Below are 57671 nucleotides of genomic sequence, written 5' to 3'. Positions count from 1 at the left end.
TGACGGCGTTGCCCTGGTCGTCGAAGTGCGTGAAGCTCACCGTTTGCCTCTTTCCAGCCATCTCGCCGTGCCTACCTTAAACGGCACGGGACCGGTCCGCCACTGGCGTCACGCCTGCTGGCTGGCGCACGCCCGCCCCTGTCTCACGCGTCTTTGGAACCGGGTGTCGGCCGGGTACGATGGCGGCCGGCCGACCACTCCACGAGGAACCCACTGTCCATGCTCCGTGTCTGGCGCCGTCCCGTTGTTCTCGTCCTGGCCCTTGCGGCGCTGATCCGGGTGTCGCCGGAGCCGGTCGCGCCGGCCTATGCGCAGGCCCGGGACCATGCCGTCGTCGTCGGCGACGTGACGACGGTGGAGCGCATCGGCGCGCCGGCCCTGACCTACCAAAGCGGACGCGATCTGGCGGCCCGGTTCATCGACATGGCCGGCGGGGTGATGGGCAGCAAGGCGGTGCGCATCGTCGCGGCCGATCCGGGCGGTGACTCCGCCGCGGCGGTGCGCGCCGTCGAAGAGCTGAAGGAACAGGGGGTCACGCTGTTCATGGGCGGAATGGTGGCCGATGTCACCCTGGCCGCCGCCCGCGCCGCCGCGCCGACACCGTTCCTGGCCATTGATGCTCGCCTGCCGGCGGCCGTGGTCAGGGATGTCCCCAATCTGTTCCAGATCGGTCCGTCGGCCGAGGCGCTCGGCCGCGTGCTCGCCGCCGAGGCCGCCCGGAGCCCGGCGATCCGGTGGGGCGTGGTGGCCCAGGATGACTATTTCGGCCGCGCGTTGGCCCATGCCTTCTGGAACGAACTGCGCGCCGCGCGGCCCGAGGTCGAGCTGGCCATGGAGTCCTATGTTCCCACTCTGTCGGGAGAGGTCGGCCCGGCGCTCGACACCCTCGCGGGAGCGGCGCCGGACGGTCTGTTGCTGGGCCTGCGGGATGGCGATCTGGTCGCCTTCGTGCAGGGCGCGCGCGGCGGGCTGCTGGACGGCACGGCGGTCATGGTGCCGCAGGTGGGCACGCCGGACATGCTGCGGGCGCTGGGGACTGACCTGCCGGACGGCTGGGTGACCACCGGCTATCCCTGCTGCGAGACGGGCGGGCAGCCGCACCGCGCCTTTGCCGAGGCGTACCGGACTGCTGATCCGAACGGCGCCACGCCGACCCTCACCGCGCTTTACGGCTATGCCGCCATGATCACCGTGGGCACGGTCCTGGACAGCGCCTGGTCGGAAAAGCCGGACGCCTTGACCAAGGAACTGGCCGGCCTGACGCTGTCGACTCCCGTCGGCGAGATGCGCTTCGACCCCGGGACGCGACAGTCCTCACTGCCGGTGTGGATCGGCCGCACCCTGGGCGGGCAGTTCGTCGAGGCACGGCGCGTTGATCCCTCCGCCCGCCGCTGAGCCCCCGGCGCCCTACCGCTTCTCCCCCTCCGGCTTTGGCTCGATGTACAGCAGGTCGTAGCCGGTGATCATCGCCTTCAGGTAGGCGTAGAACGGCTTGCCGGCGAAGGCCGCCAGATAGACGTGGCCGACGAAGAACACCAGCATGGCGAAGGCCGCCGCCGTGTGGATCAAGGCCACGTCGCCAAGGGTCAGTGGTCCTTCCAGCCCGGTCCGCGCCCAATCATTGTAGAACATGTACAACAGGCCGGAGATCCAGATCACCGGCGAGATGAGCACGTTGAACGCCAGATAGGCGAGCCGCTGCAGCGGGTTGTGCTTGGCCATACGGGTCTTGCGGTAGGGGTGCGGCACCGACGGGTCGAGAATGCCGGTGGTGTAGTACTTCACCACCGCCATGATGCCCCGCCGGGTGGGGATGTACTGCTTCCACTCGCCGGTGATGGCGTGCCAGATGATGACGAACACCCACAGGCCGATCAGGAACCAGGCGGCAAAACGGTGCCATTGCGCCGCCTGCTCGTAGCCCAGCCACAGATAGGCGCCGTTGACCTCAAAGCCGGTGACCATCATGGCGATGATCAGGATGGCCTGGGACCAGTGCCAGAACCGCTCGAAGCGGCTGAACACCATGACCCGTTCCTTGGCGGAATGCGGCATGTCGTGAGACTCCTCCCTGGTCCCGAGCGGTGTCGGGACGGTGTGTTTTGGTGTTTGTTTTTCGGTGCCGCCGGTCGTGCCCCGGCCCGGGACAGACGCGCCGACGATCAATCGTTACAGGGCGGTGTCGATGTGTGTCTTTGACAGCCGTCAACCGGCGGCTGACGCAAGCGGACGAAACGGCCTGCCGGTCACCCCTCCAGCCGAGCCTTGACGGCCAGCAGGTCGCGCCACGCCAGCCGCTTGGCCTCGGCGTTGCGCAACAGGTACGCAGGGTGGAACGTCGGCATGGCGGCGATGTCGTGCTGGCCGCCGGCCGGACTGTGGCTGCGCCACTGGCCGCGCAGGCGGGTAATGCCCTCGGTCGTCCCCAACAGGGTCGAGGCCGCCAGCCCCCCCACCAGCAACAGGACCTTGGGCGCGACCAGGGCCACGTGGCGTTCGATGAAGGGGACGCAGACGGCCACCTCGGCCGGGGTCGGCTTGCGGTTGCCCGGCGGACGCCACGGCACGACGTTGGTGATGTAGGCGCGCGTGCGGTCGAAGCCGATGGAGGCCAGCATGTCGTCCAGCAGCCGGCCGGAGACGCCACAGAAGGGCCGGCCCTGGCGGTCCTCGTCGGCGCCCGGGGCCTCGCCCACGACCATCAGGGCGGCGTCGCCCGCGCCCTCGCCGAACACCGTGTTGGTGGCTGTGATCCTCAGCGGGCAGCCGTCGAACCCCTCCAGCGCCTGACGCAACTGATCGAGCGTGCCGGCCCGCGCGGCCACCGCCGCCGCACCCGCCGTGGCCGCCGGTGCCGCTGGGGGCGGGGCGGGAGGCGCCGCGCGGGCCTGGGCCTGACGCGCCGACGGTGCAGTCGGGCGGGTCGCGGGGCGCGCGGCTGGCTCCGCGCGCCTGGCCTTCAGCGCGGCGTCGGCGGCGAAGCGGTCGACGGGGGTCTCGCCGACGCACTCGTCCACGCCCGCGCTGTCGTACCAGCGCAGCAGGGCGATGTCGTCGAGCGCGTCGGCGGCGCCAAACATCGGTCAGAAATCCAGATCGGCGTAGTGCTTCACCGGCCGCAGGCCCGGCTCGCTGTCCGCCAGCAGGGTGCGGAAGCACGGACGGCTCTTGAGCACCATGTACCAGTCCTTGGCCGCCGGATGATCCTCCCACGGCACGTCGCCGGCGTAGTCCACCAGCGACAGGTGCGCGCCGGCCATCAGGTCGGCCAGGGTCAGGCGGTTGCCGGCCAGCCACCGGTTGGCCTCGGTCAGCCAGGCGATGTATGACAGGTGCGTGCCCAGATTGGCCCGCCCGGCCCGCAGGGCGCGCGAATCCGGCGTGCCGTTGCCCATCAGACGCAGCGCCAGCTTCTGCCCGACCAGGGGCTCGGTGACCTCGCGGCGGAACCCGGTGTCGAACCAGGCGACCAGGCGGCGCACCTCGGCGCGGACCACGGGGTCGGCGCCCAGCAACGGCGGGTCTGGATGCATCTCGTCCAGGTACTCGGCGACGGCCTGGGTGCCGGCGATCACCGCGCCGCTGTCCTCGACCAGCACCGGCACCTCGCCGGCCGGGTTGAGGGCGAGAAAGGCTTCGTCGCGCAGCCACGGCGTGACCACGCGCAGCTCCGCCTCCAGCCCCTTTTCCCCCAGGACCAGACGGGCCAGGCGCGCACCCGGATACAGCCAATGATGAAAGAGACGCCGCATGGGCGGCAGTGTAAGCGGCCAGGGGTGCCGAGGCCAGAGGCGATCGGCGTGGAGGCGTCGCGCCATGGCGCCGTCTATGCCGAAAGCCGAATCGATCCCGCCCGGCGCCGGTGGTACAGTGACAGTCCGGGCGGCAAGCGGAATGGTCGCGTTGGCGTCGAAACGACGCTGGCGGCTGACGAATCCCTGTGTCATACGGAATTGCATGGCGACACATGACTTGGGCGCATGGCGCGCGTCACGTGATGGGAGCGGCCTCGGCCGAAGGCTGAACGAGAGAGGGGAGAGGCGTTGGGAGGACCGGTCGGTGACCGTGGTCAGGGCGCGGTGTACGTCTTGGTGGCGCGGTCGGGAGCGACCAACGCACGGTGAGGACACATGAGTCGCGGTGGTGGGGTTCTGGGGCCAGGCGGGGCGCTCTGGGCGCCTGACAGCGGTGGCGGGGGACGGCCGGGGCGCTTGCGGGATACGCTGATGGCGCTCCGCGAGGTCGGCCAGGTTCTGGTGCGCGAGAGCGATGTCGACGCCCTGATCCGGCAGGTGTGCCGCAAGCTGACCGAGACGGGCGCCTATGAGAACGCCTGGATCACCGTGTTTGAGGCGCCGGGGCAGCGTCCTCGCGTCGCCACCTCGCCCGGGTTGGACGGCGCGTTTGATCCGCTCGGTGACCGCCTTCTGGCGGGCGACCTGCCGCATTGCGCCGACCGTGCTCTTGAGGCCGGGACGACGATCATCATCGAGCACCCACCCTCCGAGTGTGGGACCTGCCCGCTCGCCGGTCTGTATCCGGACCGGATTCGCCTTGCCTGTCCCATCGCCTTCGCCGATCGCCGGTACGGTGTCGTGGCCGCCTGTGTGCCGACGCAGCGCGACGATGACGTCGCGGAAAAGCGCCTCTTTTCCGAAATGGCGGGCGATGTGGCCTTCGCCCTGCACAAGATCGAACACCTGCACCAGGTCGACGAACTGCACACGCAGTACCGCAATCTGTTCGAGAACAGCCATGTCCCGATGCTGCTGATCGACCCGGAGGACGGGACCATCGTCTCCGCCAACCCCGGGGCTGTCGCGTTCTACGGCTGGGACAAGGCTGACCTGGTCGGGAATAGCATTCATGACATCAACGTCCTGTCCCGCGACGCGGTGGCGGCGGAGATGGGGGCGGCCCGCCGGGGTCAACGGCAGGTCTTTCGGTTCCGGCATCGCATCGCCGACGGATCGATCCGCGACGTCGAAGTGTCGAGCGGTACGGTCAGGTCCCGGGATAAGACCCTCCTGTTTTCCATCATCCATGATGTGACCGACCGGTTGCGCGAGCAGAAGGAACTCGCGGATACCAAGGAGGTTCTGGAACAGGCGCAGAAGATCGGCCGCTTCGGTCACTTCGACCTGGATGTCGCGGCCGACAGGTGGACCAGTTCAAGCGTCCTCAATGCGATCTTCGGCATCGACGCCGCGTATCCCCGCACGATCGACGGCTGGCTGGATCTGGTCGACCCCGACGATCGTTCATCCATGCGCACGTACCTTGTGGAGACCGTGCTGCGGAACCGGTTTCCCTTTGACCGGACGTTCCGCATACATCGGCGCGCCGACGGACAGCTCCGCTGGGTGCACGGGCGCGGGCACCTGTTTGTCAATGCCCAGGGCCGGGCGGCGCGCCTGTTGGGGACCATTCAGGACGTCACCGAGATCGAGCAGACCTATCAACGACTGAACGGCACCATCCGCGACCTCCGGATGGCGCAGCGGATCGCCCGCATGGGCAACTGGCGTTACGACCCGGCGAAGCGTCAGTTCCACATCGGTGAGGACGTGTGCCGCATCTATGGACTGGAGGGGCCGTGCACCGTTCTGCCTCTCGATGCCTTCCTGAGGCTGCACGCGCCGGCCGATCGCCCGGGGCTGTCCGAGGCCATCCGGATGACGGCGCGCAAGGGCGGCGGGTTCGAACTGACGCTGAGGCTCGAGGGCGACGAGGAGTCGTGCCAGTGGATCGCCATCATCGGCCAGGCCGACCCCGAACAGCGGCCCGAGGGCGCCCTGGTGCGCGGCGTGGTCCAGGACGTGACGGCCGAGACCGAAACCCGCGAGGAACTGCGCCGGGCCAAGGAAAACGCCGACCTGGCCAACCGCACCAAGAGCGAGTTCCTGGCCAATGTCAGTCACGAGATTCGCACGCCGCTGAACGCCATCATCGGCTTCGCCGAACTGATGTCGACCGAGCTGTACGGCCCACATGGCCACGACAAGTATGCCGAATACAGCGCGCTGATCGAGTCGTCGGGGAAGACCCTGCTGGATCTGGTCAGTGATATCATCGACCTGTCGCGGGTCGAGATCGGGGCGATGGAGATCGAGGAGGACGTCCTTGAGATGGCCGGCCTGTTCGAGTCCTCCGTCCGCCTCTTCGAAATGCGGGCGGCGGGCAAGCAGATCACCCTGACGACGGACCTGAACCCGCACCGGCTGACGATTCGTGGCGACGAACGGCGGCTGCGCCAGATCGTCATCAACCTGCTGGGCAATGCCATCAAGTTCACACCGAACGGAGGATCGGTGGTGTTGCGCGGCGGGCTGGACGACGCGGGGCGGTGCGTGATCAGCGTGACCGACACCGGCATCGGCATCAGCCCGGACCAGACGGCGCGGATCCTGACCGTGTTCGGGCGGGCGCGGGACGACTACGTGCGGGCGCAGGAAGGCTCGGGTCTCGGCCTGCCCCTGTGCCAGCGCATGGCCGAGTTGCACGGCGGCACACTGACCATCGACAGCGAACCCGGCGAGGGGACCACGGTGTCGGTCGTCCTGCCGCCCGAGCGCACGATCCGCTCCTGAGGCGGGCGACTCTTCTGCAGCACACCCCGCCGCCATCCTTATCCCTTCTGCGCGGCGACGAACTGGTCGTAGGCCTCCAGCGTCATGGCGCCGTAGACCGAGGACGGGCCGCCGCCCATGTAGACCGCCATGCCGATGGTCTCCAGGATTTCCTCGCGCGTCGCACCGTGGCGCACGGCAGTGCGCACGTGGAACGCGACACAGCCGTCGCAGCGCATGGCGATGGCGATGCCAATGGCGATCAGCTCCTTGGTCTTGGGGTCGATGGCCCCGTCCTTGGTGGCGGCGCTGGCCAGTTTGGAAAAGGCGCCCCAGGTCTCGGGAATGCCCTCGCGGCAGCTCTGCATGGCGCCCGAGAGGTCCTTGGTGTACTGGGGCCAGTCCTTGTACATGATATGTCTCCTGGGTTGACGGTGGTGGGCGGCCGCGCGACCGACCGCCCTGTGCATATCGGATTTTGCTAAAGTAACGCCCGGATCGGACGGAATCCACCCCGGCGGTTACCGCGTCTGTGGGCACGGGGCATTGCGATCCCCCAACGCCACCTGTCGGGCGCGGGCCTGGATGGTGCCGGCCCGGCGCGACACATAGGCGCTGGGTTGGGCCGCCGACCAGCGCCGGGGGGCCGGCAGGATGGCGGTCAGCTGGGCCGCCTGCCGCGCGGTCAGGTCTTCGGCGCCGCGGCCGAAGTGGTGCCGGGCGGCGGCCTCTGCGCCGTACACGCCCGGCCCCCATTCGGCGACGTTGAGATAGACCTCCAGAATGCGGCGCTTGCCCCAGACCCACTCCAGGGGCGGCGTGAGGGCGATCTCGACCGCCTTGCGGACCGGATCCCGGCCCGGCCAGAGGAATACCGAGCGCGCCGTCTGCATGGTGATCGTGCTGGCGCCGCGCAGTCCCTCGCCGGCCTGCCAGGCGCTCCAGGCGTTCCGGATCTCGCGCCAGTCAAAGCCGGTGTGCGAGCAGAACCGCGCGTCCTCGCTGGCGATGACCGACCGGACCAGGGAGGCCGGAGCCTCCTCCAACGGCAGCCACGTCTGGCGCAGCCCCTCGCCCTGGACCACGCGCACCAGCATCAGGGGGGTGACCGGCACCGGCAGCCAGCGGAACGCCACCAGGCCGAGGACCGGCAGGGCGGCGGCCACCACGGCGACGGTCAGCAGCGTGTCGCGAACGCGGCGGCGCCAGGTCGGGCGCGGCCGTCCGGCGCGGGATCGCGAGGCCCGCTTCGGCGTCACCGCTAAAAGGTCTCCACCTGACCGATGCGCAGCGAATGGAAGAAGCCGTTGCCGACCGTGCGCAGGTCGTCGATGTTGCGCAGGCTTCCGCCCGCCGGGGCGTCGCGCTGGTAGCGGTAGGCGTTGTTGAACTTCTTGGGCAGCGTGTTCCAGATCGGCCGGCGCGCCGGGTCGCTCAGATACCGGGCCAGCTCATCGTCGGGCATGGTGTCCCGGGCGATGGCCATCAGATCCCGGGCCAGCGCATGATCCCGGATATGCCCCAGGATGGTGGAAACCTTGGGCGGCACGTGACGGCTGACCGGACCCAGTACCGGCAACAGGTGATCCGGCATGGCGCGCGCGTTTTCAAGGTCATCGGGGTGCGTCAGGAGATCCCAGACCTCGTCGCCGAACACCGGCGTCAGGCGCCGCACGACGTCTGGCGCGATGTTGATGCCAAGCTCCCGGATGAGGGGCAGGGCCGCCGTGTGCTTCAGGACCACGGTTTCGAACACCGCGTCCTCGTGCGCCGAGATCTTCTGTTCGGCGGCGTCGTTCGCCTCCCGCGCCTCGGTCGAGAGCTGCCAGCGGGGTGCCTTGTCGAGTTTGATGTTCTGGCGCACCTCGATGAACGTGCGGCAGACGGTGCGGATCAGGCCGACATCGTCGACGCTCAGGTTGACGAGGGTGTCCAGCATCTCGGCCGACCGCACCCGGGGCAGCAGATGGCCGAACGCGCGCGCCTGGGGCGTGCCCAGACGGGCATAGGTTTCGAGAACGGCGAACTGCCAGGGCTCCCGCAAGGACGGCTTGAGGACCGAGAACAAGCCGTAGCCGGGGTACTCGGCACGGAACTCGTCGGGATCGAGATCGCCCTCGCCGTCCAGCATGGTCTTCAGCGGGGCCATCAGGCGCGACTGCAGGCCACCGCTGCCCTGGCCCTTGCGTTGGCGCCGCTGTTCGCGGGCGGCGCGGGCGCGCCGTTCGGCCCAGGCGCGTTCACGACGCTCGAACAGCAGGCGCGCCGCACCGTGCAGATGCGCCCGGACCACCTGATCATAGCTGCGGTTGCACGGCGCGATGGGCTGGTCGCGGTCGGTGACGGTGCCGTGCCCGTCGGCGCGCTGGAAATAGGGGCTGAACTCGGCCACGTCGCGCAACTGCCACGCCAGTTCCAAAAGGGTCGGCACATGGGCCGGCCGCTCCCGCATGACGTCGTCGACCCGATCCAGGCCGCCCACCATCTCCAGCACATCGGTCCGGCCGGCCTTGCGCAGCGATTTCAAAAGAAGCTCGAAGGCTGCTTGCGCCCTGGGGCGCAAGGACGGGGCGGAGCGCCGATCGCTCTCCCCTCGGCCGTCCGGCGCGGTGGCGAACCGCGCCCGATTGTGTCTGACGTGCTGCGTTCCAACCCCGTGCGTCATGCGTCGTCCGATCCTCGATCGCGGTGGTGCTCCTCGCCGATGGTGCCGTCGCGCACCGTGTCAACGACGGCATCGGCGAGATTACGCCATGTCACGTCACCCGCCTGCCGTGCCACCAGTGTCGCGGACGCGCTATCCCAGATCAAGCAGGCGTGGCGCGCGGTCAATGATTTCGTTCAGGATCCGTTCGGCCTGATGGTGCTTGGTCAGCGTGCCTTGCGGCAGTTTGCCGGAAAACCGGTCCTGCGCCAGGATCGCGTGGGCGTCGTGCAGGGTCTTGATCTCGCGCAGGAACACCTCGCGCGAGCCGAGCGGCAGGTGTTCCTGTTCCGAGATTGCCCGCAGAAAGGCGAGAGAGCATTCAAGCAGCGTCCCCCACAGCAATATCGTGTGGTCGTCGAACGTATCGCGCCTCGGCTGGCGCAAGCCCTCCGGCAAGCCGTCGATGCGCCGATCGATCACGATCATGAACGCCAGGCATTCGGACGTCAGGTTGCGGGTGCGCGCATAATCGATGAAGCGGGGCGGGTTGTCCTCGTCGGCCTCCAGGATGTGGCCGATGTCGGACAGGGTTTCGATGCGGCGGCGCAACGCATCCAGAAACAGGTCAAGGTCCGCAGCCTGCTTCTGGGCCGTCTGCGACCGCCGCTCGTGCAGTATGTCCGCGCGGTGTCTCTCGCGTTTGTCGCGGATCCGATCCGGTTCGTCCAAAAGGTCCATCCCTCACGTCTGTCGCCATGGCTCCGCCCCCCGGATCGAGGGACTCTACTCCGTGCCTCGGGTGGACGAAAGGGATCGTGTCGGCGAGAACGGCGGACATCGGGATTCGTCGCCTCGGCCCGGCGCGGCGGGCCGGCACATCAGGCTTCCCACGGCGAGACGAAACGCGTAAGACTCGCGGTAAGACTGCGCGGGCGGACCCCATGGCAACAGCGTTCCCGGACGAATCCGCTGTCGAATCCGGTGATCCGGATGGTATTCTGGCCTCTACACAGGCCGATCCCGCAGGTGCGGTCGCGGCCCGCGAAACCACGGCGGATGACAATGGGACGGACGAACCGCGGGGCGGCGCGTCCCCCGGCGCCCTCACCAGGACGGGCGGTGAGGATCTCGGAGCACGGGATACGATGATGGGATTGCCAAACGGGCCAAACGGGGACGAGTCGGCGCGAACGGTGGCGTCGAACGCGGGTGCCCCGGACACTGAGGCGGTCGGCCCCGCGCCGGCGGGCCTGGTCGAGGCCGACGAAGACGCCGGCGACCCGAACGGCGCGCCTGGCGCCGATCTGGTCGAGCCGGACATCGGGGACGACAGCGAGCCCGACAGCGACACGTCGCAGGCCGACGGCCTGAAGGTCGTTGGGATCGGCGCCTCGGCGGGCGGCCTGGAGGCACTGCGCCCCTTTGTCGCCAACCTGCCGACGCAGTCCAACATGGCCTACGTCGTCGTCCAGCACATGGCGCCGCAGTACCGCTCGATGCTGGTGCAGTTGCTCAGCCGCGAGACCAGCTTGGCCATCAAGGAGATCGAGCACGGCTCGCCGCTGGAGCCGAACACCGTGCACATCTGCCCGCCCAACAAGGACGTGCGGCTGATGGGGGATCGCCTGATCCTCAAGGAGCCCTCGGCGCCGCACGGGCCGAAGCCCTCGGTCGACGTGTTCTTCTCAACCCTGGCCGACGGCAAGGGGCCGAACGCCATCGGTGTCATCCTGTCCGGAACCGGCAGCGACGGCTCGCAGGGCGTGCGCGCGATCAAGGCCCACGGCGGCCTGACGGTGGCGCAGGTGCCGAACACCGCCAAGTACGACGGAATGCCGACGGCGGCGATCGAGACCGGCTGCATCGACCTGCGGCTGGCGCCGCACGAAATCGGTCCGGAACTGGCGTCGATCGTCCGCTTTCCGCGCGCCGTCATGCTGGCCGAGGACGATGCCGACCATACCGACGACACCATGGGCAACATTTTTCAGCTGGTGCGCGAGCGGACGGACATCGACTTCTCGAAATACAAGCCCAGCACCATCCGCCGCCGCCTGGAGCGGCGCCTGGCCGCCAACCGCATCGAGACGCTGGACGCCTACCTGGAGTTCGTGAAGCGCAACCGCGACGAACTCAACCTGCTGACCAAGGACATCCTGATCTCGGTGACGTCCTTCTTCCGCGACGATAAGGCGTTCTCGGAGGTCGACCAGATCCTGGGCGAGATCATCGGCGCCAAGCAGCCGGGCGAAAGCCTGCGCCTGTGGATCCCGGGCTGCGCCACTGGCGAGGAAGCCTATTCGTTCGCCATGCTGCTGGCCGACCGGCTGTCCGGCAACCCGCGCGGCCTGAAGACGCAGATCTTCGCCACCGACGTGGACCTGGACGCCATGGCCCATGCCCGGCGCGGCATCTATTCGGAAACCACCGTCGAAAGCCTGGACCGGCGGTTCGTCAAGCGGCATTTCGAGCCCATCGGGCAGGCGTTCCAGGTGCGCAAGGAAATCCGCGATATGGTGGTGTTCGCACGCCAGGATCTGGCCAAGGACCCGCCGTTCGTGCGGGTGGACCTGATCAGTTGCCGCAACCTGTTGATCTATTTCGACGCCGCGTTGCAGGACCAAGTCCTGCGCACCTTCCACTACGCACTTAACCCCGGGGCCTATCTGTTCCTGGGCAAGTCGGAATCCCTCGGCCAGAACACCGAGTTGTTCCGCCCGATCAAGTCGCCGTCGTCGAAGATTTTCAAGAAGCGCGCCGCGCAAGGCATGGTGCACGCCCTGCCGCCCTTCGGCTCCTTGCGCGCGCGGATGCCCGAATCGGGCGGGCGACAGGCCCCGCAGCGCAGTCAAGAGACGGTCGAGTCCCTGGCCCTGCGCACGTTCGTCAGCGCCGCGATGCCCCCCAGCGTGGTGGTGGACGAGGGTCTCGACATCCTCTACCTGCACGGCGACGTGTCGCTGTTCATTGTCATTCCCCAGGGCAAGCCGGACCTGAACCTGGCCCGCATGGTGGTCAACGACCTGCGAACCGAGTCACGCGCCCTGGTGCACAAGTGCCGCAATGAAGGCGCGCAGGTGGCCGGCACCCGCCGGACCCTGCGGCCGGAGGGGCGGACGCCCGTGTCGGTCCGCGTGGTGGTGCGCCCCATGGGGGCATCGGTCGACCACGACGCCTTGTTCCTGGTTTCGTTCGAAACCGTGGAGCCGGGGCCGGACCTGTTGGCGTCCGCTGAGGACGGCGGCGAGGCTGGCACCGTCTCGGCTGGGCGCGAGGCCGATCTGCGCGCCGTCGAACTGGAACAGGAACTGGTCGCCACCCGAGAGCACCTGCAGACGGTGGTCGAGGAACTGGAGACCTCGAACGAGGAACTGCAGGCCCTGAACGAGGAACTGCAGGCGGCCAACGAGGAACTGCAATCCTCGAACGAGGAACTGGAGACCTCGAACGAGGAACTGCAGTCCACCAACGAGGAACTGACGACCGTCAACGAAGAGTTGCAGATCCGCACCACGGAGCTGGCGGACGCCAACTCCGACCTGATCAACATTCAGGACAATATCGGCTTTGCCATGGTGGTGGTGGACAGCTATTTCCGCATCACCCGCTTCACGCCACCAGCAGTGCGCCTGTTCGGGCTGCTGCCGTCCGACGTCGGCCAGGTCATCACCACCATCCCCACCCACCTGGGCCTGAAGAACCTGCGGGAGCAGTTGAACACGGTCGTGAACCGCGACCAGGGCGTCGAGGAAATCCTGGAGACCGACGATCGGGTCTATCGGATGCGGATCATGCCGCACCACAACAACCAGGGGGATACCGACGGCGCCATCCTGGCCTTCATCGACGAGACCGAGAGCCGCGACCAGCAGCACAAGATCTATCAGAACGAACAATGGCTGCGGCTGATCACGGATTCGGTGCCAGTATCCATCACCTATGTCAACGAAGACCAGAAGGTCACCTTCTGCAACCGATACTTCTCCGAAACCTTTGGCCTTGATCCCGACAGCGCCGTTGGCTCGCAGGTGGAAACCCTGCTCGGGCGGGCCAACCATCGGCGCCTGCGCGACGCCCTGCGCTCGGCGCTCGAGAACCGTCTGCAGTCCGGCGAGGCGCAACTGCATCTCGCGCGCGGCGAGCACCGCTTCATGGCCTATCACATGGTGCCGCATTGCGACGAGGTCGGGCGGGTGCTCGGCGTCTTCATGCTGCTGACCGATATCGACGAGATCAAACGGGCCGAGGCGTCCCTGCGCAACGCCAAGGAGCTGGCGGAGGAGGCCAACCGGGCCAAGTCCGATTTCCTGGCCAACATGAGCCACGAGTTGCGCACGCCGCTCAATGCGATTCTCGGCTTTTCCGAGATCCTGTCGCACGAGTTGTTCGGCGAGATCCTGAGCGGCGAATACAAGGAATACAGCCGCATCATCCACGAAAGCGGCCAGCATCTGCTGAGCCTGATCAACGACATCCTCGACCTGTCGAAGATCGAGTCCGGGCGGATCGAACTGCACGAGGAGCCGGTTGATCTCTACCAGACCATGGAAACGGTGCTGCGCCTGGTGGGCGAACGGGCGCGCAACGCCCGGGTCGACCTGATCGTCGACCTGCCGGCCGATCTGCCGCATATCATGGCGGACGCGACTGGCGTCAAGCGCGTGCTGATCAACCTGCTGACCAACGGCATCAAGTTCACCGAGCCGGGCGGGTCGGTCACCATCACCGGCGCGCTGACCAAGCGCTGGTTGACCCTGGGCGTGGCGGACACGGGCATTGGCATCTCCCAGGCGGATCTGCAACGGGTCTTCGCCCCGTTCGAGCAGGTGGACGGGTCGCTGGCCCGCCGCTCCGACGGGGTCGGCCTTGGCCTGCCCATCACGCGCTCGCTCATGCGCCTGCACGGCGGCGACATCAGCCTGTCGAGCAAGGAAGGAGAGGGGACGACGGTGATCGTCCGCTTCCCGCGCGAACGGGTGATCGAGGACCAGGCGGGCGGCGATGACGACGGGACGGGCGAAGGCGACGGCGAGGGCGACAGCGAGGGCGACAGCGATCTTGCCCCCGCAACCGTTCCCGGCGACTGAGGGCCTGGCTTGGCGGCATCCGGGCATGACCAGCCCCCGAACCGGGAAAGGCCTTGTCAGCCCGGCCCGGCCCCTGATACGACCACGCTCTGTGGAGGTCCGTCCCGGTCCCGTGTCACGCGGGCCCGAGCGAAGCGGATCGAGTCACACGCGTCCGCCCTCGGTCAGCAAGGGAACGGCTGGACCCATGAGTCGCCTCGTCCTCGTTCTGCGTCACCCCGACCTGAAAAGCCTCTACGACTATTGGCTCGGCCTGTGCCGGGACGAGACGCCGCCGATGGCCGACGACGTCGATCCGGCGGACCTGCGCCCCTGGATGGGCCATCTTGTGGTCATCAAGGTGGACCCAGGAAAGGGCGAGGCGGGGGCGTCGTACACGTACTCATTCTACAGCCAGTTCTTCGCCGGCCGGTTCGGCGACGACAAGGCTGGCCAGTCCGTGGACATGCTGCCCGACGGGCCGCGCGATATCATCCGCGCGGAATACGACCGGGTGGTGCGCGAGCATATTCCCGTCTCGCGCGTCTACACGGCCGATTTCGACGGCCTGACGCAGACCTGGGAGCGCTTGGTGCTGCCGCTATTCAATCTGGAAGGCGTGGTCGACAAGCTGCTGGTGGCGGCCTACGAACTGCCGCGCTGATCGGCGTCTCGCGGCTCCCCAAATTCGGTTCTGGCATCCAAAGGCACGGCGCCTGCCGCCTGAACCCCCTCCCCACCTCCCCCATAAATGGGGGAGGAGTCAGGCAGGCACCTTCCGGCGAGCTGGAGAGTAGACCGTAAAGAGGGTGCCGGCCGGACTCCCTCCCCGTTTACGGGGAGGGTTGGGGTGGGGTCTTGCGCTGCGACGTGCGAAGACGATCGACCGGCCCCACCCGGGCGCCGCGCCGTCACTGCGGCGGCGGCTCCGCCATCAGGGCGCCGATCGGCGTGCCGTTGACCAGAACGCCCTGCTCCGGCGTGATCTGGATATCGTAAACGTGCGTGCCGGGCGTGCTGACCCGGCCCATGCCACGCAGCCCCAGCAGCATTAGCAGCGGTTCCTGCATCGAGGGACCGGTCTGCGCCTTCTCCTGCAACAGGAGCATGGTCTCGTCCAGACCCCGGATTGCCAGCGAGAACTCCCCCACGACGCCCTCAGGGTCGGGACTGCGCACGGTCACCGCGCCCCCCCCCTCGACGCCGTAGATCGGCGCCTCAACGCCCAGGCCGTCCAGCGTCAACGTTGGCTGGTGCTCCGCCAGCAGGTCCATGAGCGCCTGGGTCATGACCGCGTCGGCGGCCTGCGGGTCGGCCGGCGTGGTCATCGCCTTGCGGCTCACCTCCGGCAACGGCAGGTCGGCGCCCCGCAGGTCGAGCGACGCGGCGGTGGGGATGATCTCCGGCGGAACCTCCTCGGCGCCGCCCGGCCCGATATCGAACTCGGCCATGTCGAAGGTCAGCCGCGCGTCGGTGGCCGGCTCGTTGGGGCCGGCCTTGTCGATCTCGAACGACAGGCGGGCCGAGCGCAGCCCGCCCATGGGGTTGAATTCGCTGCCCAGGGCGATGTCCTCGAGCGCGATGTCCAGCCGGCCGCCGGCCACGGCCATGGTGTCGGCGATGGCGGCCACGTCGGCGGGGTCGGGCATCCCGTCGGCCGGGGCGGTCGGGTCCAGGGGCGCGGCGTCGGCCTCGATGAACAGCACGAGAAGCTCGCGCAGCGCCCGCAGGTCGGCGCCTTCCGTCATACTGTCCACCGTCGCCGAGCCCACGCTCACCGGCAGCCCGAGGGAGGGGTCGTTGATGACCAGGTCCTGCACGTCGAGCCGCGCGGGGCCATCGAGGAGTCCCTGGTCGTCCTCGTCCCAGCCGCCGCCGATCGAGGCGCGCTCGACGGAGAACACTGGCATCCGCCCCTCGCGAACCGACAGGCCGGACAGGGACAGCTTGGTTTCGGACTGCCCGATCGCCATGTCGCGCACCAGGCTGATGGCGCCGCGCAACAACTCTGCCTCGGCCTCGGGCGACATCGCCTGCGCCTGCGCGTCGGGGCCGGTCGGCAGCGCGGCGGCCACGTCCATGGTTTCGGCGAAAAAGGCGCGCATCCGCGCCACGTCCAGGCCCTCGCCCTCCGAGTCGAGGCGCAGGGCGCCCAGGTCCACGGCCACCGGCATGTCGGGGCCGCGCGTGCGCAACCCGTCCAGCGTCACCACGGTGCGGCCGTGCGGCGTCTCGCCGATGGGCTCGTCGAATTCGAAATCCATGCCGATGGCGTCGATGGTCACCGATTCCTTGGGGGAGAGATAGACCTCGATGCCGCGAAGACGGGTGGTCGAGTGGTTGTTGCCCAGCTCGTTCTGGCCCATCAGGCGAGCGGTCGTCTTGGTGATCTGTTCCAGGGTGGGCAGGCGGTCGGCGGCAGCCATCAGGCGGATCACCTCCAGCCAGGCGCCCGGCACGCCGCTGTACTCGGCGTCCGACCGTAGCGAGTCGATGGAGATCGTCGCATCGTGCTGGCCGCGCGCGGCCCCAAGGGTATCGGCGGTCAGGGCGATCTCCGCCTCCAGGGTGCCGTCGTCGGCGATCCTGGTGTGCGACCGCGCGGAGCCGGCCGCCAGGGAAATCATCAGCGGTTCGCGCATGTCGTCGTCGATCTGCGCCGACAGCTCGCGCAGCGTCAGGGTGTCCCGGCCCAACTGCGGCACGTCGGGATCGATCTCGCCCTGGACCTCCAGCGTCGCCATCGTCAGTTCGGCGACCGGGCCGCCATCGTGGTAGATCGTCACCGGCCCAGGCACGGTGGCGCGGTACGACACACCGCCGGTGTCGGCATCGGCGGCGTCGACCACGACGTCGCCGAAGCGGATCACCACCGGCTCGCCGGCCGCCGTTCCCGCGCGCATGGTCAGGTCGACGAACAGCACGCGGGCGCCGCCGTCCGGCATCTCCCTGGCGGTGATCGGGCCGTCGGTGGCGATGATGTCGCCCTCGATCAGGGAGCCGAGCAGGCTCAGCGTCCCCACCACCCGCTGGCGCACAAGATGGGCGATGCGGCCGAGCCCCGTGCTCGGGTCGAGGGACCTGTCGAGCACCGGCAGCGGCGGCATGTCGGCCTGCAGGGCCGGCGGCTTCTCGTCAGCCACCGACGGGGCGGGCGAGAGGATCATGGCGCAGCCCAGCATGAGGGCCGTCGCCACGGCGGTCAGCCGGGCCGACGGGTTGCCGGCGAGGCGGGCACGGCCGGAACGGCGGCGGAGGGACGGAGCAGTGCGGCGCATGGCAACCCCCTGTGGGAACCCTTGTGGGAACGCGGTGTCGGCGGGCGAAGACCGCCGGATGGGCCGCATGGTAACCCGATCGCCGGGGTGCGCCAATGACCGCCGCCCGCGAACGCGGGGCTCGGCGCCCCGATCGAACCAAGGATCACCGAATCGTCACGACCGCCCGGCCCAGGAGGTCTCGCGGTCGGTGTCGGGATCACGCGCCGCCACTTCCAGGCGTTCCTCCAGCGCCTGCGCCTCCTGCTGCTTGCGCCACAGCGCGGCATAGCGGCCGCCCAGCGCCAGAAGCTCCTGGTGGGTGCCGGACTCGGCGACGCGGCCCTCGTCCAGCACGACGATGCGGTCGGCGTCGATGACCGTGGACAGGCGGTGGGCGATCACCAGGGTGGTGCGCCCGGCCGACACCTGCCGCAGCGCCGCCTGAATGTCCTTTTCCGTATGGCTGTCGAGCTGGCTGGTGGCCTCGTCGAACAGCAGGATCGCCGGGTCCTTGAGGATCGTCCGCGCGATGGCCACGCGCTGTTTCTCGCCGCCCGACAGCTTCAGGCCGCGCTCGCCGACCATGGTGTCATACCCGGCGGGCAACATGCGGACGAAATCGTGCAGCGACGCCAGCTTGGCCGCCCGCTCGATCTCGTGCGGGTCGGCCTCGGGATGGCCGTAGGCGATGTTGTAGCCGATGGAGTCGTTGAACAGCACCGTGTCCTGCGGCACCACGCCAATGGCCCGGCGCAACGACGCCTGGGTGACCTCGCGCGCGTCCTGGCCGTCGATGGTCACCCGCCCGCCGGTGACGTCGTAGAAGCGGTACAGCAGGCGACCGATGGTGCTCTTGCCGGCACCGGAGGGGCCGACGATGGCCACCGTGCGGCCGGCCGGCACCTCCAGGTCGATGCCGCGCAGCACATCGCGGTCCGGCCCGTAGGCGAAGCGCACCCGCTCGAAGCGAATGGTGCCGCCGGTCACCGTCAGGTCGGGCGCGTCCGGCTTGTCGGCGATCTCGGGCGGCTGGTCGCGCAGCGAGAACATGATCTCCATGTCCACCAACGCCTGCCGGATCTCGCGGTAGACCATGCCGAGGAAGTTCAGCGGGATCGACAACTGCATCAGGTAGGTGTTCACCAGCACGAAGTCGCCCGGCGTCATGGTGCCGGCGACGATGCCGCGCCCGGCCATGGCCATGATCACCACCAGGCCGGCGGCGATGATGGCGCCCTGGCCGATGTTCAGCACCGACAGCGAGCTGTGCGACTTGACGGCGGCGTTCTCATAGGCCGTCAGGGCGCGGTCGAAGCGGCGCGCCTCGTGCTCCTCGTTGCCGAAGTACTTGACGGTCTCGTAGTTCAGCAGGCTGTCGATGGCCTTGGTGTTGGCCTCGGCGTCGTGCTGGTTCATGGTGCGCCGGAACTCCAGCCGCCACGTGGTCACGGCCAGGGTCCAGGCGATGTACAGCGCGATGGTGACGACGATGGCGGCGGCGAAGGTCCAGTCGAACATCCACCACAGGATGGCGCATACCATCGCCAGTTCGATCAGCGCCGGCCCGGCGCGGAAGGCGAACAGCCGCAGCACCACCTCGATGCCGCGCGTGCCGCGCTCAATGACGCGCGACAGGCCGCCGGTCTGGCGGTCCATGTGAAAGCGCAGCGACAAGGCGTGCAGGTGGCGGAAGGTGTCCAGGCCGACCACGTGCATGGCGCGCTCGACCACGCGGGCGAACACCAGGTCGCGCAGCTCGTTGAACAGGATGACGCCGACGCGGGCGAGGCCGTAGGCGAGGATGGCCAGCAGCGGGATGGCCGTGACGGTCGCCGGCACCGACAGGGCGTCCACCGCCTCTTTGTAGAAGATCGGCACATAGACCGTGGCCACCTTGGCCAGCAGCAGCAGGACCATGGCGGCGACCATGCGCGCCTTCAGGCGCGGTTCGCCCTTGGGCCACAGGTGCGGCAGCAACCGGCGCAACACCCGCCCGTCCCCCCGGATGCCGTCGGGCGTCTCGGGCGGCATCGATGTCGGGTGCTTTCTCACGGGCGGGGCTTTCCGGGGGGAGGGAGACGGCGGACCGGCGCGGGCCGGGATCGGCGCGGCCGCTCATGGTGCTTGTCTACCTAGTCCCCGTCGGGGGTTGGCGCAAGACAGTGGGGCGGTTTGGGGCGGCGGTGGGCGGATTCGGCGCCGCCCCCCATGGCGCTGCACCCCCTCCCAACCTCCCCCATAAGTGGGGGAGGAGCAGGCTCACTCCGCCGGCACATAGGTCCCGACGGGTTGCGGTTCGGTGCCGGGGGGGCAAGCGTACCTCAGTTCCATAGCGCGAGGTGGGTTTCCCACTGGTTTGTAGGCAAAGTTACTGTCATCAAGCGCTCGTAGTTCGGAAACCCGTTCTATAATGTTAGATGAGAAACCGTGACCTATTTGCCAACATGACCAAGCGTGTATGTCACCCATTTCTTGTGGGAATTTTGTATTGGCATTGCCAATGGCTGAAGAAAATTGTTCCTGGGTCAAACCGGATGCCGCCGAAAAATCCGCGTCCTTAGCTAAGACAAAACCGAGATCGGCGTGGCGCAAGTCCGTTTCATAAAAGACTGTCCCGGACAAATTTGTTGCAAATAATCTCGCTTGTAGGAAACCCGTATTCGTGAACTCCGCACCTGTTAAGTTTGAGGCTCTTAAGTCAGCGCCAGAAAAGGTCGAATTTTGTATGCGTGAAGTCGCAAAATCAGACTTATACAATTCTGCTTCAAAAAAAATCGTTCGATATATTGAAGATGCGATAAACGAAGCTCCAGACAGTTCCGCATGACCAAAGTCAACATCATTTATTCTTACGCCATCAAAGACAACTTCGTCCATAGTGGCCGATCTGAAGCTGCAGTTACTTATATGTGGTATTTGAGGGTGTACAGATATAGAATCATCTGAAAAAAAGTTCGCCCCGTATAAGTTTGCTCCTTCAAAACTGACGTCATTCAATCTGTAAAACTTGAACTCTGTTTGCCGGAGATCTGCGGCCCGGAAATCTGTTTTCCAAAGCACTGCCCATTGTAATTCTGCTTTGTCTAGTGTAGCATATCCAAAGTGCGCAGAAGATAAGTCTGCATGTTGAAGATGTGCGCCGGACAGGTTGGCACCCTCAAGAATGGCCTCGCTTAAATCCGCATATTCAAAGCTGACGCCACGTAAATCAGCGCCCGCGAGGAAAGAACCTCTAAGATTTGCCCCCCTGTAGATCAATGCCCCTTAGATCAACGTAGGGCAGCCTTCTTATTTGCTCTTGCCTTTCTAGATGCCAGTCGCCCGAAAACTGTGTATTTAACCTATACAATAGCAAGACGCAAGGTCCATCCATTTCCCTTATAGCCTTGTCAATTGAGTTGCCTTCCTTGATATCATCGATGGTTTGAGGGAACAGTACGGAGGGCAAATACTCTTCGCACCATGCTTCGTGGTATTGATAGTAATCATGCTTTTTAATTTCATTCACATCACCTAGCTCAGCGCAGAACTGGGCAGGTATGTTTTTTCTGTCACACCATTTATCTCGAAATAACAAGCGCGCTTCTTTGTGGTTTCTCCAATCTGGCGGCTTGTCGACCAGTTCAAGATTTTCCAGGTTCGCAGTAGCTACTTTCCAAAATCTTACATTCAGGAATTGGTCTCCGAAACTGGAACGGGATGCCCCAACAAAAAAAACAGAAACCATCGCTACAGTAGGAATTAAAGCAATCGCCACTCTTTTCAGTAAGTTAGCCCCTCTATTATTGTTACCTCCAATATTTTTCAATATAAAAGCGCTTCCTATACTAAGGGACGTTGCAACAATGAGGCAAAATCCAATTAGTGATGTCAGAACGACATTGTGCCCAACCATAGAGCGCCACCAAAGAAACGCTAGAAGAGTAGGTGTTGCCGTAAAGGTCAGGAGCAATCCAACTACTTTGAAAAAATAAAAGAAGGGATTGCGCCAATCTCTACAATCAGACCGGGCGCTGAGCGCAATATCATTTATTAGCCAAGGAAAAATCCGCTGACCAAGAGGTTTTCGATCGATAGCGTGTGGCGCTTGGCCAATCTCACGCCACAATTGCATGAGGTGGTAGTGTAGGTTGGAATGCAGGGTTGTGACCAAGAAAGGAGTAATCAGCAAGAAACCTAATGTAGAGATGTCCACGTTGATCAGTGGCAACTCGGTTCGCCGGCGCCCCACTAAGAAGTCTGCGTCTTCGAATTCTACTATGGTGAGCCCAACGAACGCCAGAAAGGCCATCAGGCCTAGCCAGTTGTTGCGGGCGCCGCGCGACAGCGCGTCGATGCGCGCCATCAGGCGTTCGTTCTCGTTGGGGAGCACAGAGACTCGCGCCGGTGTCCGCACCTTGCGCCGGAAGGAATGAATGCCGCGTCGGCTGCCCCCCGCCATCGATCCGCCCCTCTGCCGCCGTCCCACACGTCAAAGTCTCAACCCCCCCGCCTCTGCTGTCAACAGGGCCAACCATCCCCCTTGCCCCCTGCCGTCCGGGCGTGCTTCGATCCGTGGATGCCGTTTCCCGACCGACCGCCCCGCGCCATGTCCCATTTGTTTGCCCCGCCGCCCCATGGTGACCGCCGCCGTGCCCGCATCGGCCTGCTGGGCGGGTCGTTCAATCCGGCGCACGAGGGCCACCGGCACATCAGCCTGATGGCGCTGCGCCGCCTCGCGCTCGATCAGGTGTGGTGGCTGGTCTCGCCCGGCAATCCGCTCAAGACCGGCCAGCCCATGGCGCCGCTGGCCGAGCGTTTGGCCACCGCCCACCGCGAGGCCCAGCACCCGCGCATGGTGCCCACCGATCTGGAGGCGGCGCTCGGCACGCGCTATACCTACGACACGGTCCGTGTCCTGCAACTGCGGTTTCCCCGAGTCCGCTTCGTCTGGCTGATGGGCGCCGACAACATGATGCAGTTGCCGCGCTGGGAGGCATGGGACGCCCTGATGAAAACCGTTCCGGTTGCGGTTTTCGATCGGCCGCAGTATTCTTTGGTGACGGTCCGGGCGCAGGCGGCGCGGCGATTCGCGGCGCATCGCCTGCCGGCTCGGGCCGCGCGCCGGCTGGCGGATGGTCCGCCGCCGGCCTGGGTGTTCCTGCCCATTCGGCGGCACGGGGCCTCGGCCACGGCCATCCGCGAGGGGCGGGGATGGCCCGCGTGAGGACGGCCGGGCACCGTGGTGGCGTTGCGGGCACGGCGAGTCTCATTTCGCCAGGAAAGGACCGAACCATCTCGACCGCATTTGTCGATCCGACGACCCTGGACCACATCGTCGAGACGATCGAATCCAGCTTGGCCGACCACAAGGCCGAGGACGTGGTCCGCATCGACCTGAGGGGCAAGAGCGACTACGCCGATGCCATGCTCATCGCCTCCGGCCAGTCGGCCCGCCATGTGGGCGCCCTGGCCGACCACCTTGTCGAGGCGCTGAAGGCCGAGGGCCAGCGCCCGGCCGTCGAGGGGGCCACCCAGTGCGATTGGGTGCTGATCGACGCCGGCGACGTGGTGGTGCACCTGTTCCGGCCGGAGGTTCGGGCGTTCTACAACCTGGAAAAGATGTGGGGGGCGCCGGCACCGGCGCTTCGGCCCCGCGTTGCCGGGTCGCCCGGGATGATGGCCGGCGCCGTGGTTGGAGCCGCGCCGCTGATGATGGTGGCGTCGCGCTGATCGGCGCCGCCGCTGATGATGGTCGCGTCGCCCTTGCGGGCGCAGCTTCGGGACAGGCCGTGTGAAGCTGCTGTTGATCGCTGTCGGGCGCGCGCGCGCGGGCGCCGAGGCCACGCTGCTGGGCGCCTATGCGAAACGCTTGCGCTGGCCGCTGGACGTGCGCGAGGTCGAGGAGCGACGCCCACTGGCGGCCACCGAGCGGACGGCGCGCGAGGGCCGGCTGCTGCTGGGCGCGGTGCCGGACGGCGCCCACGTGGTGGTGCTGGACGGCGGCGGGCGGGCGCTGTCGAGCGAGGCCTTCGCCGCGCACCTGGGGGCGGTGCGGGACCGGGGTGTCCGCGCGGTGGCCTTTCTCGTTGGCGGGGCCGACGGCCACGACCCGGCGGTGCTGGACCGGGCCGACCTGACCCTGTCGCTCGGCCCCATGACCTGGCCGCACATGCTGGTCCGGCCCATGCTGGCCGAACAGCTCTACCGCGCCCAGGCGATTCTGGACGGCCATCCGTATCATCGGGGGTAGCCGTCCTGGGTGCACGCCGGCCGTTCCTACCGTGTCACGTCCACCACAAGACGCCCGCGCACCTGCCCAGCCATCAGGCGGCCGGCGGCGTCGATGGCCTCTGACAGGCCGACCTCCTGGCTGAGGGCGTCCAGGTGGGCGGCGTCGAGGTCGCGCGCCAGCAGCTCATAGGCCGCCAGCCGCTCCGGCTTGGGCATGTAGACGCTCTCGATGCCGCACAGCTTGACGCCGCGCAGGATGAACGGCGCCACCGAGGACGGCAGGTCCATGCCGCCGGCCAGGCCGCACGAAGCCACGGTGCCGAAGTACTTGGTCTGCGACAGCACATTGGCCAGGGTGTGGCTGCCGACGGCGTCCACCGCGCCGGCCCAGCGTTCCTTGCCCAGCGGCTTGGCCGCGTCGGCGTACTCGGCGCGGTCCATGATGTCGGTCGCACCCAGGCCCTTGAGGTAGTCGGCCTCGCCGGTGCGGCCGGTCAGGGCCACCACCTCGAACCCCTGCTTGGCCAGCAGGGAAATGGCCACACCGCCGACGCCGCCGCTGGCGCCGGTGACCAGAACGGGTCCCTTGTCTGGCGTCACGCCCTGACGCGTCAGTTCCAACACCGCCAGCGCGGCGGTGTAGCCCGCCGTGCCGATGGCCATGGCCTGCGCCGGGGGGAAGGCGGCGGGCAGTGGCACCAGCCAGTCGCCCGGCACGCGGGCCACGGCGCCCAGGCCGCCCCAGCGGGTCTCGCCCAGGCCCCAGCCGTTCAGCACCACGGCATCGCCCGGCTTGAAGTCGGCATGGGCGCTGTCGGTGACCGTGCCGGCGAAGTCGATGCCCGGGATCATGGGCCAGGACCGTACCACGGGACCCTTGCCGGTGATGGCCAGGCCGTCCTTGTAGTTCAGCGTGGAATGGCTGACCGCGACGGTGACGTCGCCCTCGGGCAGGTCGGCCTCGTCGACCTCGGTCACGGCGGCGCTGGTGGACTTGTCCTCGTTGCGGGTCAGCAGAATGGCCTTGAACATGCGGTCTCCTCCCGGGATGGCTGGTTTGTCGTTTGCGCCACCTTTACCAGCCCGGCCCGGGGGCCGTCATCCCTCATCGGGCCTTCGCCCGCATGGCCTGCCTCAGCGGATCCGTTGCAGGATCAGGACGCAGTCGGGGCGGTCGATCTGCTGTTGCACGCACAGGGAATGGGTCAACTGCAACGTGGCCGGCTCCAGCAGGCGCCAGACCCACAACTCGCCAGGGGGCTGGGGTCCCCGATTGCCTTGGTGCGTGTCGTAGTGCTCCCGCACCTCCAGGCGCAGCCACTGGCCCTCGGTGAACCACACGCCGGCGATCCAGGTGTAGCCGCTGGACGGGCCCACTTGCAGGCCAAGCGACTTCTGAAAGGTGCCGTCCGGATTGAACAGGTATTCCATGCCGATGAGGGCGCCGCTGGACGGATCCATGCCCTGGCCCTGCCATGCGCCGACCAGCTCCTGCTGCGCCTGGGCCTGGGCGGGTCCGAGCCACAGGGCCAGAGCGAGACTGACAATGAGTCGCAAAGCCGTCGCCTGACCGGCGGCGCTCACCGATGTCCCAGGCATCCGCGTGTCCCCCTTGCCCGACGTGATCCGGTGGCGCCGATACATGGCCGACCGTCAGGACAAGAGTGGGCGCGGAATGGGACGCGAATGAGGCGCAGAGGCGGGACCGTGTGTCTCAGCTTTTCGCCACGTGCACCGGGACGGGCTCCGCGGCCAGCGGCTCGCGGCCCCGGATGACGTCGGCCAGCTTCTCGGCGACCATGATCGTCGCCGGCGTCAGGGCGCCGGAAACAAGGCTGGGCATGATCGAGGCGTCGATCACCCGTAGGCCCTCGACGCCATGCACGCGGCCCTGGGTGTCGACCACGGCCATGGGGTCGCTGTCCGGCCCCATGGCGCACGTGCCGGCGGGATGCGCGGCGCTCTGCACGCTGCGGCGCACCCAGGCGTCGATGTCGTCGTCGCTGGTCACGTCCGGGCCGGGGGCCAGTTCACCGTCGTTGAACGGGGCGAAGGCCGCCTGGGCCATGATCTCGCGGGTCAGCTTGACCGCCTCGCGCATCTCGCGCCGGTCGCGTTCGGTGGACAGATAGTTCACCTGCACCCGCGCCCGGTGCTCCGGGTTGGTCGAGTAGGGCACGACGCGCCCCCGGCTTTCCGGCCGCAGCAGGGCGACCTGGGCCTGATAGCCGTGCATCGCCTGCAGGCCGCCGGCGTCCGGGGCGGTCACGCCGGGCATCATCTGGATGTGGACGTTCGGGTGCGGCTCGCCGGCTTCGGTGCGGATGAAGCCGCCGGCCTCGACATGGTTGGTGGCCCCCAGGCCGGTGCCGCGCGTGGCCCATTCCAGGCCGATGGCCGCCCTGCGCATCAGGGACTGCGTGCCGTGCAACGTCTGCGGCGTCTTGCATCGGTACTGGAGGTGCACCTCCGGGTGGTCCTGCAGGTTGGCGCCGACCCCGGGCAGCGCCGAGACCACGGGGATCTCCAGGTCCTCCAGGATCCGCGGGTCGCCGAGGCCCGACAGCATCAGCAGCAGGGGCGAGTTGATGGCACCCAACGTGATGATGATCTCGCGGTTGACGCGCAGCTTGCGCTCGCCCTTGGGGGTTTCGACGTCAACCCCCATGGCCCGGCCCTTGCTGTTGAACAGCACGGTGCAGGCCAGGGTGCGGCTCAGGAACGACAGGTTGACCCGGCGCAGCACCGGCTTCAGGTAGGCATCGGCGGCGGAACAACGCCGGCCCTGGCCCACGGTCATGTCCAGCGGCCCGACGCCGTCCGGGTGCTCCCCGTTCAAGTCGTCGGAGCGGTCGTATCCGGCCTGCTGGCCGGCCTCGATGAAGGCGTCGTACAGCGGCGTCCAGCGGCTGCCGCGCGTGACCTTCAGCGGTCCGCCCCGGCCGTGATAGGGGCTGTCGCCGATCTGCGGGAAGTCCTCGGCCTTCTTGAAGTACGGCAGGCAGTGGGCATAGCCCCAGGTCGGGTCGCCCGTCTCGGCGGCCCAGCGTTCATAGTCCAGGGCATGGCCGCGCGCGTAGACCATGCGGTCCAGCGAACTGGACCCGCCCCACACCTTGCCGCGCGGCAGGGCGATGGCGCGGTTGTCGGCACAGGGTTCGGGTTCGGTGCGGTGGCCCCAACTCGCGGCGTTCAATCCGCGCGGCGCGGCGACGGTCGCCGGCATGTGAAGGGCGGGATTCCAGTCGCGGCCGCCGGCCTCGACCAACAGCACCGAGACGCCCGGATCCTCGCTGAGACGGTTGGCAAGAACGCATCCGGCCGAACCGGCGCCGATGATGATGTAGTCATAGCTGCCAATGGGGGTGGTCATCAGTAGGGGGCCTCCGCGCGACCGGTTCGACAGGGATGCTCGTGCGCCGGGGGACGTGTTCGGTGGCGGTGCGCCCGCGCCCGGTCCCCGCAAGAGCGTCAGGGAATACCGCGACACGGCAGCGCGCTCAAGCGCGCGTGCGGGGGGCTGTGCGGAGGTGCGGGGACTTGGGTCGCGTTCTGCCGGCGGGCGTGGCCGATTCTTATTGCGAGGGCGAAGTGTCGGGCGGACAATCATCTCGGGGGGCGCCCGTCCACACGGGGCTGAATCGCCATGATACCGCGGACCGACATCGGGGAACGGAGCACGCGCCATGGATCACGACCGCCGCGACTTGCCGCGCTGGCATCTGTCGGAAGAGGCCACACTCATTCTGGACTCGGACTATGACGTCCGCTGTCCGTTGCGAGACATTTCCGGATCCGGTGCCGCCGTGACCACGGACCTGAAGCCAGAGGCTGGTGACGAGGCGATCATTTACGTGCGCTCGCTGGGGCGCTTCAGGGCGAAGGTCGCGCGCGTGGGCGACGACCACGTGGCGTTCCGGTTCCTGATCGAGGACGAACGCCAGATCATCCTTCTGGAGCGTCTGGAGCGCCGTCTTCTGCAGCAAGAGCAGGAGGGCGGCCAGGCCAAGGGCGCCGATCTCGAACCGCTGGCGCACTGAACGCAGAACGCGCAGAACGCCGGGCGACGCGGCGCGCCTCTTGCCCCGCCGGCGGTGGGTCTCCACGTGACCGGGAGCGATCCGTTGCGACTCGGCCCCGTTTCGACTCGGTGAGGAGGCCGCACTCCATGGGCCTGTTGATTGATGGCGTCTGGCACGACCAGTGGTACGACACGCGCTCCACCGGGGGCCGGTTCCAGCGCCAGGACAGCGCGTTCCGGGATTGGGTCTCGGCCGACGGGTCGACCCGCTTTCCCGCCGAGGCTGGGCGGTATCATCTCTATGTCTCGCTGGCGTGCCCGTGGGCGCACCGCACCCTGATCTTCCGGGTCCTGAAGGGGTTGGAGGACGCGGTGTCCGTGTCGGTCGTCGATCCGCTGATGCTGGAGAACGGCTGGGAGCTGCCCGAAGGGGCCGACCCGGTCAACGGCGCCCGGTATCTGCACGAGATCTATACGCGCGCCAAACCGGACTATACAGGCCGGGTCACCGTGCCCGTGCTGTGGGATCGAACGACCGGCACCATCGTCAGCAACGAAAGCGCCGACATCATCCGCATGTTCAATCACGGCTGCGGCGATCTGGCGTCGGGACCGGATTTCTGCCCCCAGGCGCTGCGCCCGCGCATCGACGAGGTGAATGCGTGGCTCTATGACACGCTCAACAACGGCGTCTACAAGGCCGGATTCGCCACCACCCAAGAGGCCTACGAGGAGGCCGTCGTCGCGCTGTTCGAAACACTCGACGCTCTCGACCGCCTGTTGGCGACGCACCGCTATCTGGCCGGCGAGGTCCTCACCGAGGCCGACTGGCGCGCCTTCACCACCCTGATCCGCTTCGACGCCGTCTATCATGGGCACTTCAAGTGCAACCTGCGGCGCATCGAGGACTATCCGCACATCGCCGGATACTTGCGCGAGCTGTACCAGGTGCCGGGTGTGGCGGCGACCGTGGACATGACGCACATCAAGACCCACTACTACGGCAGCCACGGGACCATCAATCCGACCGGCATCGTGCCGCTGGGGCCGGTGGTGGACTACATGACGCCGCACGGGCGGGAGCGGCTGAGGGCGGCTTGACGGCCGCGCCCCGGCCCTGTCTGATCCGCGCGTCGGAGTCGGGCAGCAGAGGGCGACCGTTGTGGCAGGCGAAACCATCACGTTTGACGATTTCCTGAAGGTGGATGTCCGCGTCGGGCGCGTGCTGTCCGCCGAGCCGTTCCCCGAGGCACGCAAGCCGGCCTATAAGTTGCGCATCGACTTCGGCCCGGAGATCGGCGAGCGCCGCTCGTCCGCCCAGATCACCGAGCACTACACGCCGGAGACCCTGGTTGGCCGGCAGGTCGCGGCGGTCGTCAACTTCCCGCCCAAGCAGATCGGCCCGTTCAAGAGCGAGTGCCTGGTGCTCGGCTTCACCGACGCCGAGGGCAAGGTGGTGCTGCTCGGCCCCGACCAGGACGTGCCCCTGGGCGGGCGGATGCACTGACGGCGAGGTGAGTGGTGCTCCCCTGGCTCGCGCTTTTGTTGGTGTTCCAGTTGGCGGGGGAGGCCGTGCGCCACGCCCTGGGCCTGCCCGTGCCGGGGCCGGTGATCGGGATGCTCGGGCTGCTGCTGGCGCTGGGCGCGCGCGGTGCCTGGGGGCGCGCGGCCGAGGCGGTGCCGGAGGGGCTGGAGCGGGTGACGTCGGCCTTGCTGGGCCATCTGTCGCTGCTGTTCGTGCCGGCCGGCGTGGGCGTGATGACCCACCTGTCCCTGCTGGCCACCGAGGCGGTGCCGCTGGCCGTGGCGCTGATCGGCAGCACCCTGGCGGCCATCGCGGCCGGCGGGGTCCTGATGGTGCGGCTGGAGCGGCGGCCATGATCGACGATCTGTCCGACATCTGGGTCTATCTGGCGCGCGACCCGCTGTTCGGCCTGACCCTGACCATCGTGGCGTATCTGGCCGCAGACCGGGTGTACCGGCGCCTAGCGATGCATCCGCTGGCCAATCCGGTGCTGTGGTCGGTGATCGTGCTGGCCGGGGTGCTGTGGGCCACCGGCATTCCCTATGACCGCTATTTCGAGGGCGCGCAGTTCGTCCACGTGCTGCTCGGCCCGGCGACGGTGGCGCTGGCGGTGCCGCTGTACCGGGCGCTGGGGACGCTGCGGCAGAGTTGGCACGGCATCGCCCTGGCCCTGCCGGTGTCGGTGGTGGTGGCCTCGCTGGGCGCCGTCGGCCTCGCCGTGTTGTTCGGCGCCGAGGACGTCTCGGTAGCGTCCGTGGCGCCGAAGGCGGTGACCACGCCCATCGCCATGGGCATCAGCGAACGCATCGGCGGCCTGCCGTCGCTGACCGCCGTGCTGGTGATCCTGACCGGGATTCTCGGTGCCGTGCTGGGGCCACCGCTGCTGACCCTGCTGAAGGTGCGCGACCCGAAGGCGCGCGGCATCGCCCTGGGCGCCGCCGCGCACGGCATCGGCACCGCCCGGGCCTTCAACGAAAGCCCGGAGACCGGCGCCCACGCCAGCCTGGCCATGGGCCTGGCCGGCGTGCTGACGGCGGTGCTGTTGCCGCTGGTGTGGTGAGGGGCCTTACGCCGGGTCGACGTAGCCGACCACGCCTTCGTAGGTGAAGGTGTTGTTGGCGTCGACGACCGAGTCCTTTTCGGTCTCGCTAGCCGTGTAGAAATGGGTTTGGGTTTGCGTATTGTAGAACCGATGCAGGGCCACGTCGTTGCTGTCGGGGTCCTCGTGGACGTGGTAGGCCACGCCTTCATCATTGAATTGCGGTAGGGTCTCGTTCACGCGCGCCCGCTCCGTCTCGCTGGTGGTGTAGAAGTGCGTGCCGGTGCTGGTGTTATAGAAACGGAACAGCGGCGTGGAGTCGGGGTCCGATTCCGGTGTGCTTTGATAGGCGACGCCTTCGTAATCGAATTGAAGGTAGTCTGTGGCAACGTCCTGCGCTTCGTCGAAGGTCCCCGAGTAGAAGTGCGTGCCTGTCGCTTCATTGTAGAAGCGATAGATCGCGTCCTGGACCTCCTGCGGCAGATCGTCCGGCCCATCGGCAAAGGTCGGCAGGCCGTCGCCGCCCTCGAAGTCGATGCTGTCGTCAAAGTCCTCGGTGGTGCTGAGCGGATGCTGGCCGTCCGCCGGCAGAATCTGCACGCCCACATCGCCGAAGTTGAGGAAGGTGCCGAGACCGAGCTGGTCCACCCCGACCACCGGGTCGTACAGGGGCACGCGGGCCGCAGCCTGCACCGATCCGGCGCCAATGCCGCCAATGGTCAGCGTATCCTGCGGCTCGAAATCCGTGATCTGGATAATGCGGGCGAAGTCGTCCAACACCGACGGCACACGGAGGTCGACGATGTCGATTGTGTTGTCCGGTGGATCGCCGATGACGCTGGCGCCGATGACGTAGTGATCGGCACCGGCCTGGCCGCTTTGCCGGAGGTCGCCGTCGCCCTTGATGAAGGCGACGATCTGGTTTGCGGCCATGGACTCAAGCACAACCAGATCGTCGCCGGGACCGCCGGCCAGGGCGGGCGGTGTCCCATAGGCGCCGCCGTTTCGCACCGTGACCTGGTCTGATCCAGCGGCGCCGAAGGCCGAGCCTCCGTCGACCGTGATGACGTTGTTCCCCGGGCTGCCGATGACCTGCTGTGCGGCGCCGTCCCAGCCCTCGGTATCGCCGACGAGCTGGTAGACTCCGTTGCTGATCTCGATCGCCATAGTGTGCCTCCCTACAGGGTTTGCGTGGTGTAAGCGTCTTTCCAACCAACGGGACGTAATAAGTAAGAAGAGTCATGGCAACCCAATCAAAGTTAAAGACGATAGAAACGATTTATGTATGTCATTTTCCTGCACGAAATGTGTGGAATTTAACTTTTCCAAGCGCTGATACCGGTGCGCATATTTTGACAATTTTCGACTGAGGTGCTCCCCTGTCACCGGCGATCATGCAACGGTGGCCGCGTCAGAGCAGAGACCGAGCCGCACGGCACCGGCCGCGCCCCTTTCCCTGTTGACCCCACCCCGCCCGGGGCCTATGACCGTCGGCGGGCCACGACCCCCCAACGGGTCGCAGCCCTTCTGCAAGGAAGGGAGGCAACATGACCGCACCGCAGAAACCGGCCACCCGGCCGTCGAACCCCAATTTCTCCTCTGGTCCCTGCGCCAAGCGCCCCGGCTGGTATCCCACCGCCCTGGCCGACGCCCTGGTGGGCCGCTCGCACCGCTCCAAGCCCGGCAAGGCGCGCATCAACGACGTGATGGCCAAGAGCCGCGCGCTGCTCGGCCTGCCCGACGACTACCGCATCGGCATCGTCCCGGCCTCCGACACCGGCGCCGTCGAAATGGCGCTGTGGTCGATGTTCGGCGCGCGCGGCGTCGACCTGCTGGCCTGGGAAAGCTTCGGCGCCGGCTGGGTGACCGACGTCGTCAAGCAGCTCAAGCTGTCCGACACCCGGACGCTGGATGCGCCCTACGGCGCGCTGCCGGACCTGTCGCGGGTCGATTTCAACCGCGACGTGGTGTTCACCTGGAACGGCACGACCTCTGGCGTGTGCGTGCCGAATGGCGACTGGATCCCGGCCGACCGCGACGGCCTGACCATCTGCGACGCCACCTCGGCGGCCTTCGCCATGGACCTGCCGTGGGACAAGCTCGACGTGACGACGTACTCCTGGCAGAAGGTGCTGGGCGGCGAGGCCCAGCACGGCGTGCTGATCCTGTCGCCGCGCGCGGTCGAGCGCCTGGAGTCATACACCCCGCCGTGGCCGCTGCCGAAGATCTTCCGCATGACCAAGGGCGGCAAGCTCAACGAGGGCATCTTCAAGGGCGAGACCATCAATACGCCGTCCATGCTGGCGGTCGAGGACGCGCTGGATGCCCTGAACTGGGCCGAGCAGATCGGCGGCCTGCCGGCGCTGATGGCGCGGACCCGAGCCAACCTGACGGCCGTCGAGGACTGGGTCACCCGCACCGACTGGGTGGATTTCCTGGCCGGCGATCCGGCGTCGCGCTCCTCCACGTCGATCTGCCTGAAGGTCGTGGCCGACTGGTTCACCGCCCTGCCCGAGGACGCCCAGGCCAAGGCCGCCAAGCGCATGGTGGCCCTGCTGGACGAAGAAGGCGTGGCCTTTGACGTCGGCGCCTACCGCGATGCGCCGGCCGGCCTGCGGCTGTGGGGTGGGGCGACGGTCGAGACCGACGACATGGAGGCCCTGCTGCCCTGGCTCGACTGGGCGGCGGCGACCGTTCAGGCGGAGATGGCCAGCGCCTGATCCCGGTTCCGTATTCCCAAATCCCAGCGGCATGACGAAGGCGGGTGGCCGATCCTGACACCCGCCACCATGCCCCCGAACCGAAAGGACTTCACCATGCCCAAGGTGCTGGTGAGCGACAAACTCAGCCCGCGCGCGGTTGATATCTTCAAGGGGCGCGGCATCGAGGTGGACGTCAAGACCGGGTTGAAGCCCGAGGAGCTGATCGCCATCATCGGCGACTACGATGGCTTGGCCATCCGCTCGGCGACCAAGGTCACCCAGGAGGTGCTCGACGCCGCCACCAACCTGAAGGTGGTCGGCCGCGCCGGCATCGGTGTCGACAACGTCGACATTCCCGCCGCCACGCAGAAGGGCGTGGTGGTCATGAACACGCCCTACGGCAATGCCATCACCACCGCCGAGCACGCCATCGCCATGATGTTCGCGCTGGCCCGCCAGATTCCGCAGGCCAACGCGTCGACCCACGCCGGCAAGTGGGAAAAGAGCAAGTTCATGGGCGCCGAGCTGACCGGCAAGACCCTGGGCCTTATCGGCTGCGGCAACATCGGCTCCATCGTCGCCGAGCGGGCCGTCGGCCTGCGCATGAAGGTGATCGCCTACGACCCGTTCCTGTCGCCGGAACGCGCCGTCGACCTGGGTGTCGAGAAGGTCGAACTGGACGACCTGATCCGCCGCGCCGACATCATCAGCCTGCATACCCCGCTGACCGACAAGACCCGCAACATCCTCAGCGCCGAGGCCATCGGCCGCATGAAACCCGGGGTGCGCATCATCAACTGCGCGCGCGGCGGCCTGATCGACGAGGCGGCGCTGAAGGACGCGCTTGACAGCGGCCACGTCGCGGGCGCGGCGCTGGACGTGTTCGAGACCGAGCCGGCCAAGGAGCATCCCCTGTTCGGCCACGAGAACGTGGTCTGCACGCCGCACCTGGGCGCCTCGACCAGCGAAGCGCAGGAAAACGTGGCCCTGCAGGTGGCCGAGCAGATCAGCGACTACCTGCTGACCGGCGCCGTCACCAACGCGCTCAACATGCCGGCGGTCACGGCCGAGGAGGCGCCGCGCCTGCGCCCCTACATGAAACTGTGCACGCAACTGGGCGGCTTCGCCGGTCAGATCACCGAAAGCGGCCTGAAGTCCGTGCGCATCGAGTACCAGGGCGACGTCGCCAGCCTGAACACCCGCCCTCTGACGTCGACGATGCTGCAGGGCCTGCTGTCGCCCCTGCTCGAATCCGTCAACATGGTCAGTGCGCCGGTCATCGCCCGCGAGCGCGGCATCGAGGTCAAGGTCACCAAGAGCGAAAGCTGCCGCGACTACCACAGCCTGATCCGGCTGGAGGTCACCACCGAGCGCCAGACCCGCAGCGTCGAGGGCACCCTGTTCGGCGATTCCCTGCCGCGCATCGTGCGCATCAACGACATCGCCGTCGAGGCGGAGTTGGGGCCGGACATGCTGTACCTGGTCAACGAGGACAAGCCCGGCTTCATCGGTAGCCTGGGCACCGCCATCGGCGACGCCGGCGTCAACATCGCCTCGTTCCACCTGGGCCGGACGGACGCCGGGGGCCAGGCCATCTGCCTGGTGCAGGTGGACGGCCCGGTGCCCGCCGAGGGCCTGGAGGCGGTGCGCGCCCTGCCGCACGTGGTGCAGGCCAAGCCGCTGCGGTTTTAGGCCCCCGTTTGGAAGGCATGAACCTAAGGGGAAATCCTGAAGCCCACCGAATGCGTTCTCGTTTGGCAGTTAACGACTTCGCAGGGTTTTGGGGTTTCCTTAGCTTTAGTTCTTATAGGGGTTTATTCTCTTTCATTGATAAGGCGACAAATAATCTTTTAAGGCAGACGACATTTCAAGATCATGGTACAGCGAACGTGGGAAAAAATCGCGCATAATATCTTCTGCCGCTATTCCGGCTGAAGAAGCGAAATATAATGAATTATTTCTAAGAGAAATCATATTTCTTATGCAAAAGTTGCGAACAGAATCAAGATCTTTAATGCGCTCGCATGTTCTTGTATAATTTATCGCAAAAGTTGTCGTTGCGTCAAGAGATCTTTCAATTTTATCGTACAGCTTACTGGTCATATTTCTTACGGTTTCAGGCACCATAGTTTTTCCTGTTACAACGGCATAGAAGCAATAAACATCCTCCTTCTCCATTCTTCCTGACTCATTGAATGCATCTCCCACAATTCTCTGAGTAATAAGAACAGAATCATGTGCTCCTACTATATATTTTTCGCCACTGTCTGTATTGGTAATTCTCTCGTATCCCTGGCCTTCGGGGGCGCTTCGCATCCCAACGTAAAACTTATGGTCATTAGCGCGCCCTTGTTCAGAGAACTGCACAACACTCAAAGTGAATCCGGAGATCTGAACAGAAATTGGGAAATTACCTAAATTGTGGATCTCAAATACAACGGACCTTGGGTTCTCAACAAACCGCATACTGCCATCTTTGACATCGATTGAAGGCATCAGTAGATTCGCCATATCTAGAATATACTTATCTCTTTGAATATCATAAAAAGAAAGGCCGCCAACAACGGCCATTATCGCCATCGTAACGGTTCCAATGGCGACAAAAATACTACTAGATTTTCCGTTTCTAAAGGAAAAAGCAATTATCGCTATGCCAAAAAAAATAAGTGACACCAAAACAAAATTGTACAACATCACAAAACCTCCGTTTGACAAGCTATGGATAATGCTTGCATTCTCAATACGCGTTGTCAACCCTATATTGATGCCGCCCAAGGCGATGGTTGTTTTGCGGGAAGGAACGTTGCTTACCGCCAAGTATCATCAGCCGCCTTGTACCTTTCTCGCAGTTTCAGCAATCCGTCACCCGAGCGTCATCAGGGTGGAACGGATTGCCCCCTATTGGACCTCCTCGTTCTCAAATTGGGAGGGTCCTCATGCGGTCTTATGCTTCCCTGCTCGGTGGCGTGGCCACCGCCACCCTGTGCCTCGGTTGTGCCGCGCCGGCCGTCGCCCAGAGCGACGCCCAGGAGTTCTCGGCGACGGTGGAAGGCCACACCGTCATCCCGGCCTACAGCTTCGTGGTACGGCGGGCCGGCGACCCCGTCCCGTTTAGCCTGCCTGGCGGGTCAAACAGGACACGTCAACGGCTCAATGCGGCGCTGGCGGGCAACGTGAAGCAGACCGTGGCACCGTTGCCGAGGGTGCTTTCGATCCAGATGCGCCCGCCGTGCCGTTCCACGATCCGCTTGCAGATGGCCAGGCCGATCCCCGTGCCCTCGTACTGATCGCGGCTGTGCAGCCGCTGGAAGATCTCGAAGACCCGGTCGTGGTACTGCGGCTCCACGCCGATGCCGTTGTCGGCGACCCGGAACGTCGCGGTGCCTTTCTCGACAGTGGCGGAGATCGCCACCTCGGGCACGCGGTCGGGCCGGCGATACTTCAGGCTGTTGCCGACGAGGTTCTGGAACACCTGCGTCAGGTGCTGTTGGTTGGCGAGCACCGACGGCAGCCCGGCGTAGGTGATGAGGGCGCCGGTTTCCTTGATGGCGGCCCCCAGGTTGTCCAGCGCGTCCTCAAGAGCGTCTTCCGACTCCGCGTCACCGGTCGGCCGAGACGCCGCGTCGATCCGGGTAAAGGTGAGGAGGTCCGTCAGGAGGGCGTCCATGCGTTTCGCGCCCTCGAAGATGAAGCCCATGTACTCCCTGGTCTCGGCTGTCAGGGCGGCGCCGAGTCTGCGCTCGAGCAGTTGGATGTAGCTCGCCACCATGCGCAACGGTTCGCGGAGATCGTGCGAGGCCACGTAGGCGAACTTCTGCAGGTCGTCCAAGGAATGACGCAATGCCTGTTCTGTTTCCCTCTGGTCCCGGGTGAAGACGGCGGCCGAGAACAGGGCCAAAAAAACGATGGAAATGGTGGCGACGAGCGAAAACAGCGCAATGAACTGCCACATCACTGCCACGCGCTGCGTGATGTCCTCGCCGGTCCGCGTGAGGATGTCTTCGAACACATCACCGATGACGTTGAGGTCGGTCAGGCTGTCCTCAAGGCGCACGATCAGCCAGAGTTGGTCGATCGGAATGCCGGGGGTGGCCTCCGGCTTCGCCGCGCCCCGGACCACCTCGGAATAGCTCAGCGCCGACAGCGTCCGGCCCGCGTCGCTGGCGACGATGTCCTCGAACAACGCGTCACCTTCGAGAAGTTTCGCTTTCGTGGCCAGCCAGGCTTGGTAGAGCCGATCCGTCCGCTCGGCCAGATCCTCGCCGAGAACCCAATTCTGGTCGCCCGATCGCAGATCGCCGAGAACCCTGTCAAACGCGTCGAGCTGCCGCACCCACGCGTCGTGCGTGATTTCGGGGTCGTGAATGGAAAAATGGCGCCGGGTCGCCGAGTCCAGTTTGTACCAGGTCGAAATCGCGCGCTGGGAATTGTCCTGCACATCCTCGATGGTCAAAACGGAAAAGGTGGCCAGGGCGACGGTCAGCACCACCAGAAGGAATGGCGCGACCACCGAAAAGACGATGGCCCGGAAATACCTGACCCCGCTCCGATCGGTCAGCACGAGGTTTAACAGTTCTTTTGGTGTCATCATTGGACGAACCGCCCTCAGGGGACCGGTTCGGCCGCGAAGCGCGCGCGCTGCAGGTCCAGGTGAAGGCCCATCGCCGCCTGTTCTGCCGTCGCGTTGCCGACCATGATGCGCTGGATCCATCCGGACCCGACCATCATCATCTCGGGCAGGCGGGGGTGGGCCGGTGTGGTGCGGCCGAAGGCGTTCAGCCATCGGAGCAGTCGCGGGTAGTAGTCGCTCCTTTCGACGTTGTGCCAGATGCTCTTGACGGGCGGCGCCCCGCCGGCGCGGGCGTAGATCGCCGCGCCCTCGCCCAGGGTCGCCCAGGTCAGGAAGCGCGCCGCCGCCCTCTTGTGCGCCGAGGCGCGATTGATGGCCAGATTGATGGTGTGCATGTAGTTGGCCCGCGTCACCGTCCCGTCGGCGGTCCGGACCCCGGGCGGCGGCGCGATCTCGAACCTGTCGTGGACCTTAGGGGACCGCTCCTCATCCATCAGGACCGGGTAGAAGGCGTTCCACTGGATGGCCATGGCGACCTCGCCGCGCTGGATCGTGGCAGCCACTTGCGGGTATTCGGCGAACGCCGATTCCGGTGGCAGAACCCCATCGCGGGCCAGGGTTTCGAACGTGCGCAGGCTTTCTTGCAGGCGCGCCCGGTCGTCCCGGGTCATGGGCGCAAACACATCGACCCCGGCAGACCAGATGTTTTGCAGCGCCGCGCAGAAGGTCCACACCTCATACTTCCCCTGCATGATGGTCCCGTAGCGGGTCGGCGAGTCAGGGTTGAGGGCGCGGGTGAACTGCTTGGCGAGGGCTTCGTAGTCGGCCCAGGTGTCCGGCGGATCGGCGATCAGGTCCTTCCGGTAGTACAGCAGAAACTGGCTCATGTCGGTCGGGATCATGTAGGTCCGGCCGTCCGGGTGGCGCACCGCGTCCAGGGCGATCGGCAGCAGGGAGTCCAGGGACAAGCGGCTCCCGTCGGGCGCCGTCATGACCTCGCGCTCGGCAAGGTAGCCGTCGAGCGGTTCCAGGTAGCGATCGATCCGCCCCAGATGCAGCGAGAACGGGTGCACGATGTCCGGCGTATCGCGGCCGGAGATCAGACCGATTTCCAGCTTGTCGAAGTATCCGACCCGGTTGAGCGCCGTGGTTTCCACCTCGATGCCCGTTGTGTCGGCGTAATGCGTGTTCCAATAACGCGCGGTCGGAACCATGGCCGCCGACTCCGGCCCCTCGAACATCTGCACCGTGATTCGGACCCGGCCACCGTCCTCATCGCCGCCCCCCTCGGCGACGGTCATGCCGACAACAACAAGGAGTGCAAGCACGCACAACGACACGATCGTGCCGGCCACGAACACCCGTTTCTGATCGCCGCGCGGCCTTCCAAATCGCATGTTAATCCTTTTACCGGACCTTTCCCGAGTGCCGCACTGACTTGACTCTGATGATAACGGATCGGGCTCCATTCCAGAACCCGGAACCGCAGTCTGGCCCGCCGCGATTTGATCTTAAATGGTTACGAGGCCGCGCGCATTTTCTGGCGCGTTTTTGACGTCCGTAACGTCTGCGCCAGCCACTCCCCACCTGGCCGGTGACGCTATGCGGCCGCCCTGGTGTCGACGTACCGGCCCAGGCGCACCGCCGTCATGCCCTTGTGCAGGCGCCGTGAGGGCATGACCAGCACGCAGTCGTCGAACGGGGTGACGACGGGCTCATCGCCGTCGTGGGCGATCACGGTGCCGGCGCGCGCCAGCACCTCCAGGCCGACGAAAGGCTGCGCGAAGCGGAACGCGTCGGTCCGGATGGTCACCGCCTCGGTCACCTCGATGGCCCGTTGCGGCGGCGGCGGGTCGGTGGGCAGGCGCGCCCGCGCGACGGCGGGGTCGATGGTGCCGGTGGCCAGCAGGAACCGCATCAGCACCTCTCGGGCCACGGCGGCGCTGGCGCGCTCCCAGTGTTGGCCGCATTCCACCAGCAGCGCGGCGCGTCTGGATCCGGGATCACCAAACGCGCCGTAGTCCCGCATCCGCGTGCCGGCCGCGTGTCCGGCATCCCGAACGATCAGCGCCGGGGTGCCGACGGCCTCGGCCAGCGCCTGACCCTTGTCGAGCGGACCGGCCAGCGCCAGCGGCGGGTTGGGGTGGTGCATCGAATGGAGGTCCAGCAGCAGGTCGACCGTATCCACCAGGGGCCGGAGGGAGCGCGCGCGGGCCAGTTCCACGCTCTGGCGGGGGCCGTCCAGCACCTCGGGCGACCACACGCGGTTGAAATCCTCGTCGACGTACCGGGACGCGCTCGGGTCGGCGGGGTCGAAGCGGCCGAACGCCGACACGTTGACGAAGGCCAGCGTCAGGCGCCCGCGAACGGGGCGGATCCGCTCGCGAAACAACCAGTCCAGGGCCAGGGCGCCGCACAATTCATTGCCGTGCACCAGGGCCGAGACCATGACATGGGGGCCGGGCTGGCCGGACTCGAACGACGTGGCATACGGGATGCCCGTGTTGCCTTCGCGGTACGGCGAGATGTCGGGGGGACTCAACTCGACGGGGTAGTCCAGGGTCGTCACAGCGGCACACATCAAAACAGAATCGGCCAAACGCCGGCGTCACGGCGCCGGGTCGGACGCCACCAGGGCAAGGTGGGGGCGAAAGGTATCCAGAACCCGCGCGTAGAGGTCGCGCTTGAACGGGACGATCAGATCGATCACGCGCTCGGGCGGCACCCATCTCCAGGCGGAGAACTCGGGGTGGGCGGTGTCCAGCCGCACGTCCTCGTCGCGCCCCAGAAACCGCATCAGGAACCACTTCTGTTCCTGGCCCCGGTAGCGGCCGCCCCACAGGTGTCCCCGCAGGTCTTCCGGCAGGTCGTAGCGCAACCATGTCGGCGACTCGGCGACCACGGCGGTCAGGCGCGGCGGGATGCCCGTTTCCTCCTCCAGTTCGCGCAAGGCGGTCTGAAGCGGATCCTCGCCCGCGTCAATGCCGCCTTGGGGCATCTGCCAGGCGTCGCTCTTGAAATCGATCCGCTGCGCGACAAAGACGAGTCCGTCCGGATTCATCAGCATGATGCCGACGCCGCGCCGGTACCCCTGTGTGGCGGTCGCCGACTCACCCATGGCGTGCCGCGCCGTCCTGGGTGGCGACCGCGTTCGGGGTCTCGCGCTCAGCCGAGCCCAGGTCGGAGCGGGCCTCGGGGTCCGGCAGGGCCGTACCGCCGCCCGCTCCGCCGCCCCGGGTCACCAGGGCGGAGACCGGCGCCAGCGCGATCCCCTGCGCCGCCAGGCTTTCCGCCCACGCCCGCACGCGGGCGAACGCCAGCGGCGAGGCGCCCGTCACGCCGATCGCCGAGCCGCGCGCCTGCGCCACGCGGCGTAGGTAGTCGAGCCGGGCGTCGATGCTTTCGGCGAAACCGCGCTGGTCGATCACCACGTCCACGGCGCGCAGCGGCGGCAGGACGCGCCGGTTGGCGGCCAGGGCGCGGGCGCCGCCCTGGTGCAGGTACAGCAGGCCGGCCTTGCGCAGGGTGCTCAGCACGGGTTCCATCGGCTCGGGCGCGTTGGCGAACTTGCCCGGGGTCGCGGCCAGGACGCCGACGTAGCCCTGGCCCCGGGGCAGCAGGCGTTGCAGCCGGTCGAGCGTCTCGTGCGGCGGCAGCAGAGTGATCATGCCAAGCGGCCCCGGATCCTGGGCGGGGAAGGCGGCGCCTTCCATGGGCAGGTCAAGCATCACCTCGTGCCCCGCCTCGCGTGCCGCCTGCATCTTTTCCGTAAGGTTGCGCGCGTAGGGGGAGAAGGACAGCGTGACCGCCGGCGGCAGGCGGGTCATGGCCGCCTCAAGGGGATCCTCCATCATGCCCAGGCCATGAACGACGATGGCCACGCGCGGCTGGTTGTCCGCAGCCCGGTCACGGCCGGCGTAGGCCTGCCACGGCGGCGTGCCATCCGGGCCGACCGTGGGCAGGGGGCCATAGGGGCCGGGTTCCAGCAGGTCGTCGTCCGGGGCGTCGGACAGCGGGCTGCCCCGTGTGCCCTCGGCCTTGGGGATGTCCTTGTAGCGCGGGACCGGTGGCGTTTGCGCCATGCGGTTCGGGACGTCAGGCTCGCTGAACGGGGCGACGCCCGCCGGTACCGGCAGCAGGCCGGGGATGTTGCGCAGGTCGATCTCCGGCGCGGCCATGTCCACGCGCGCCCGCACGCCCTCGGCCGGGATGCGGGGGGTATCGGCGGGCACGTCCGCGTCCGCCATGGATGGCGGTCCGGCCGCCGTATCCTCTGAGGCGGCGGCGTCGGCGCCAAGCTCGGTGGGGTCGGCGGTCGCGGCGGTGTCCACCGGTGCGTCCGCGCCGTCGCCCGGATCGGACGCGCCGTCGGCCACTGTCGCGGCGTCCTGCGGACCCTGGTCCGGTCCGCCTTCGGCGTCGGAGCCCGATTCGCCGTTGGCGCGGGCCATCTCGGTGGCGATGGTGCCCGGCTGCGCGGTCGTCTCGTCCTCCGCCGCGTCGCCTGTGGACAGCCAGGGTCGGCGGTCGGACGAACGATCGGTGGCGGCAGTCGGGTCGTCGACCACGGCGTCCGGCTCGGGTTCGGAGGCAACCTGCAACGGCGGCAACTCGGCGACGACGCGGTCCGGGGCGATCACTTCGGAAACGGGGCCGGCGCCGTGTGAGTTCGAGGCGGTCTCGGTCTCGCCCCCCATGATCCCGTCGAAGGCGCCACTGGCCCAGGCCCACCCCAGGCCGCCGACCACCACCAGCGCGGCGAGCCCGCCCAACAGGGCGCCCCGGTTCCCTTCGCCCTGGTTCAGCGGGCGGCCGTCGAGGTCGGACAGGCCCCGCAGGTCGTCCTCCGACCCCGGTCGACTGCCGAACAGGCGGGAGACGAGGCCGCTGGCGGAGTCCGACATATCGCTGGGCGGAAGGTCGCCCAGGCCCATGTCGTCATCGTCCGGCGCGCGGCGAGTGGACCGCGTCGCCCCGCGTTCCGCGGACGCGGCCATGTTGCCGGCGCGACGCCGTCCGGGCGTGTCCTCCGACTCCGCCTCTTCGAACGGATCGCCCAGCGGGTCGAACGGTCTGCGGGTCCCGCGTCCTCGGGACAAGCCGGGCAGTTTCAAGGCGGTCTGTCTCCTTCAGGCGCCCACCCCCCCCATGATAGAGGGGATCATAGCGGAAAAGACGCCATGAAGGAAAGCCGCGTCACGACTCCGGGTGTACTCAGGATGGGCGCATCGCGTCTGTTTCCGGCGCACGGCTCCGTCACTGCTGCAGGGCCATGCGCTCCCGGTACAGGGCCAGCCCGCGCAGCAGGTCCACGGCACGCGTGAGCTGATAATCCTCGCCGTTGCCGTTGTCCCCCGCGTCGTTGTCATTGGCGGCGTCTGGCGTGTCGCCCTCCTCGTCGACGTCGAGCGCGTTGCGCAGGTCGGCCTCGCTGCGACGGTGCGGCGCGTTCACCACCTCGACGCGGGCCACCGGGATGGTGATGTCCGGTTCGATGCCCTTGGCCTGGATCGAACGGCCCGACGGCGTGTAGTAGCGCGCCGTGGTGATGCGCATGGCGCCGTTGCCGGGCAGCGGCACGATGGTCTGCACGGACCCCTTGCCGAAGCTGCGGGTGCCGACCACCAGCGCGCGGCCGTGATCCTGCAGGGCGCCGGAGACGATCTCCGACGCCGAGGCGGACCCGCCGTTGATGATCACCACCATCGGTAGGCCGTCGGCCAGATCGCCCGAGCGCGCGTTGAAGCGCATGGTGTCGTCCAGGTGACGCGAGCGGGTGGAGACGATCTCACCCTTGTCCAGGAAGGCATCGGCGACGGCCACCCCCTGGTCCAGCAGGCCGCCCGGGTTGTTTCGCAGGTCCAGCACGAAGCCCTTGAGATCGTCGCCCAACTCCTCCTGCAAGGCGGCGATGGAGTCGCGCAGGCCGCTGTCTGTCTGCTCGGTGAACGACGTGATGCGCAGATAGCCGACGTCGCCGCCCTCGACCCGGTGGCGCACCGACTTGATGGTGATGACGTCGCGGGTGATGGTCACCTTGAACGGCTCGCCCGTCTCGCGGCGCACGGTGAGCTCAATGTCGGTGCCGGCCCGGCCGCGCATGTGGTCCACCGCCTCGTTCAGCGTCAGGCCGGTCACCGGTTTACCGTCCAGGTGCGTGATGACGTCGCCCGGCTCCAGGCCGGCCCGCGCGGCCGGCGTGTCATCGATGGGCGAGACGACCTTGACCAGGCCGTTTTCCATCGTGACCTCGATGCCGAGCCCCCCGAACTCCCCCTTGGTCTGCACCTGCATGTCGCGGAAGTGATCTTTGTTCAGGTAGCTGGAGTGCGGGTCGAGCGAGGTCAACATGCCGTTGATAGCCGCTTCCATCAGCTCGCGGTCTTCGACCTCTTCCACGTAGTCGGTCTTGACCCGCTCGAACACGTTGGCGAACAGCTCCATCAGCCGGTACGTCTCGTCGTCCCGCGCGGCGGCGTGAGGCACGACATACACCGTTCCGATGGCCGCCACGGCGACGGCGCCGGCCACGACGAGTGCGAGGATCGCGAGAGTTTTGCGCATCATCCCTTTCCAGTGTCCGAGCCCGCCGCCAGCCAGGGCAGGGGGTTGATGGGCCGGCCGTCCCGGCGCAGTTCGATGTACAGGGTGGGATCGTCGCCGCCCATGACACCGACCGGCTCGCCGGCGCGAAGGTTCTGCCCGACGTGGGCGTCCAGGCGACTCAGTCCGGCGAGAAGCGAATGATATCCGTCGGTGTGTTCAATGATCAAGAGAAGGCCGTACCCTCGGAACGGACCGGAGAAGGCGACCGTTCCATCGAAGGGCGCCACCACTTGCGCGCCGTCGCGGGTTCTGACCGTCACCCCCTTGCTGGTGCCGCCGACATCGTCAGGTTCACCGTAGCGGGCAACGACGCGGCCGCGCGCCGGCATCGGCATGGCGCCGCGCCCCGAGGCGAACGCGCGGGGCGGCGCCGGTTCGGGCTCGGGCAGCGGCGCGGGCGCCGCCGCCTGGACAAGGGGCGCCTCCGGTGGCGCGGAGGGCGCCTCCGCCGGCGCGGCCGGGTCGGACTCGGCCGCCGCCTCGGCAATCTGGCGCTGACGCTCCGACTCCAGCGCCTGGGCGCGGTCCTCCCAGCCCCGCCGCAGCGCGTCCAGGCTGTCGCGGCGGAACCGGGCGGCCTCCAGGCGTTCCACCAGATCGCGCAGGTCGGCCGCCTCCTGCCCCAGCCGGGCGACGCGTCGCGCGGCCTCGCGCTCGCGTTCCAACGTGTCGCGCTGCAACGCGGCCTTCTGGTCGAACAGGGCCTCCAGGCGGGCGTGGGCCACCTTCAGGGCCGCCGTTTCCTCGGCGATCTCGGCGCGCTGGGCGGTGATGGCGGTGTCGAGCCCGCGCAGGGAATCGAGATCGCGCGACAGCACACGCGCGCGCTCCTCGATGTGGGGGATGGCGGCGCGCAGCAGGATGGCGCCGCGCACCGTGTCGGCGGGGGGCGCCGGCTGCACCAGAAGGGCCTCGGTCGGGCGCCAAGCCAGGCGTTGAATGGCGGTCAGCACGCGGGCGATCTGGTCGTCCCGCAGCGACAGGGTCGAGATGATCCGGTCCCGTTCCGCGTGCAGGGCCTCAAGCCGGTCTTCCAGCGCCGACAGGTTCTCTTCGGCGTCCTGGACGGCCTCGGCGCTGTCGATCACCTGGGCGCGCACGCGCCGCAGGTCCTCCGCCAGCGCCTCCCGCTTGGCGGCGAGGTCCTCGCGCGCCGCCTTTTCGGCGGCCAGGCGCTCCTCCACCGTGCGCAGCGCGTCCTGCGGGTCCGCGTCCTCGGCAAGCGCCGGCGCGCTCAGCGCCAGCGCCGCCAGTCCGATCAGCGCGGCGACCGGGCGCCACACGCGCTCACGCCCCGGCGCCCGCGCGCGCGGCATGGCGCGTCTCCTCACCCTCACCCGACAGCATCGGCTGGCCGGTCATCTCGGCCGGCTGCGGCAGGCCCATCAGCGCCAGCAGCGTCGGCGCCACGTCCGCCAGCCGGCCCTCGTGCAGCGTCATACCGGGCGGGCCGTTGACCAGGATGGCATCCACCTTGCCGACCGTGTGCGCCGTGTGCGGCTGCCCGGTCTCCGGGTCGCGCATCATCTCCATGTTGCCGTGGTCTGCGGTCACCAGCAGGACGCCGCCGGCCCGGACCACCGCCTCCTCCAGGCGGGCGAGGCAGCCGTCCACGGCCTCGGCGGCCTTGATGGCGGCCTCCAGAATGCCGCTGTGACCGACCATGTCGCCGTTGGCGTAGTTCAGGATCACAAGGTCGAACTGGCCGCTGTCGATGGCCTCGACCAGACGGTCGGTGACCTCCGGGGCGCTCATCTCCGGCTGCAGGTCGTAGGTGGCGACCTTGGGGCTGGGCACCAGGATGCGCTCCTCGCCGGGGAACTGGGTCTCCTCGCCCCCGTTGAAGAAGAACGTGACGTGCGCGTATTTCTCGGTCTCGGCGATGCGCAGTTGCGTCAGGCCGGCATTGGCGACGACCTCGCCGAGGATCCCGGTCAGCGTCTCCGGTGGGAACAGGGTCTCCATCCAGGCATTGTGGGCCTTGGAGTACTCGGCCATGCCCAGGGCACTGGAGAAACGCACCATCCGCCGGCGGGCGAAGCCCTCGAACGCGGGATCAAGCAGGGCGGCCAGGATCTCGCGCGCCCGGTCCGCCCGGAAATTGGCCATCAGGATGCCGTCGCCGTCGGCCATGCCGGCGTAGCCGCCGATCGCCATGGGATTGATGAACTCGTCCGTCTCGCCCCGGTCATAGGCCATCTGGATGCCGGCGAGCGGGTCGTCGGCCGAGGCCACGCCATCGCCGTCAACGATGGCGTTATAGGCGCGTTCCACCCGGTCCCACCGCTTGTCGCGGTCCATGGCGTAGTAGCGGCCCGAGACCACGCCGACCCGGCAGTCGGGTACATCGGCCACGTCGGCCAGGAACCGCTGCAGGTAGCCCTTGCCGGCCGAGGGGGGCGTGTCGCGGCCGTCCATCAGCGCGTGCACCACCACCGGCACGCCGCCGTCGCTGACCGCCTTGGCCAGGGCCACCATGTGGTCCTGGTGCGAATGCACGCCGCCGGGCGACATCAGGCCCATCAGGTGGCAGGTGCCGCCGCTGTCCTTCAAGGCGTCAATGAACCGGGTCAGCCCCGGGTTGGTCGCCAGCGAACCATCCCGCACCGCGCCGTCGATGCGCGGCAGGTCCTGCACCACGACACGGCCGGCACCCAGGTTCATGTGGCCGACCTCGGAATTGCCCATCTGCCCGTGCGGCAGGCCGACATCGCCGCCGCTGGTCTCGATCAGCGTGTGCGGGTTGTCGCGCAGCAGGCGGTCCCAGGTGGGCGTGTTGGCCTTCGCGATGGCGTTGTCGGTGGTCTCTTCGCGGTGGCCCCATCCGTCCAGGATGCACAGGACGACGGGGCGGGGACGCTGTGGCGTGTCGGTCATGGCGGTCTCGGGGCTCCGACTGTGGGGTGCGGCTCATGCTCGGCCCGCGCGGCCCCCGACCGTGGCGGATCCGGCCGGCACCGCGAACCGTACCACCGGCGCGGCGCACCGTCACACCCGGAAAAAGGGGCCAGGGCGGCGATCGTTTGGCCTTGATGTAGGGCGAGCGGGGGCGATCGTCACCCCCTGGCACCGGCTGTCGCCTGACGCGTGCCAAAAACCGCGCGGTTGCCAATGCGCCCAACTCTGGTGTAGCTAACACGGTGGGGTAGCATGTGGGGCAGGCGGGCGTAGACGGTGGGACCGTCTATCTATCAGACGATGGGACCGTCTATCAGAAGGTGATCGCGGCTGCCAGAAAGGGAGAGCGCCATGGCCACATCTCGTCGTCCCTATACGGCGGAGTTGCGCCGCACGTCCGCCGGCGGGCCCTGGCAACCGCACCAGGCCCCGGCAGGGGTCCCGGCTGGAAACACTGATACGGCCACGATCCTGGCGGCGATAGATGGCTTGGCGAAGCGCCTCGGTACCCTCGAGTCGAATATCGAGGCGTCCGGGCCGGACGTCCGCACCAAAGGGAATGGCGCCAAGGAGCCGCCACCTCCCGAGTGGCGCAAGATCGACGAGGCGCGCCTGCTGCGCACCGAACTCATCGCCCTGGCCCACAGCATCGACGAGACCAAGATCGAGCTCGCCAAACTTCGCGACCAGCGTGAGGACGGGGATCGCCTGACCGTGATGGCGACCGAGCTGGACGCCATCGTTGACGCTACCGAAACCGCGACCAATGGTATCCTGGATATCGCGGAAAAGATGTCCGGGCAGATCGCCGAAGTCCAGGCCCACCTGAAGGACACCTACGTCCGGGGCGTGGTCGACGAAATGCAGGAGACGCTGCTCGGCGTGTTCGAGCACTGCAACTTCCAGGACCTGACGGGCCAGCGTATCACCAAGGTCGTCAACACCATGAAGTTCATCGAGGAGCGCATTGAGCGCATGATGGACATCTGGGGTCGGGACGGCTTCGTGGTGCCGGAGGAGGACACCGCGGCCGCCGCCAGCCAGGAGGAGCGGGACCGGCAACTGCTCAATGGTCCGCAGACCGGCGCCAAGGGAATCTCGCAGGACGAGATCGACGCGCTGTTCGACTGACCCACGTCCGGGGAACCACATCTGGGGTCGCCGCTGGGTGCCATGGTTGGCGACGGCGCTGCCGTCGGGGGTCGGGCATGGCCGGTTTCTGGCCCCAATTGCCCCATATCTGGTGGCGTCACAATCCATTCATACAAAAGAAGGGTGACACGAGGCCGCCGCCGTCGTATCGTTTTCGTGGGCTTTGGGTCAGGAGACGCACTACATGGAGCGTTTGACGGCTTGGATCGACGACGTGTCGCCGCCTCGGCTCCCATCATCGACCGCTCATCCCACCCCTGCCGCATGGCCCCGCGCCGCCGGGTGTGGTCCCGGCCCCCGTCCCGCCCGTCGGACCCTGTCATCCGCCACGCCTCCGAGTCCCTCGGGGGCGTTTTTCGTGTCGGGCCAGGCTGATCGCCGGGTACCTCCCATGAACGCCCTCTATTCCGAAAGGACGTGACCGTCATGGCCAAACGCTCCGCCAAGTCCGCCGCCGCCCGTCCGCCGCAGGAGACGCAGAGCACCGCGCCCGTGCCGCTGCACCCGCTGGGGGTCGGCTGGGATCCCATCGACGGGCGCCGCGACCAGAGCTACAAGCGCAACATCCGGCCGCAGAACGAGAACCAGCGCCGCCTGCTGGAGGCCATGGAGGACCACCCGCTGACCGTGGCCATCGGCCCGGCGGGCACCGGCAAGACCTACCTGGCCATTGCCACCGCCGTGCGCCAGCTGGAGGAAGGCCGCATCGACCGCATCGTGTTGTCGCGGCCGGCCGTCGAGGCCGGCGAGAACCTGGGCTACCTGCCCGGCACCATGGAAGAGAAACTGCTGCCGTACCTGCGCCCGCTGTACGACGCGCTGTCCGACCGCACCGGCGGCAAGCGGCTGAAGGCGCTGATCGCCGACGGCACCATCGAGATCGCGCCCATCGCCTACATGCGCGGGCGCACGCTGAACAACTGCTTCGTGGTCATCGACGAGGCGCAGAACTGCACCTATGGTCAGATCAAGATGCTGCTGACGCGGCTGGGCTGGCATTCGCGCATGGTTATCACGGGCGATCCGGACCAGACCGACCTGCTGCCGGGCGTCTCCGGCCTGTCCGACATCGCAAACCGCCTGGAGGCGTTGGAGGACATCGCCGTCGTGCGCCTGACCGACCGCGACGTGGTGCGCCACCCGCTGGTGTCGTGCATGTTGGCGGTGTTGTGATTTGGTGTTGCCATAGGCGTCTTGATCGGCAACGCTTTCGCTTCCGGTTCGATCTGCACAAACGATTCGTTAGAATCGTGTCGATCGTAGACGGAAGATGGGCACGGTACATCTCCTACGGTAGCGCGGCTTCGCTGCAATCTTTATGTTAGCCGCAAGTGGCAAAAGCGGCTATTGGAAAAGTTTGGGCCTGCCAAAGAGGAGGGATTAAATGAACTTATTTACAACGTTTACGTTTGGCCGGTTAATTAAGACCTTTATTCCCGGTGTCATATGGGCTGTGGTCGCAGTCTTTGTGTATGACATCTATGCTATTATCTTCGGCTACGCCAGGGTTTACGAATTTTTTTCTGAGCAGGGTGCCGCCTTGTTGATATTTTATGGCATTGTCTTTGCGATAGCCCTTGGTTTATTTTCGAATACGCTGGTTTTTGCAATCGTTTTGAATCGATTTGTGAGGGATCCGGTTAGACAACCTGCCAAGAATGCGAAGAAGGCCCCAGAGTATGAAAAACTCGAAAGGCTTAGAGAGCAATTGCATGAAGTTGTAAAGAGAAAGTATTGGGAGAAAATGTCGTGCAGCCAACTACAAGATTGCAGTCGCCTGGACGGAAAGGATGGAGGCAATTGCACAAATCCAAATTGCGAGGGGCGCGACGGCATAAATGGTGATCTTAGGGAGGCCTTTTTTATGGCGACAGACCCTGAATACCTTATGTTGGATCGCTTCGATGCCTCGAAAATAATGTTTGTTCAAGAGCAATATTGGTATTATATGGAATTGCATATTAATGTCGCTTTATCTATTGTTTTTCTTTTGTTTTTTCATTTTGTATGGTTTATTGTAACTTCCGGAGGGGCAGACGCTTTGCCATTGTTGTTTCCCTATGGGCTGGGCGTCGGTATTGTTATCTTCTTCGTTAGCATGGCCAGAAAAAATTACGTACGCCACACGGGAAAAATGATAAGCTTAATGTGTAGCTATTTTTCTGAAGGTTCTTTGAATTCTAAAAATGGCGTTCCGGGTGGCGGTCAAACAACCAGCAACTGAGGTGTATCGTGCTCTCGACCTACTTTTTCGATCTCGATGGAACTCTCTGCGACTCTCGACCCGGATTAGCTCTATCTTTTGAGGCAGCATTTGCCGAGCTTGGAATGTATCCCGGCAATTTGTCGAGGTTCCTTGGAGTATCTCTCCCGGAGGCCTTTAGAACCCTAGATCCGTCTATTGATGACCATGGGATCGGAAGGGGTATAAAGGCCTTTCGCGCGGCATATGAACAAGAGGGCATTCGGCTGACTCCGGAATACCCTGGCATTAGGGACCTCTTGGAATGCCTGACCTCTCGGGGCGCCACAGCATGGATTGTAACGTCAAAGCCACAGAAGTATGCGTCGAAAGTCGTCGAGAACTCTCAGGTCCTCAGTAAGTATATTGCAGGCGTTGTTGGGACAGGTCTAAAGGAGGAAGAGCATAAAACGGAACTGCTACAAATCGCCATTCGGAGATCCCGCGCGAATGTCAATAGAAGCATTATGGTGGGAGACCGCTGCTATGACGTTGTGGGGGCCATAAACAATGAAATGCGGCCAGTGGGAGCCTTGTGGGGCTACGGTACGAAAAAGGAACTGAAGCAAGCCGGGTGCCACGATTTCTGTCACGATCCATACGAGCTCAGGGACGCGTTTGTCGTGCCGAATGGAGTATTAGAGCCGATAGCGGCCGTATGCTAGGCGCATCGAGTTGAGGTTGCATCGGAACGTGCTGTCGTTGGTTGTTTGACGTCACTCGGAACCGGCTGGACGCCCCCCCCCCTTGCCATCCGACCCCCCGCCGGCCGAATATCCGCACCCGCGTCGGGCGTATGGGTGCGCCCGGCAAGCCAAGGGGAGGGGCCGGTGCCAATCCACGAGATGACCGACGAGGAACGCTACCTCGCGCAGCCGCGTCACGGCCAGCTGGTGCTGACGACGCTCGGCTGGGCGCTCGGTGGGTTGGCGACGGCGTGGCTGCTGACCATTCCCTCGGGCTGGCAACAGCCGGCGCTGGCCCTGTTCACGGACACCTTCGGCACGCCCGAGGCGGCGGGCGGGGCCATGCCCCGGGCGACGATCAACTTCCAGGGTGTGGTCGTGTTCGGCATGGTCGGCCTGCTGGTCGGCTTTCTGTCGTCGTTCCTGACCGACCTGCTGTACGGAATTCCCAAGATTCACCTGCGCCTGGGAGCGGTGCTGCTGGTGCTGCTGTGGATGGCCGCCCTGGGCGCCTATGCCCTGGTCGGGTTTCCGTTCGCCGCCCCGGTGGTCGGCGGCCTGATGGGGTGGATGCGCGCCGCCCGCTTTTCGGCCACCGCGCGCGGCGTGCAGGCCGGGGTGTGGGCGGTGGTCACGGCCATCGGCTGCGCCGCCCTGGGCGTCATCATGATCCTGCGCCCGGACCTGGGCACGGTCGTCCGCTTCGGATAGGCGCGCCCCGCCCCTTGTGTCCGGGGCCGGGCCGCTCCATAAACCCCGCATGACCGAGACTATCGAGCACATCGGCATCATCGGCGCCGGCGCCTGGGGCACGGCCCTGGCGGCCACCGCCTGCCGGGCCGGCCGGCGCGTCCGCCTGTGGGCGCGCGAGCCGGAGGTGGCCGAGTCGATCACCCGCGCCCACGCCAATCCGGATTTCCTGCCCGGTGTCACCCTGCCCGAGGATCTGGAGGCGACCACCGACGCCGCCGCCGTGGTCGCGGCGGCCGAGGCCGTCTTGCTGGTGACGCCGGCGCAGGTGCTGCGCGGGGTCTGCGAAAGCCTGGCCGAGTCCTGGCCCGCCGGCCTGCCGGCGGTCATCTGCGCCAAGGGGCTGGAGATCGAGACCGGGGCAGCCCTGGGTCAGGCGGTTGCCGAGGCGCTGCCCGGCAGGCCGCTGGCCGTGCTCTCCGGCCCGACCTTCGCCGCCGAGGTGGCGCGCGGCCTGCCCACCGCCGTGACCCTCGCGTGCGCCGACCGGGCGCTGGGCGAGGCCCTGGTGCTGGCCCTGGGCACACCGACGTTCCGCCCCTACTGGAGCGACGACGTCATCGGTGTGCAGATCGGCGGCGCCGTCAAGAACGTGCTGGCCATCGCCTGCGGCATCGTCGAGGGCCGGGGCCTGGGGGACAACGCCCGTGCCGCCCTGATCACGCGGGGGTTGGCCGAGTTGTCCCGCCTCGCCGCGGCCATGGGGGGCCGCCCGGACACCTTGATGGGGCTGTCCGGCCTGGGCGATCTCATGCTCACCGCCACCTCGATGCAGTCGCGCAACTACTCGCTGGGCGTGGCGCTGGGCCAGGGCCGGGCGCTGGCGGACGTACTCGGCGAACGGCGCTCGGTGGCCGAGGGTGTACACACGGCCCGCGCGGTCGTGGGCATGGGCCAACAAAAAGGTGTTGATCTGCCGATCTGTGGCGCGGTCGAGGCCGTACTGAGTGGGCGGGCCGATCTCGACGCGGCCATCGCCGGCCTGTTGTCTCGCCCTTTCCGGGCCGAACCCGATGGGCGGGTCACCGCACAGGGGGTGGTTGCGAAGCCGGGGGGCTGATAAAACATACCATACGGCTCGTTGTTCACCGGCCCGTCGTTCACCGGCCCGTCGTTCACCGGAGAGAGTGCCTTATGTTGTTTGTCATCTATTGCCTCGACAAGCCCAACAGCCGGGATCTGCGGTTGCGGACGCGAAACGCGCACCTGGAGCACGCCAAGGCGCACAACGAGGCCATCCGACTGGGCGGGCCGCTCGTCACCGATGATGGCGAGGGCATGGTCGGCAGCCTGATTGTCGTTGACATGCCGGACAAGAGCGCGGTCGAGGCGTTCGTGCGGGACGACCCGTATTTCCAGGCCGGGCTGTTCGAGGCCGTGCTGATCCGCCCGTTCAAGCAGGTGCTGCCGACTCCTGCGGTCGCCTGAGTCCTGCCCTCGCGTGTCGGAGGCCACCGTATGCTGTGGATGATCAACTGCGTCGACGTGCCCAACAGCGCGCCCATTCGGGCCGCCCATCGCGACGCCCACCTGACCCATCTCGACGCCCACGCCGACCACCTGGTGATGGCCGGGCCGTTGCAGAACGATGCCCGCACCAGCAGCATCGGCAGCCTGCTGGTGGTCGAGTTCCCCGACCGCGACTCGGTGGTCGCCTTTGCCCAGGGCGACCCGTTCAACCGGGCGGGTGTGTTCGCGTCGGTGACGATCTGTCCGTTCCGGCGGACCCTGCCGCTTGACGCCTGACGGAGCGCGCGCCGTGGGCCACTGGTTGCTGAAGAGCGAGCCCGGCGCCTGGTCCTGGGACGATCAGGTCCGGGCCGGTGTCGAGCCGTGGGACGGGGTGCGCAACCACCAGGCCGCCAACAACCTTCGCGCCATGCGGTGCGGCGACACGGCGTTCTTCTATCACTCGGTCAACGAAAAGCGCATCGTCGGGATCGTGCGGGTGGTGCGGGAGTACTACCCGGACCCGAGCGACGCGTCGGGGCGCTTCGGCATGGTGGACGTCGAGGCGGTGCGGGCCGTGCCGGAGCCGGTCACCCTGGCGGCGATCAAGGCGGAGTCGCGCCTGGCCGACCTGCCCCTGATCCGTCAATCGCGCCTGTCCGTCATGCCCATCCCCGACGCGGCGTGGGTCCTTTTGTGCGAGATGGCCGGCTGCCCAGGCCAGGAATAGGCGGGCGCGGCGCCGCGCCTCAGGCCTTGGGGGGGGTGCCTTTTTTCCTGGTACCGCCGCTCTTCGTCCCCGTGGCCTTGCTCTTGCTGGCCGTCGATTTGCCGGAGCCCTTCCGGGCGGTCGAGCCCTTGGTGGCGGGGGCCTGTTTCGTCTCAGCCGGAGCCGTCGCGGGTGCTGCGGCCGACTCTTCGGGCTTGGTCCGGCCCTCGGGGGCCGCCGGCGCGGGCTTGGGCGTGGGGGCGGCGGTCGGAGCCGCGGCTGCGGCTGTTTCGCGTTTGGCCTCTGGTTTCGCCGCCGGTGTCGCTGGGGGAGGCTTGGGGGCTTCTGCGGGCGTGCCGGTGGTCGCCGGGGAGCCATCGCTCTGCTGTTTTTCCAGGCTTTCCCGCACCTCGCGCATCAAGGCGCGCTGCCGCAGGCCGCTCCACACCAGCAGACCGACGGCGAGAGTGGCTCCCAACTCCATCATGGCGACCCCCAAAAATAGCAACGAATGGATCAAATAGGCGTTTAGGATCAGGACGATCCGAGTGTCCGGCCGAACGCAACGACTCGGGCGCGGTGGACCATCATCCGCGCCGTTTTGCCGTATCCCCAGGTCGGGCATGGACGTGCGTCCGCGCCCTTGATCTTGCGATTGCGGGCGCGCCGTCAAGAGAAATCCTGGGGACTGGCAAGGTCGGGGCACCCGGGCAAGTGTCGCGGCCGGCGGCGCCCCGCCAGAGAAACGAAGAGCCCCCCCGGAGGCTATCCGGGGGGGCTCCCTCCAACGAGAGGCTGGGGGGCAGTCGGGGGGGGTGCCTCCCGTCGGATCCTGTCGCCCATTTTCCAGCGCAACGTCGCGGCTGTCATGCAAGCCGCATCGCCCCACTGGGGTATGGGAACGCGTCAATTTGTGTGGAAGAACGGCGGCCGCCCGAACCCGCCAAACACTTTGGAAACGCCCCCGATCTCCACAGCATGAAAGTATGGTACCCGGTGCGCGCGAAGAAAGGCAACAATTTTTTATTTACTAAATATTTAAGCGCAATCACAAATAATTGACGCAATGCCCGGCCATGGGTCGCGCGGAATGCAGGTGCTCTTTGAGACCACACCAGACCGCGCGCGAGGCAGGCAGGTCGAACGCCGGGTGACTGTACTCCAAACAGGGGTGGATGGATTCGCCGCAACGCACGGGATGCCGGGCGAACTGGATGCCGACCTATTAAAACCTTCAGGGGCGGTTCGTCGTCAAGGGGTCTTTTTTGGGGGCGCCGAGACTCCCGGGCGATCGCCAGCTTAAGCGGACGGCCGGCGCGCGGCACGAGCGCGCCGCCGGGGCCTCGGTGGCCGTTCGCCCGCACACCCGCACCGCGTCCGTGTCCGGGCGCGGTTCGTCCATGCGTTGCGACCACGCACGAAAACGGCGGACGACGCCGGGTCGCCCACCGGATCACCCCCATCGGTCGCGGTGTGTCTGGACCGCCGGGATCGGCGCCCTAGAACCCCTCGCGTTCGAGTCGCTTCCGCTCCAGCTTGCGGGCGCGCCGGACAGCCTCGGCCTTCTCGCGCGCCTTGCGCTCCGACGGCTTCTCGAAATTGCGGCGCAGCTTCATTTCGCGGAAAACACCCTCGCGCTGCATCTTCTTTTTCAGCGCCTTGAGGGCCTGATCGACATTGTTGTCGCGCACCAGAACCTGAACCAGGGCTCTTCTCCTTCGCTTGTGGACGGCGGCCCCGCCAGGGCGCCGCTTGTGTACGGCGGCCCCGACGGGACGCCCCTTGACTGCCTCGGCCTCCGTGCAGAGGCCCAAAACCAAAATACCCAACCCCCCAGTCGACCCCTTGGGACCGACGGGTGCGGAAGGGTTTCAGACCACGAACAAATCCGTTTGCGCCAACGTGAGGACACGCCAGCGAAGGATTCGGACGCTATCATGCCGCCACCGCTTTGTGAAGGGGCCACGCGACCCCTTCATCCTGCCCCGCGCCGCCCCCATGTGCACCGTATGGCCATTCTGAAGATCGCCCGCATGGGCCACCCCGTCCTCGCCACGCCGGCGCGCCCGGTGGACGACCCGACCGCCCCCGAGGTGCGCCGGCTGCTCGACGACATGGTCGAGACCCTGCGCGACGCCGGCGGCGTCGGGCTGGCCGCGCCGCAGGTGCACGTGCCCTGGCGCGTCATCCTCTACGCGGTGCCGGCGGCCCGCAATGCTGGCGTCGCCATCCCGCTGCGGATTCTCTTCAACCCCGAACTGGAGCCCGTGGACGACGCCATGGTCGAGGCGCGCGAGGCCTGCCTGTCGCTGCCCGGCCTGAGCGGGAGTGTTCCCCGCTATCGCCACGTGCGCTGGCGTGGGGTGAGCGCGGACGGCCAGGCAATCGAGGGCGAGGCGACGGACTTCCATGCCCGCGTTCTGCAGCACGAATGCGATCACCTGGACGGCGTTCTGTATCCCATGCGGATGCGCGACCTGCGGACGTTCGGATTCGTGGACGCCCAGGGCGCGGAGGTCGCGGCGGCCCCGGTCGATTGACTCATCCGCGACCGCCTGCAATGCGTACACACATGAGACCCACACGTGACAACCGGGGGCACCCGCCTCCTTCAGCATCAAGGAGACGCGCCATGACCGACACGCACACCGACCAGATCCACGACGCGGCCGCGCCGGAAGACACGGGCACGCATGACACCATGACCGCCATCCGTGATGCCATCGTCGAACGGGCCTTGATCCACGTGGCCTTTGACGGGTGGAGCCATCGCACCCTGCGCGCGGCGGCCAAGGATGCCGGATTCGACGCCGGCCAGGCCGATCGCGCCTTTGCCGGCGGCCCCCGGGACGCCGTCGTGCACTGGTGCGAGCTGGCCGACCGGCGCATGGAGCAGGCCCTGCATGAGGCCGACACCGAGGGCCTGCGCCTGCACGAGCGGATCGGGTTGGCGATCCGCCTGCGCCTGCAGCAGTGGGAGATGGACCGGGAGGCGGTCCGCCGCGCCGTCGGCGTCCTGTCGCTGCCGATGAACGGTCCGCTGATGCTGCGCGCCGCCTATCGCACGGTCGACACCATCTGGTGGGCCGTGGGCGACACGTCGACCGACTTCAACTTCTATACCAAGCGGATGCAACTGGCCGGCATCTACATGACCACCCTGTTGTACTGGCTGGACGACTCGTCGGAGGGCTCGGCCGAGACCTGGGCGTTCCTGGAGCGGCGTCTCGACGCCATGGTGCGTCTGCGCAAGGCGCGGTCGCGGGTCGAGGCGCGCCTGTCGCGCATCCCGAACCCGGTGTCGGCGGCGCGCGAAATGGGCGACCGGATGCGCGACATGGCCGGGCGGTCCCCGTTCCGGGGGGGCCGCCGCTCGGCCTCCTGACCGGGCGGACGGGCGGCTTATTGCCGGCCCCCTCCCCAACCCTCCCCGTAAACGGGGAGGGAGCTCGTAGGGTGCGTCTGACCGCCGCGAACGCGGCGGGCGACGCACCGCCTCGCGGCCGTCGCGGCCACCTGGTGCGTCGTCGGCGGCGTCGCCGCCTCCAGACGCACCCTACGACGGCT

52 protein-coding genes (1 of these 52 running past the window's edge) are annotated in these 57671 nt (G+C 67.0%); 25 read left to right on the top strand and 27 right to left on the bottom strand.

Translation table 11 applies throughout. The features are described from left to right. Positions 1-40 carry the 5' portion of a cyclic pyranopterin monophosphate synthase MoaC gene (gene moaC, locus Q0309_RS17700; protein WP_299444450.1) on the bottom strand. 452 nt of this gene lie to the left of the window's left edge, so the window shows 40 of its 492 coding nt (coding positions 1-40); the start codon lies at positions 38-40; its stop codon lies off the left edge, out of view. Positions 41-219: 179 nt separating this feature from the next. On the opposite strand from moaC, the gene Q0309_RS17695 reads away from it, so the two are divergent. Continuing rightward, positions 220-1395: an ABC transporter substrate-binding protein gene (locus tag Q0309_RS17695; RefSeq protein WP_299444448.1), complete on the top strand. Its 1176-nt coding sequence runs from the start codon at positions 220-222 to the stop codon at positions 1393-1395. A gap of 12 nt (positions 1396-1407) precedes the next feature. Here the strand turns inward: Q0309_RS17695 and Q0309_RS17690 are convergent, their stop codons facing one another. From Q0309_RS17690 to Q0309_RS17680, 3 genes are all read right to left on the bottom strand, one after another. Then, entirely contained in the window at positions 1408-2055 is a 648-nt protein-coding gene (locus tag Q0309_RS17690; protein WP_299444446.1) for a cytochrome b/b6 domain-containing protein, read from the bottom strand. A gap of 191 nt (positions 2056-2246) precedes the next feature. Then, entirely contained in the window at positions 2247-3080 is an 834-nt protein-coding gene (locus tag Q0309_RS17685; protein ID WP_299444444.1) for a uracil-DNA glycosylase, read from the bottom strand. A gap of 3 nt (positions 3081-3083) precedes the next feature. After that, complete coding sequence (locus tag Q0309_RS17680) at positions 3084-3752, bottom strand: glutathione S-transferase family protein (RefSeq protein WP_299444567.1); 669 nt, start codon at positions 3750-3752, stop codon at positions 3084-3086. A 474-nt stretch (positions 3753-4226) separates the two neighbouring features. On the opposite strand from Q0309_RS17680, the gene Q0309_RS17675 reads away from it, so the two are divergent. Then, complete coding sequence (locus Q0309_RS17675) at positions 4227-6590, top strand: ATP-binding protein (protein ID WP_299444442.1); 2364 nt, start codon at positions 4227-4229, stop codon at positions 6588-6590. A gap of 38 nt (positions 6591-6628) precedes the next feature. On the opposite strand, the gene Q0309_RS17670 is transcribed toward Q0309_RS17675, so the two are convergent. From Q0309_RS17670 to Q0309_RS17655, 4 genes are all read right to left on the bottom strand, one after another. Next, entirely contained in the window at positions 6629-6982 is a 354-nt protein-coding gene (locus Q0309_RS17670) for a carboxymuconolactone decarboxylase family protein (protein WP_299444440.1), read from the bottom strand. A 108-nt stretch (positions 6983-7090) separates the two neighbouring features. Next, positions 7091-7828 (bottom strand): monofunctional biosynthetic peptidoglycan transglycosylase, encoded by a 738-nt coding sequence (gene mtgA / locus Q0309_RS17665; protein WP_299444438.1) that lies wholly within the window; start codon positions 7826-7828, stop codon positions 7091-7093. Between the two features lie 2 nt (positions 7829-7830). Then, positions 7831-9234 (bottom strand): hypothetical protein, encoded by a 1404-nt coding sequence (locus tag Q0309_RS17660; protein ID WP_299444436.1) that lies wholly within the window; start codon positions 9232-9234, stop codon positions 7831-7833. Between the two features lie 132 nt (positions 9235-9366). After that, positions 9367-9954 (bottom strand): hypothetical protein, encoded by a 588-nt coding sequence (locus Q0309_RS17655; RefSeq protein WP_299444434.1) that lies wholly within the window; start codon positions 9952-9954, stop codon positions 9367-9369. Between the two features lie 407 nt (positions 9955-10361). Here Q0309_RS17655 and Q0309_RS17650 point away from each other — a divergent pair, with 407 nt between their 5' ends. Together Q0309_RS17650 and Q0309_RS17645 are read left to right on the top strand one after the other, a co-directional pair. Continuing rightward, on the top strand, positions 10362-14303 hold the full coding sequence (locus Q0309_RS17650; protein ID WP_299444432.1) for a chemotaxis protein CheB: 3942 nt from the start codon (positions 10362-10364) through the stop codon (positions 14301-14303). 187 nt (positions 14304-14490) lie between these two features. Beyond that, a complete protein-coding gene (locus Q0309_RS17645; RefSeq protein WP_299444430.1) occupies positions 14491-14946 on the top strand; it encodes a PAS domain-containing protein in 456 nt (151 codons plus the stop codon). 247 nt (positions 14947-15193) lie between these two features. Here the strand turns inward: Q0309_RS17645 and Q0309_RS17640 are convergent, their stop codons facing one another. The 4 genes from Q0309_RS17640 to Q0309_RS17625 form a co-directional block, all read right to left on the bottom strand. After that, positions 15194-17560 (bottom strand): hypothetical protein, encoded by a 2367-nt coding sequence (locus tag Q0309_RS17640; protein WP_299444428.1) that lies wholly within the window; start codon positions 17558-17560, stop codon positions 15194-15196. Positions 17561-17716: 156 nt separating this feature from the next. Continuing rightward, complete coding sequence (locus Q0309_RS17635; protein WP_299444565.1) at positions 17717-19573, bottom strand: ABC transporter ATP-binding protein/permease; 1857 nt, start codon at positions 19571-19573, stop codon at positions 17717-17719. Positions 19574-19801: 228 nt separating this feature from the next. Further along, positions 19802-20800, bottom strand: coding sequence for a pentapeptide repeat-containing protein (locus Q0309_RS17630; RefSeq protein WP_299444426.1), 999 nt, complete (start codon positions 20798-20800; stop codon positions 19802-19804). After that, positions 20775-21887, bottom strand: a complete 1113-nt coding sequence (locus Q0309_RS17625; RefSeq protein ID WP_299444424.1) for a hypothetical protein — start codon at positions 21885-21887, stop codon at positions 20775-20777. Before Q0309_RS17625 ends, Q0309_RS17630 begins: the two co-directional genes overlap by 26 nt. A 243-nt stretch (positions 21888-22130) precedes the next feature. Between Q0309_RS17625 and Q0309_RS17620 the strand changes: the two genes are divergently transcribed. The 3 genes from Q0309_RS17620 (at position 22131) to rlmH (ending at position 23774) form a co-directional block, all read left to right on the top strand. Further along, entirely contained in the window at positions 22131-22748 is a 618-nt protein-coding gene (locus Q0309_RS17620; protein ID WP_299444423.1) for a nicotinate-nucleotide adenylyltransferase, read from the top strand. Then, a complete protein-coding gene (rsfS, locus tag Q0309_RS17615; RefSeq protein ID WP_366940659.1) occupies positions 22736-23254 on the top strand; it encodes a ribosome silencing factor in 519 nt (172 codons plus the stop codon). The genes Q0309_RS17620 and rsfS overlap by 13 nt, the downstream gene beginning before the upstream one ends. A gap of 61 nt (positions 23255-23315) precedes the next feature. Continuing rightward, positions 23316-23774, top strand: coding sequence for a 23S rRNA (pseudouridine(1915)-N(3))-methyltransferase RlmH (gene rlmH, locus Q0309_RS17610; protein ID WP_299444421.1), 459 nt, complete (start codon positions 23316-23318; stop codon positions 23772-23774). A gap of 26 nt (positions 23775-23800) precedes the next feature. On the opposite strand, the gene Q0309_RS17605 is transcribed toward rlmH, so the two are convergent. The 3 genes from Q0309_RS17605 to Q0309_RS17595 all read right to left on the bottom strand — a co-directional run bounded on the left by Q0309_RS17605 (position 23801) and on the right by Q0309_RS17595 (position 27128). Next, positions 23801-24787: an MDR family oxidoreductase gene (locus Q0309_RS17605; RefSeq protein ID WP_299444419.1), complete on the bottom strand. Its 987-nt coding sequence runs from the start codon at positions 24785-24787 to the stop codon at positions 23801-23803. Positions 24788-24889: 102 nt separating this feature from the next. After that, positions 24890-25354 (bottom strand): hypothetical protein, encoded by a 465-nt coding sequence (locus tag Q0309_RS17600; protein ID WP_299444417.1) that lies wholly within the window; start codon positions 25352-25354, stop codon positions 24890-24892. A gap of 115 nt (positions 25355-25469) precedes the next feature. Next, positions 25470-27128, bottom strand: coding sequence for a choline dehydrogenase (locus tag Q0309_RS17595; protein ID WP_299444415.1), 1659 nt, complete (start codon positions 27126-27128; stop codon positions 25470-25472). 313 nt (positions 27129-27441) lie between these two features. Here Q0309_RS17595 and Q0309_RS17590 point away from each other — a divergent pair, with 313 nt between their 5' ends. The 5 genes from Q0309_RS17590 to Q0309_RS17570 all read left to right on the top strand — a co-directional run bounded on the left by Q0309_RS17590 (position 27442) and on the right by Q0309_RS17570 (position 30361). Beyond that, positions 27442-27795, top strand: coding sequence for a PilZ domain-containing protein (locus Q0309_RS17590; protein WP_299444413.1), 354 nt, complete (start codon positions 27442-27444; stop codon positions 27793-27795). Positions 27796-27923: 128 nt separating this feature from the next. Further along, a complete protein-coding gene (locus Q0309_RS17585; RefSeq protein ID WP_299444411.1) occupies positions 27924-28877 on the top strand; it encodes a glutathione S-transferase family protein in 954 nt (317 codons plus the stop codon). 61 nt (positions 28878-28938) lie between these two features. Then, positions 28939-29283 carry a tRNA-binding protein gene (locus tag Q0309_RS17580; protein WP_299444409.1) on the top strand — a complete coding sequence of 115 codons (345 nt, stop codon included), beginning with the start codon at positions 28939-28941 and terminating at the stop codon, positions 29281-29283. 14 nt (positions 29284-29297) lie between these two features. Further along, positions 29298-29657: a CidA/LrgA family protein gene (locus Q0309_RS17575; RefSeq protein WP_299444407.1), complete on the top strand. Its 360-nt coding sequence runs from the start codon at positions 29298-29300 to the stop codon at positions 29655-29657. Further along, on the top strand, positions 29654-30361 hold the full coding sequence (locus tag Q0309_RS17570) for an LrgB family protein (RefSeq protein ID WP_299444405.1): 708 nt from the start codon (positions 29654-29656) through the stop codon (positions 30359-30361). Before Q0309_RS17575 ends, Q0309_RS17570 begins: the two co-directional genes overlap by 4 nt. 6 nt (positions 30362-30367) lie before the next feature. Here the strand turns inward: Q0309_RS17570 and Q0309_RS17565 are convergent, their stop codons facing one another. Then, positions 30368-31507: a hypothetical protein gene (locus tag Q0309_RS17565; protein ID WP_299444403.1), complete on the bottom strand. Its 1140-nt coding sequence runs from the start codon at positions 31505-31507 to the stop codon at positions 30368-30370. Positions 31508-31887: 380 nt separating this feature from the next. On the opposite strand from Q0309_RS17565, the gene Q0309_RS17560 reads away from it, so the two are divergent. Next, complete coding sequence (locus tag Q0309_RS17560) at positions 31888-33060, top strand: phosphoserine transaminase (protein WP_299444400.1); 1173 nt, start codon at positions 31888-31890, stop codon at positions 33058-33060. A 96-nt stretch (positions 33061-33156) separates the two neighbouring features. Further along, on the top strand, positions 33157-34734 hold the full coding sequence (gene serA, locus Q0309_RS17555; RefSeq protein ID WP_299444397.1) for a phosphoglycerate dehydrogenase: 1578 nt from the start codon (positions 33157-33159) through the stop codon (positions 34732-34734). A 132-nt stretch (positions 34735-34866) separates the two neighbouring features. Here the strand turns inward: serA and Q0309_RS17550 are convergent, their stop codons facing one another. The 9 genes from Q0309_RS17550 to gpmI all read right to left on the bottom strand — a co-directional run bounded on the left by Q0309_RS17550 (position 34867) and on the right by gpmI (position 47095). Beyond that, positions 34867-35859, bottom strand: a complete 993-nt coding sequence (locus Q0309_RS17550; RefSeq protein ID WP_299444394.1) for a hypothetical protein — start codon at positions 35857-35859, stop codon at positions 34867-34869. A 325-nt stretch (positions 35860-36184) separates the two neighbouring features. Then, positions 36185-37633, bottom strand: coding sequence for an ATP-binding protein (locus tag Q0309_RS17545; protein WP_299444391.1), 1449 nt, complete (start codon positions 37631-37633; stop codon positions 36185-36187). A 14-nt stretch (positions 37634-37647) separates the two neighbouring features. Further along, complete coding sequence (locus Q0309_RS17540; RefSeq protein WP_299444388.1) at positions 37648-39009, bottom strand: ABC transporter substrate-binding protein; 1362 nt, start codon at positions 39007-39009, stop codon at positions 37648-37650. Between the two features lie 203 nt (positions 39010-39212). Then, on the bottom strand, positions 39213-40193 hold the full coding sequence (locus Q0309_RS17535; protein ID WP_299444385.1) for a M14 family metallopeptidase: 981 nt from the start codon (positions 40191-40193) through the stop codon (positions 39213-39215). 27 nt (positions 40194-40220) lie between these two features. After that, positions 40221-40730, bottom strand: coding sequence for an RNA pyrophosphohydrolase (locus Q0309_RS17530; protein ID WP_299444382.1), 510 nt, complete (start codon positions 40728-40730; stop codon positions 40221-40223). Next, positions 40723-42726 carry a divergent polysaccharide deacetylase family protein gene (locus Q0309_RS17525; protein ID WP_299444379.1) on the bottom strand — a complete coding sequence of 668 codons (2004 nt, stop codon included), beginning with the start codon at positions 42724-42726 and terminating at the stop codon, positions 40723-40725. Before Q0309_RS17525 ends, Q0309_RS17530 begins: the two co-directional genes overlap by 8 nt. Positions 42727-42868: 142 nt before the next feature. Then, entirely contained in the window at positions 42869-44179 is a 1311-nt protein-coding gene (locus tag Q0309_RS17520; protein ID WP_299444376.1) for a S41 family peptidase, read from the bottom strand. After that, positions 44176-45534 (bottom strand): peptidoglycan DD-metalloendopeptidase family protein, encoded by a 1359-nt coding sequence (locus Q0309_RS17515; protein WP_299444373.1) that lies wholly within the window; start codon positions 45532-45534, stop codon positions 44176-44178. Before Q0309_RS17515 ends, Q0309_RS17520 begins: the two co-directional genes overlap by 4 nt. After that, positions 45506-47095: a 2,3-bisphosphoglycerate-independent phosphoglycerate mutase gene (gene gpmI, locus Q0309_RS17510; protein ID WP_299444371.1), complete on the bottom strand. Its 1590-nt coding sequence runs from the start codon at positions 47093-47095 to the stop codon at positions 45506-45508. The genes Q0309_RS17515 and gpmI overlap by 29 nt, the downstream gene beginning before the upstream one ends. A 372-nt stretch (positions 47096-47467) precedes the next feature. On the opposite strand from gpmI, the gene Q0309_RS17505 reads away from it, so the two are divergent. The 9 genes from Q0309_RS17505 (at position 47468) to Q0309_RS17465 (ending at position 54125) form a co-directional block, all read left to right on the top strand. Next, complete coding sequence (locus Q0309_RS17505) at positions 47468-48247, top strand: protein phosphatase CheZ (protein ID WP_299444368.1); 780 nt, start codon at positions 47468-47470, stop codon at positions 48245-48247. 447 nt (positions 48248-48694) lie between these two features. After that, positions 48695-49441, top strand: coding sequence for a PhoH family protein (locus Q0309_RS17500; protein ID WP_299444365.1), 747 nt, complete (start codon positions 48695-48697; stop codon positions 49439-49441). A 211-nt stretch (positions 49442-49652) separates the two neighbouring features. After that, a complete protein-coding gene (locus tag Q0309_RS17495; RefSeq protein WP_299444362.1) occupies positions 49653-50492 on the top strand; it encodes a hypothetical protein in 840 nt (279 codons plus the stop codon). An 8-nt stretch (positions 50493-50500) separates the two neighbouring features. Continuing rightward, positions 50501-51175, top strand: coding sequence for an HAD hydrolase-like protein (locus Q0309_RS17490; RefSeq protein ID WP_299444360.1), 675 nt, complete (start codon positions 50501-50503; stop codon positions 51173-51175). Positions 51176-51340: 165 nt separating this feature from the next. Further along, positions 51341-51907 (top strand): hypothetical protein, encoded by a 567-nt coding sequence (locus tag Q0309_RS17485; RefSeq protein ID WP_299444357.1) that lies wholly within the window; start codon positions 51341-51343, stop codon positions 51905-51907. A 49-nt stretch (positions 51908-51956) separates the two neighbouring features. Beyond that, positions 51957-53006 carry an NAD(P)H-dependent glycerol-3-phosphate dehydrogenase gene (locus Q0309_RS17480; RefSeq protein WP_299444354.1) on the top strand — a complete coding sequence of 350 codons (1050 nt, stop codon included), beginning with the start codon at positions 51957-51959 and terminating at the stop codon, positions 53004-53006. A gap of 74 nt (positions 53007-53080) precedes the next feature. Continuing rightward, positions 53081-53374 carry a YciI family protein gene (locus Q0309_RS17475; RefSeq protein WP_299444351.1) on the top strand — a complete coding sequence of 98 codons (294 nt, stop codon included), beginning with the start codon at positions 53081-53083 and terminating at the stop codon, positions 53372-53374. Between the two features lie 30 nt (positions 53375-53404). Continuing rightward, entirely contained in the window at positions 53405-53692 is a 288-nt protein-coding gene (locus tag Q0309_RS17470) for a YciI family protein (RefSeq protein WP_299444348.1), read from the top strand. Between the two features lie 13 nt (positions 53693-53705). Further along, positions 53706-54125: an EVE domain-containing protein gene (locus tag Q0309_RS17465; protein WP_299444345.1), complete on the top strand. Its 420-nt coding sequence runs from the start codon at positions 53706-53708 to the stop codon at positions 54123-54125. Positions 54126-54144: 19 nt separating this feature from the next. Here the strand turns inward: Q0309_RS17465 and Q0309_RS17460 are convergent, their stop codons facing one another. Further along, positions 54145-54729 (bottom strand): hypothetical protein, encoded by a 585-nt coding sequence (locus Q0309_RS17460; RefSeq protein WP_299444342.1) that lies wholly within the window; start codon positions 54727-54729, stop codon positions 54145-54147. Between the two features lie 874 nt (positions 54730-55603). Then, a complete protein-coding gene (rpsU, locus tag Q0309_RS17455) occupies positions 55604-55810 on the bottom strand; it encodes a 30S ribosomal protein S21 (RefSeq protein WP_092782067.1) in 207 nt (68 codons plus the stop codon). A 303-nt stretch (positions 55811-56113) separates the two neighbouring features. Here rpsU and def point away from each other — a divergent pair, with 303 nt between their 5' ends. Both def and Q0309_RS17445 read left to right on the top strand, forming a co-directional pair. Continuing rightward, positions 56114-56644: a peptide deformylase gene (gene def, locus Q0309_RS17450; protein WP_299444339.1), complete on the top strand. Its 531-nt coding sequence runs from the start codon at positions 56114-56116 to the stop codon at positions 56642-56644. Positions 56645-56736: 92 nt separating this feature from the next. Next, positions 56737-57489, top strand: a complete 753-nt coding sequence (locus Q0309_RS17445; RefSeq protein ID WP_299444336.1) for a COQ9 family protein — start codon at positions 56737-56739, stop codon at positions 57487-57489. Positions 57490-57671: the final 182 nt, after the last annotated feature.

Source organism: uncultured Rhodospira sp., assembly GCF_937138205.1.
Classification (GTDB): domain Bacteria; phylum Pseudomonadota; class Alphaproteobacteria; order Rhodospirillales; family Rhodospirillaceae; genus Rhodospira.
Note: the sequence above shows the minus strand (reverse complement) of the source record. Positions and strands in the feature narration are given on the sequence as shown.

What these genes read in the sequence shown, in the direction of transcription:
- Q0309_RS17605 (WP_299444419.1), bottom strand. Translation starts at nt 24,787, where the DNA reads ATGTTCAAGGCCATTCTGCTGACCCGCAACGAGGACAAGTCCACCAGC.
- Q0309_RS17695 (WP_299444448.1), top strand. Translation starts at nt 220, where the DNA reads ATGCTCCGTGTCTGGCGCCGTCCCGTTGTTCTCGTCCTGGCCCTTGCG.
- Q0309_RS17545 (WP_299444391.1), bottom strand. Translation starts at nt 37,633, where the DNA reads ATGATGACACCAAAAGAACTGTTAAACCTCGTGCTGACCGATCGGAGC.
- Q0309_RS17445 (WP_299444336.1), top strand. Translation starts at nt 56,737, where the DNA reads ATGACCGACACGCACACCGACCAGATCCACGACGCGGCCGCGCCGGAA.
- Q0309_RS17470 (WP_299444348.1), top strand. Translation starts at nt 53,405, where the DNA reads ATGCTGTGGATGATCAACTGCGTCGACGTGCCCAACAGCGCGCCCATT.
- Q0309_RS17495 (WP_299444362.1), top strand. Translation starts at nt 49,653, where the DNA reads ATGAACTTATTTACAACGTTTACGTTTGGCCGGTTAATTAAGACCTTT.
- Q0309_RS17535 (WP_299444385.1), bottom strand. Translation starts at nt 40,193, where the DNA reads ATGTGTGCCGCTGTGACGACCCTGGACTACCCCGTCGAGTTGAGTCCC.
- Q0309_RS17685 (WP_299444444.1), bottom strand. Translation starts at nt 3,080, where the DNA reads ATGTTTGGCGCCGCCGACGCGCTCGACGACATCGCCCTGCTGCGCTGG.
- Q0309_RS17635 (WP_299444565.1), bottom strand. Translation starts at nt 19,573, where the DNA reads ATGCCGCCCGAGACGCCCGACGGCATCCGGGGGGACGGGCGGGTGTTG.
- Q0309_RS17655 (WP_299444434.1), bottom strand. Translation starts at nt 9,954, where the DNA reads ATGGACCTTTTGGACGAACCGGATCGGATCCGCGACAAACGCGAGAGA.
- Q0309_RS17590 (WP_299444413.1), top strand. Translation starts at nt 27,442, where the DNA reads ATGGATCACGACCGCCGCGACTTGCCGCGCTGGCATCTGTCGGAAGAG.
- Q0309_RS17540 (WP_299444388.1), bottom strand. Translation starts at nt 39,009, where the DNA reads ATGCGATTTGGAAGGCCGCGCGGCGATCAGAAACGGGTGTTCGTGGCC.
- Q0309_RS17625 (WP_299444424.1), bottom strand. Translation starts at nt 21,887, where the DNA reads ATGGCGCGCATCGACGCGCTGTCGCGCGGCGCCCGCAACAACTGGCTA.
- Q0309_RS17680 (WP_299444567.1), bottom strand. Translation starts at nt 3,752, where the DNA reads ATGCGGCGTCTCTTTCATCATTGGCTGTATCCGGGTGCGCGCCTGGCC.
- Q0309_RS17530 (WP_299444382.1), bottom strand. Translation starts at nt 40,730, where the DNA reads ATGGGTGAGTCGGCGACCGCCACACAGGGGTACCGGCGCGGCGTCGGC.
- Q0309_RS17595 (WP_299444415.1), bottom strand. Translation starts at nt 27,128, where the DNA reads ATGACCACCCCCATTGGCAGCTATGACTACATCATCATCGGCGCCGGT.
- gpmI (WP_299444371.1), bottom strand. Translation starts at nt 47,095, where the DNA reads ATGACCGACACGCCACAGCGTCCCCGCCCCGTCGTCCTGTGCATCCTG.
- Q0309_RS17675 (WP_299444442.1), top strand. Translation starts at nt 4,227, where the DNA reads ATGGCGCTCCGCGAGGTCGGCCAGGTTCTGGTGCGCGAGAGCGATGTC.
- Q0309_RS17585 (WP_299444411.1), top strand. Translation starts at nt 27,924, where the DNA reads ATGGGCCTGTTGATTGATGGCGTCTGGCACGACCAGTGGTACGACACG.
- Q0309_RS17520 (WP_299444376.1), bottom strand. Translation starts at nt 44,179, where the DNA reads ATGATGCGCAAAACTCTCGCGATCCTCGCACTCGTCGTGGCCGGCGCC.
- Q0309_RS17570 (WP_299444405.1), top strand. Translation starts at nt 29,654, where the DNA reads ATGATCGACGATCTGTCCGACATCTGGGTCTATCTGGCGCGCGACCCG.
- Q0309_RS17475 (WP_299444351.1), top strand. Translation starts at nt 53,081, where the DNA reads ATGTTGTTTGTCATCTATTGCCTCGACAAGCCCAACAGCCGGGATCTG.
- Q0309_RS17690 (WP_299444446.1), bottom strand. Translation starts at nt 2,055, where the DNA reads ATGCCGCATTCCGCCAAGGAACGGGTCATGGTGTTCAGCCGCTTCGAG.
- Q0309_RS17480 (WP_299444354.1), top strand. Translation starts at nt 51,957, where the DNA reads ATGACCGAGACTATCGAGCACATCGGCATCATCGGCGCCGGCGCCTGG.
- serA (WP_299444397.1), top strand. Translation starts at nt 33,157, where the DNA reads ATGCCCAAGGTGCTGGTGAGCGACAAACTCAGCCCGCGCGCGGTTGAT.
- Q0309_RS17650 (WP_299444432.1), top strand. Translation starts at nt 10,362, where the DNA reads ATGATGGGATTGCCAAACGGGCCAAACGGGGACGAGTCGGCGCGAACG.
- Q0309_RS17460 (WP_299444342.1), bottom strand. Translation starts at nt 54,729, where the DNA reads ATGCCCGACCTGGGGATACGGCAAAACGGCGCGGATGATGGTCCACCG.
- Q0309_RS17500 (WP_299444365.1), top strand. Translation starts at nt 48,695, where the DNA reads ATGGCCAAACGCTCCGCCAAGTCCGCCGCCGCCCGTCCGCCGCAGGAG.
- Q0309_RS17640 (WP_299444428.1), bottom strand. Translation starts at nt 17,560, where the DNA reads ATGCGCCGCACTGCTCCGTCCCTCCGCCGCCGTTCCGGCCGTGCCCGC.
- Q0309_RS17560 (WP_299444400.1), top strand. Translation starts at nt 31,888, where the DNA reads ATGACCGCACCGCAGAAACCGGCCACCCGGCCGTCGAACCCCAATTTC.
- Q0309_RS17565 (WP_299444403.1), bottom strand. Translation starts at nt 31,507, where the DNA reads ATGGCGATCGAGATCAGCAACGGAGTCTACCAGCTCGTCGGCGATACC.
- Q0309_RS17645 (WP_299444430.1), top strand. Translation starts at nt 14,491, where the DNA reads ATGAGTCGCCTCGTCCTCGTTCTGCGTCACCCCGACCTGAAAAGCCTC.
- Q0309_RS17505 (WP_299444368.1), top strand. Translation starts at nt 47,468, where the DNA reads ATGGCCACATCTCGTCGTCCCTATACGGCGGAGTTGCGCCGCACGTCC.
- rsfS (WP_366940659.1), top strand. Translation starts at nt 22,736, where the DNA reads ATGGCCCGCGTGAGGACGGCCGGGCACCGTGGTGGCGTTGCGGGCACG.
- Q0309_RS17600 (WP_299444417.1), bottom strand. Translation starts at nt 25,354, where the DNA reads ATGCCTGGGACATCGGTGAGCGCCGCCGGTCAGGCGACGGCTTTGCGA.
- Q0309_RS17670 (WP_299444440.1), bottom strand. Translation starts at nt 6,982, where the DNA reads ATGTACAAGGACTGGCCCCAGTACACCAAGGACCTCTCGGGCGCCATG.
- def (WP_299444339.1), top strand. Translation starts at nt 56,114, where the DNA reads ATGGCCATTCTGAAGATCGCCCGCATGGGCCACCCCGTCCTCGCCACG.
- Q0309_RS17660 (WP_299444436.1), bottom strand. Translation starts at nt 9,234, where the DNA reads ATGACGCACGGGGTTGGAACGCAGCACGTCAGACACAATCGGGCGCGG.
- Q0309_RS17620 (WP_299444423.1), top strand. Translation starts at nt 22,131, where the DNA reads ATGTCCCATTTGTTTGCCCCGCCGCCCCATGGTGACCGCCGCCGTGCC.
- Q0309_RS17515 (WP_299444373.1), bottom strand. Translation starts at nt 45,534, where the DNA reads ATGCCGCGCGCGCGGGCGCCGGGGCGTGAGCGCGTGTGGCGCCCGGTC.